The organism is uncultured Thiohalocapsa sp. (assembly GCF_913062725.1).
In the GTDB taxonomy this organism is placed as follows: domain Bacteria; phylum Pseudomonadota; class Gammaproteobacteria; order Chromatiales; family Chromatiaceae; genus Thiohalocapsa.
In genome coordinates, this window is sequence record NZ_CAJXWY010000021.1 from 1 (window position 1) to 57671 (window position 57671).

Consider the following 57671-nt stretch of genomic DNA (forward strand, 5'->3'; position numbering starts at 1 on the left):
GCCAACAACCGATCGGCGCGCTTGATGCGATGGCGCAGGTCCGTCCCGCCGCCGAAGCGTCGGCCGATCTCGGTCAGCGTCAGCCGCGGGCCGCTGACCGTCGCGGCGACGGCTTCAAGCAGCACGCTCAGGCGCCGACGGTGGATGCCGGCGAGCAACGGCGCGACACAACGCTGTAGAATCGTCAGTGCATGCATGGGGGGTCCTCCATAGGTTTGGTCGCCCGTTGTGGACCATCAAACCCCATGCATGTTCTCTTCTTCCATAGATGATACGTTCAGGCGCCTGTTCTGATTAGTTTTTTCGTGGGGATACCTCAGGCTCTGACCCCTTTTTTTAGGTGTCGCCGTTGAGGGCGACGATGCGCTCGATGCCGGCGAGCTTCTGGTCTTCGCCCAGGTTGATGAGCTTGACGCCCCAGGTGTTGCGGCTGAGGACGTTGATGCCGTCGACGGCGGTGCGTACCAGGGTGCCGGCTTCGGTGATGAGCATGATCTCGTCGCCGGGGCGCACCAGCACGGCGCCCACTTGCTCGGCGTTGCGCTCGCCGATGCGCATGGAGATGACGCCCTTGGTGCCGCGGCCCTTGGTGGGGAATTCCTCCACCGGGGTGCGCTTGCCGGAGCCGTTGGCCCCCACGGTGAGCACGGTGCCGGGCTCGGCCACCAGCAGGGAGATGACGCGCTGGCCGTCTTCGAGGGAGATGCCGCGCACGCCGTGGGCGGTGCGGCCCATGGAGCGCACTTCGGACTCGTTGAAGCGCACGGCCTTGCCGGCGCTGGAGAAGAGCATCAGGTCCTGGCGGCCGTCGGTGACGGCGACGCCGATGAGATATTCATCGGCGTGCAGATCGATGGCGATGATGCCGCGCGAGAGCGGCCGCGAGAAGTCCTTGAGCGGCGTCTTCTTGACCGTGCCCTGGCTGGTGGCCATGAAGACGAAGCTGCCCTCTTCGTACTCCGGCACCGGCAGGGTGGCGTTGATGCGCTCGTCCGCCTCCAGCGGCAGGAGGTTGACGATGGGCCGGCCGCGGGCGCCATAGCCCGCCTGCGGCAGTTCGTAGACCTTGAGCCAGTAGACCTTGCCGTGGCTGGAGAAGCAGAGCACGGTGTCGTGGCTGTTGGCGACGAAGAGCCGGTCGATGAAGTCCTCGTCTTTGGTGCTGGCGGCGCTGCGGCCCTTGCCGCCGCGGCGCTGGGCCTGGTATTCCGACAGCGGCTGGGCCTTGACGTAGCCGGCGTGGGAGAGGGTCACCACCACGTCTTCCGGCGCGATGAGATCGAGCAGGGTGAGGTCGGTTTGGTCTTGGACGATCTCGGTACGGCGCTGGTCGCCGTATTGCGCCTTGATGGCCTCGAGCTCTTCGCGGATCACCTGCATGAGGCGGTCGGGGTTGCGCAGGATCTGCAGCAGATCGGCGATCTTGTTCAGGATCTCCTCGAATTCTTTGACGATCTTGTCCTGCTCCAGCCCGGTGAGGCGCTGGAGCTGCAGATCGAGGATGGCGCGGGCCTGGCGCTCGCTGAGGCGGTAGCGGCCGGCGGCGTCGCCCTCGGCCACCAGGCCGAAGCCCTGCTCGAGGTCGTCGGGGCGGGTTTCGTCGGCGCCGGCGCGCTCGAGCATGTCGGCGACGGCGCCCGGCGGCCAGGTGCGCGCCATGAGCCCTTCGCGGGCGGCGGCGGGGCTGGGCGAGGCCTTGATGAGGGCGATGACCTCGTCGATGTTGGCCAGGGCGACGGTGTAGCCTTCGAGGATGTGGGCGCGCTCGCGGGCCTTGCGCAGCTCGTAGATGGTGCGCCGGGTGACCACGTCGCGGCGGTGGCGCAGGAAGTGCTCGAGGGTTTGCTTGAGCGTGAGCGTGCGCGGCTGGCCGTCCACCAGCGCCACCATATTGATACCGAACACGGTCTGCATCTGCGTGTGCTGGTACAGGTTGTTCAGCACCACGTCCGGGTAGTGGTCGCGCTTGACCTCGATGACCATGCGCATGCCGTCCTTGTCGGACTCGTCGCGCAGCTCGGCGATGCCCTCCAGGCGCTTTTCTTTCACCAGCTCGGCCATCTTCTCGAGCAGCCGCGCCTTGTTCACCTGGTAGGGCAGCTCGGTGACGATGATGGCCTCGCGCCCGGAGCGCTTTTCGGTCTCGGTGTGGGTGCGCGCGCGCAGCTGTACGCGGCCGCGGCCGGTGCGGTAGGCCTCGCGGATGCCGCGGATGCCGTTGATGATGGCGGCGGTGGGGAAGTCGGGCCCCGGAATCAGCTCCATGAGCCGCTCATCGCTGACCATGGGGTCTTCGATGACGGCGAGACAGCCGTCGATGACCTCGCCGAGGTTGTGCGGCGGGATGTTGGTGGCCATGCCGACGGCGATGCCGGCGCTGCCGTTGACCAGCAGGTTGGGGAAGCGCGCCGGCAGGACGGTGGGCTCGTGCTCGGACTCGTCGTAGTTGGGGACGAAGTCGACGGTCTCTTTGTCGAGGTCGTCCAGCAGGGTGTGGGCGATGCGCGCCATGCGCACCTCGGTGTAGCGCATGGCCGCCGGGGAGTCGCCGTCGACGGAGCCGAAGTTGCCCTGCCCGTCCACCAGCATGTAGCGCATGGAAAAGGACTGGGCCATGCGCACGATGGTGTCGTACACCGCCGTGTCGCCGTGGGGATGGTACTTACCAATCACGTCGCCGACGACGCGGGCGGATTTTTTGTACGGCTTGTTCCAGTCGTTGCCGAGCTCGCTCATGGCGTAGAGCACGCGGCGATGCACGGGCTTGAGGCCGTCGCGCACGTCGGGCAGGGCGCGGCCGACGATGACGCTCATGGCATAGTCGAGATACGACTGGCGCATCTCGTCTTCGAGCCGAACGGGGAGGACTTCTCGGGCGAAATCTGGCATGGCGGGGTGGCGTCAGCGGGTCCGTTGGCGGACGGGCGGGGATCGCGAGGCGACCGGGGCCGCGGGAGGCCCGACGTCTGCGCTGAGCGCGCGGCGCCAAGCCTGAAAAAAGTCCGTTAGCTTAACATGCCAAGGCGCCTTGCAGGCATGCCGCACCCTTGCGAAAAGCCGTGCCGTCAGAGCAAGGTTGAGAGATCCAGCTCGATCTGGGGCAGCGTCACGGGCCGGATCAGGCCGGGCGGCTGCAGCGGAAAGACGGTCTGATAGCTGCCCTGCTGCGGCTGCGGATCGCGGTGGATGGCGACGGCGCGACCCGCGATGTCGACGAGCCAGACCTCGGGGATGGCAAAGCGGGCGTAGAGCGGGAGCTTGCGGTCGCGGTCGTAGGCGAGGCTGCTGTCGGCGATTTCCACCAGCAGCAGGACAGCGTCAGCCTGCGGGTGCGCCGTGGCGTAGAAGTCGTCCTGCGCCCGCAGCACGGCGATGTCCGGCTGCGGGGCATTGAGGTGACCGAGGATGACCGGATTCTGGGTGGAGACGATGGCACGCTCGCCCAGCGCCCGGTGGAGTATGGTGCTGATGTGCGTGGTCCGACTCGCGTGCGCCGGTCCGATCGGGGACATATCGATCAATGCTCCCTGGATCAATTCGATCCGAGCCTCCGGCGCGAACACGCCGATCCCGCCCATGCGGAAGAACTCTTCCACGGTGATCAGATGGCGTTGCGGGGTCTGCGGGGCGGCGGCTTGCATGCGGGCAGTTCGGAGAGGGGCGTGTGATGCTTCAGCCTAGTCGGCGACCGTGAAACCCGCAAGTCACTGGGCTGAACCGGGAAATGCGCCACCCTGGCACCTAGCCCCTTCCGCTTAGCCCCCGGCGCCCAGCACCTGGGCGTAGACGAAGCCCGCGGTCATGGAGAAGAAGAACAGGATGCCGAGCCAGCTCAGGAGCCTGAGGACGGGGCCCGGACGATGGGCCGGCGGGACGTTGTCGCCGCTCATGACCAGAAAATTGATCACCGCCAGGATGGGTGAGGTGACGAAGGAGACGATGGCGGCGAAGCCGAGCAGCTGCAGCAGGTTCTGCACATAGCCGAGCACGATCACCGAGGCGCCGATCACCGCCAGCAGGATCCAGGCCTGATGCACGCGGGTGAAGGCCGGCAGCAGCCTGGGTGCGAGCAGGGTGGTGCAGGCGGCGAGCGCGCGCGGGTAGCCGTCGACACAGGTCAGCGAGGTGCTGAGCATGGTGACGAAGGCCGCGAACAGGATCAGCCCATAGGACCAGGCGCCGATGTTGCGCGAATAGAGCTCGATCAGTTGGTTGGAGAAGGCGATGCCGCTGTCGGAGAAGTGCTCGCCGCTGCCGTACATCACCAGGGCGCCGAGGCCGAGGAAGACCACGGCCAGGGCCACCGCCATGAAATAGCCCAGATGAAAGTCGATCAGGGTCTCGCCCACGGTGGCCCGGTGGCCGGTCTGGCGCTCGCGGGAGAACATCCACAGCGACGACCAGGCAGAGAGATCGAGCGGCGCCGGCATCCAGCCCATGAGCATGATCAGGAAGCCGAACGAGGCCCAGGTCCAGGGCGAGGGCGCCGCGAAGCCGGGCTGCATCACCGGCCCCTCGCCGAGCGCCAGCAGCAGCGCGGCGAGGGTGGAGACGGTGAGGACCACCACCACCAGCTTGGCCATGCCGTCGAGCAGCCGATAATGGCCCAGGAAGATGAACAGGGCGCAGCCGACCATGATCAGCACCGTGAGCAGCGGCAGCGACGGGGCCCGCAGCCCGAAGCCGGCGAGCAGGGCCGCGCTCAGCATGGAAACGCCGGCGATGTTGATGATGCCGGTGAGGATGTTGATGGCGAGAAAGATGTAGACGAACAGGTTGCCCCTGCGCTGGTAGCCGGCGAGCAGGGATTCGCCGGTGGCCGCCGTGTACTTCTGGCCGTAGAGAAAGAACGGATACTTGAACAGATTCGCCAGCAGCACCAGGCCGACCAGCTGCCAACCGAACTCGGCGCCGGCGCGCGTGGACCAGACCAGGTGCGAGCCGCCGATGGCGGCGCAGGCCACCAGCAGCCCGGGGCCGAGCGCCTTGAGGAGGGATGCGCGCGTGCTGTGAGTCATGGCATTGGAGTCATGCATGGGGCCGGGGCCGGGTGAACCGCCTGCGGCTCAGGTGCCCGCCATCAGGGCGCGGATGTGCTCGGCATCCGGCCGGCGGATGACGCCGCGCTCGGTGACGATGCAGTCCACCAGCGCCGCCGGGGTGACATCGAACACCGGGTTGTGGGCCATCACGCCGGCCGGGCCGATGCGCTTGCCGCCACAGGCGAGCACCTCGTCCGGGTCGCGCGCCTCGATGGGGATGTCGGCGCCGCTGGCGACGCCCATGTCGATGGTGGACGTGGGCGCGGCCACCATGAAGCCGACGCCGTGGTGGCGCGCCAGCACCGCCAGGGCGTAGGTGCCGATCTTGTTGCAGACATCGCCGTTGGCGGCGATGCGGTCGGAGCCGACGATGACCCAGCCGATCTCGCCGCGGGCCATCATGCTGGCGGCGGCGTTATCCGACTGCACCGTGACGGGGATGCCCGCCTGCGCCAGCTCCCAGGCGGTGAGGCGCGAGCCCTGCAGCCAGGGGCGGGTCTCGTCGGCGTAGACCATGCGCACTTTGCCGGCGGCGTGGGCGCTGCGCACCACACCCAGCGCCGTGCCGTAGCCGCCGGTGGCCAGCGCGCCGGCGTTGCAGTGGGTGATGACGTCGGTGGGGCCCTGCATCAGCGCGGCGCCGAGCTCGCCCATGGCGCGGTTGGCGGCGATGTCTTCGCGGTGTATACGCTGGGCCTCGGCGAGCAGCGCCGGCACCGGCTCCGCGGTGTCCAGGGTCTCGGCGAGCCGGCGCATGCGCTCCAGCGCCCAGAACAGGTTCACCGCCGTGGGCCGGCTCGCCGCCAGCGCCTCGATGTCGGCGGCCAGGGCCTGGCGCCAGCTCAGCGGGTCGGCGCCGGCGCGCGCACGCGCCCCGAGCACCACGCCGTAGGCGGCGGTGATGCCGATGGCGGGGGCGCCGCGCACCACCATGTCTTTGATGGCCCGGGCGGTGTCGGCGGCCGAGCCGCAGGCGATGAAGCGCGTCTCGCCGGGCAGGATGCGCTGATCGAGCAGGTAGAGCCGGTCGTCGTGCCAGACGATGGCGTTGTCCGGGTGGATGGCGAGGGCATCGGCTGGCTGTATGGACATGGTGGCGCTCGTGGGCGGCGTAGGCGCGGTCTGCGGCGAAGATGTGGCATTCTTGCCGTTCGCAGGCGCAGGCTCAAGGGGTGACGCCGCCGATGCCCTGCCCGGCCTGCAACAACCCAATACCCGGATGCGGCGGCTGCGGCGCGACGCGGGTGCCGAAGCCAGACCATCGCCCTACCCTACTCCAATCCCTGCCCAGCCCCGACGCACACAAGCCCATGCAGACAGCGCTCTTGATCCATGCCGACTGGGTCCTGCCCGTGGACGCCGGCAACAGCACCCTGGCGCAGCACAGCCTCGCCGTCGCCGACGGCCGCATTGCGGCCGTGCTGCCGCGGGCGCAGGCCGAGACCCAGATCGAGGCCGCCAAAACACTGGATCTGACGGGCCATGTGCTGATCCCGGGACTGATCAACACCCACACCCACGCGGCCATGTCGCTGTTGCGCGGGCTCGCCGACGACCTGCCGCTGATGACCTGGCTGCACGAGCACATCTGGCCCGCCGAGGGGCGCTGGGTGGATCAGGAGTTCGTCGCCGACGGCACCCGCCTGGCGCTGCTCGAGATGCTGCGGGGCGGCATGACCTGCTTCAACGACATGTACTTTCATGCCGAGGTCACGGCACGGGTCTGCGCCGAGGCGGGCGTGCGTGTGCTGGCGGGCATGATCGTGGTGGACTTCCCGACCCGCTACGCCGACAACGCCGACGAGTATCTGCGCCGCGGCCTGGAGCTGCACGCCCACTACCGCGATCACGCCCTGGTGCGCCCGGCCTTCGCGCCCCACAGCACCTATGCCGTCTCCGAGGCCCCGCTCATGCGCGTGCGCACGCTGGCGGACGAGCTGGAGGTGCAGGTGCACATGCATCTGCACGAGACCCGGGACGAGGTGCTGCAGGTGCTGCGCGCCCATGGCGAGCGGCCCATCGCCCGCCTGGACCGACTCGGGCTGCTGGGGCCGCAGCTGGTGGCGGTGCACATGACACAGTTGGAGGAGGCGGAGATTGGGCGGTTGGCGGCCACCGGGACGCAGGTGGTGCATTGTCCGGAGTCCAACCTGAAGCTGGCGAGCGGCTTCTGCCCGGTGCATGACCTGCTGAGCGCCGGCGTCAACGTGGCGCTGGGCACCGACGGCGCCGCCAGCAACAATGATCTGAATCTGTTCGGCGAAATGCGCATGGCCGCCCTGCTGGGCAAGGGTGTGGCGGGCGCGGCGAACGCGGTATCGGCGGCGCAGGCGCTGCGCATGGCCACCCTCAACGGCGCCAAAGCGTTGGGGCTGGATGACGAGATCGGGTCGTTGGAGGTGGGCAAGGCGGCGGATATCGTGGCGGTGGATCTGCGCGATGCCCACACCCAACCGGTTTATCATCCCTGCTCGCAACTGGTGTATGCCGCCAGCAGCCACCAGGTGCGCCATGTGTGGATCCGCGGCCGGCAGGTGCTGCGCGACGGCGCGCCGCTAACGCTGGACCCGACGGCCATCATCGCCGCGGCGCGCGCTTGGGGCGAGCGCATCGCCGCGGGCTAGCCGGCGTGGCGATCCCGGGCTCGGCAGGACTGGCCGCTCTGCTGTGACGTGAGCACGCCGGCCACCGCGGCGCCGCGCCGGCACCGTCTGATGGCAGATCGAGTCGAGCCTGGGTAGACGCCCCGGCGGCCTGCGGGTGGCTGGGCGGTCTTCAGCTCACCGCTGGTGTGTGGCGAATGTAGCCGTCGTCGGTGAGCTGCTTGAGGACGAAATCGGCGACGTCGGCCCGCGACACGCGCGTGGCCTTGATGGCCTTGTCGAGGCCGGCGCGGTAGGCGCCGGTGCGCGGCCCGTCGATGAGGCCGCCGGGGCGCACGATGGTCCAGTCCGTGTCGCTGGCCATGATGCGCCGCTCCTGCTCCACCTTGGCCTGCATGATGCGCTTCAGCGTCAGATTCATGATGACGCGGAAGGCGAGGTTGATCTGATCGATGCTGTCGCCGACACCCATGGAGGTGACGGCGATGAGGCGCTTGACGCCGTGCTTGGCCATGGCCGCGAGGATGCGCTCGGTGCCCGCGGCTTCCACCGGCTCGTTGCCCGGCTTGGTGCCGAGCACGCAGATGACGGCGTCGGTGCCCGCGATGCAAGCGTCTGTGGCGGCCTGGTCGAGCACATCGCCCGGGATGACGGTGAGGCCGTCGCGGGCGGCGAGCTTGGCGGGGTCGCGGACCAGGGCCCTGATGTTGTGTCCCGCCGTCAGGGCCTGCTCCAGCACCTGTTGGCCGGTGCCGCCGGTGGCGCCGAAGAGTGCGATCTGCATGGCTCAGGCCTCGCTGCCGGGGGTGCCGGAGGTGGCGTTGGGGGCGGCGGCGCGCTGGAAGACCATCATGTAGTTGATGCCCTTGTAGCCGCTGAAGGAGAAGTTGCGGTTGAAGGGGTTGACGCGCACGCCGGTCTGGTGGATCACCTGCAGTTCAGGCCCCAGGCCGGCGACGAGCTCTTCGGGCTTGACGAGCTTGCGGTAGTGATGGGTGCCCTTGGGCAGCCAGCCGAGGATGTATTCGGCGCCGATGATGGCGCTCAGCCAGGCCGCCGGGGTGCGGTTGATGGTGGCGACCACCATGACGCCGCCGGGGCGCACGAGCTTGGCGCAGCTGGCGAGGAAGTCCGGCAGGTGCTCGACGTGCTCGACGACTTCCATGTTGAGCACGGCGTCGAAGGTGGCGCCGCTGGCGGCGAGGTCGTCGGCGGTGATGAGTTGGTAGTCGATGGCGGCGCCGCTCCAGTTGGCGTGGATTTCGGCGACGCGGATGTTTTTGTCGGTGATCTCTGTGCCGGTAACTTTGGCGCCGAGGTGGTGGACGGATTCGCTGAGGATGCCGCCGCCGCAGCCGATGTCGAGGATGTCGAGGCCCTGGAGGGGGCGCTCGGTGTGGGGGTCGCGGGCGAAGGCGGCGCAGAGGCGGTCGCGGACGTAGCCGAGTCGGAAGGCGTTGAGTTTGTGCAGGGGCCAGAAGGGGCCTTGTTCGTCCCACCAGCGGTGGGCGAGTTTTTCGAAGTATTCGACTTCGCTCGGGTCGATGTCGGGGGCGGTGAGGTGGACGGCGGTCATGGTGGTTGTGGTGTGGGGCGCGGGGTGTTGAGGCGGATATCTGTCTAGGCCGTGGACATTGCAACCGATGCCAGTCGTGAGACTGGGCGCGGGGTGTCGCGGCTCGGGTATCGACGGGCGGGGGACGCCGTGGATACGTCCCTGTAGGCTTCACGACCGCATCACTGCGGTCGAGACCCCCGCCCGCCGACACCCAAGCCGCTGGCGTGTCATGGTGTCGCAGCTTGGGCATCGACGGGCGGGGGACGCTTGCGATGGGTGGCGGGCGTTGTATCCGTTGTTGGTCGGCATCACCGTCCCTTGACATCGATGTCCAGCGAGGCTGAGCGGTATTCCCCGAGATCCATGGCTTTACTCTGTCGATTGCAAGGTTTTGCGCGGCGGCTGCGGCCGGCGCTGCCGGTGCTCAGCGCGTTGGCGGCGCTGTTGTTTGTGGTGGCGGCCTATTTGGCGGTGTTCGGTGATCCGCAGCGCAGCGATGTGGTGCTGCTGCCGGCTATCGTCGGCTTTTTGTGGTGTTTTTGTGCGGTGGTGCTCATTGGCACCTTTGCGTCTGTGCCGCCGCCGGTGACGGCGCAGATGACGGGCTGGGCGCGATTCAAGCGGCGCCTGGCCCGTGGCTGGTATGGTGTGCTGGCGCTGGCCTTTTTGGGCCTGACGGTGGCGACGCTGTTGCTCAGTAACCGTTTGCTGGGTGAGGTGTTGGCCTGACGCCGGTTTTTTGTCCACTGTGCTCGACGTCGGTGCCCGGCATCGGTGTCGCCCTAAGTTGCTGCGGAGTCCTGACGCTTGAACGAAGAAGCCATTGCATCCGCCTATGAGTTGCTGCGCGGCTCGGTGATGACCTACGGCGGTGCGCCGGTGGGGACCGTCGCCGCCGTCGCCGCGGACGACGCGGAGGCCGAGAATTATCACGATTGTTTTGTGCGCGATTTCATCCCGTCGGCGCTGGTGTTTCTGGCCGACGGCGAGACGGATATCGTGCGTAATTTTTTGTTGACGGTGCTGCGGCTGCGCAGTCAGCACCAGCGCATTCATGGTCATCAGATCGAGCCTGCGGTGCTGCCGGCGAGCTTCCGTGTGGGCTTGGATGCGCAGGGTCAGGAGCGGGTTCGGGCGGACTTCGGCGATCATGCCATCGGCCGGGTGGCGCCGGTGGATGCGATGATGTGGTGGGTGATTTTGCTCAACATTTATTGTCGCGCCACCGGCGATAAGGCGCTGGCGCTGGAGCCGGAGGTGCAGCGGGCGCTGCGTGGCGTGCTGGATTTGACGCTGCGCGAGGGCTTTGAGGTGTTTCCGACGCTGCTGGTGCCGGATGGCGCGTTCATGATCGATCGGCGCATGGGGGTCTATGGCCATCCGCTGGAGATCCAGTCGCTGTTCTACGGCATGCTGGTGAGTGCGGTGGAGCTGCTGCGGGATACGCCGGAGTCGCACGCTGTGCTGATGCTGGCCGAGACGCGCGCCAAGATGTTGCGCAATTACGTCCAGCTGTTCTATTGGCTGGATGTGGAGCGGCTGAACGAGATTCATCGCTACCGCACCGAAGAGTTCGGCACCGGCAGTGTCAACATGCTGAATATCTATCCGGAGTCCATTCCGGAGTGGGTGGTGGACTGGCTGCCGGCGCGGGCGGGGTTTTTGGTGGGCAATCTGGGCCCCGGGCGCATGGATTTCCGCTTTTTTGCGCTGGGTAATCTGCTCGCTATCATTTTTGGCATCACCAGTCAGCGCGAGGCCCAGGGCATCATGCGCCTGTATCAGGATCGCTGGGAGGATTTGGTTGGCAACATGCCGGCCAAGCTGGTGTATCCGGCGGTGGTGGGCAAGGAGTGGATGTTCATGACCGGCAGCGATCCGAAGAATGTGCCCTGGTCGTACCACAATGGCGGCAACTGGCCGGTGCTCATCTGGGCCTTCGTGGCGGCGGCCATGAAGACCGGCCGCGGCGACCTTGCGCAGTTGGCGCTGGATGTGGCCGACCATGGTCTGCCCCAGGCGAACTTCCCCGAGTACTATGACGGCCGCGCCGGTAATCTCATCGGCCGCCGCGCCCACCTGCGCCAGGTCTGGTCCGCCGCCGGCTACATTCTGGGGCACAAGATCGTCGAGAACGACAGGCTGCTGGACATGTTCTGCGCCGTGGACCAGCGCGAGCAGGAGGATGCCTAGTGCGGCGTGGCCGCGCTGATGCGGCCGTTGACGCCGACTCGTCGTTGTTGAGCTGCTCCGGCGCAGGCGGGTCGGCGGGTCCCTTGGCGCCGTGCATCCTGGCGCGGATCATCTGACATCGGTCGGCTGGCACCGGTCGGCTGGCGCTGGTCGTGTGGCGCTGGTCGACTGCCCGCCGGGCGGTGCGCGCGGCGTCGCGCTCAAAAAAATGGTCGACGCCGCTGCGCCCGCGCATCGAAATCCCTGGCCACTTGTGATGATATGGCCCTTATCAGGCCCACACCGGGGCCGCGGTCGCCGTGATCGCGGCCGCGTGCGCCCCGACATCCCAAGAGGTACTGAGGATGAGCCAAAGTCCGCTCGACAACAGCCTGCAACAAATCGCGGATGCCAGCCATGGCGATCCGTTCTCGGTCCTCGGACGGCACGCGGACGGCGATGGCGTTTGTGTCAGGGTGATGCTGCCCGGCGCCGAGACGGTGACCATCGCCGATGGCAATCATGCCATGCGCCGGCGCGAGGGCACCGACATCTTCGAGTGGCGCGGTCCGGCGGCGGCCGTGCCCGAGCGCTATCGGTTGATCTGGCGCGATCACGAGCACCGTGAGCACATCGCCCACGATCCCTACTGTTTCCCGCCGCAGCTGCCGGATTTCGATATGCACCTGTTCGGCGAGGGCCGGCACTGGCACGCGTATCGGCTCCTCGGCGCCCATGTGCACGAAACCGATGGCATCGCCGGCATCCTGTTCGCGGTGTGGGCGCCACACGCGGCCCGGGTCAGCGTGGTGGGCGAGCTCAATGGCTGGGACGGACGACGCCATCCCATGCGCATCCACGGCAACGGCATTTGGGAGCTGTTCATTCCGGACCTGTCGCCCGGTGTGCTGTACAAGTTCGAGATCCGCACCGGCGACGGCGCCATCCTGCTGAAGTCCGATCCCTATGGCCGGCGCTTCGAGGTGCGCCCGAGCACCGCGTCCATCGTCGAGCCGCCGGGCCGGTTCCGGTGGCGCGACGCCGACTGGCTCGCGGCGCGCAGGAAGCGCGACTGGCTGCACAGCCCCATGTCCATCTATGAGGTGCATCTGGGCTCCTGGCAGCGCGGGCCCGAGGGCGAGATGCTCAACTACCGGGAGCTCGCCGAGCGCCTGGTGGACTATGTGCGCGATCTGGGCTTCACGCACCTCGAGCTGATGCCGGTCACCGAGCACCCGTTCGATTTGTCCTGGGGCTACCAGACCACCGGTTATTATGCCCCCACCAGTCGCTTCGGCAGCCCGGAGGACTTCCGCTGGCTGGTCGACCACTGCCACGCCAACGGTATCGGCGTGATCCTGGACTGGGTGCCGGCCCACTTTCCGAAGGACGCCCATGGACTCGCACGCTTCGACGGCACCGCCCTGTTCGAGCACGCTGATCCGCGCCTGGGCGAGCACCTGGACTGGTCGACGCTGATCTTCAACTTCGGCCGCAACGAGGTGAAGAACTTTCTGATCTCGAGCGCCCTGTACTGGCTGGAGGAGTTCCACATCGACGGCCTGCGGGTGGATGCGGTGGCGTCCATGCTCTACCTGGACTATTCGCGCACCGACTGGATTCCCAACCGCCACGGCGGCCGCGAGAACCTGGAGGCCATCGCCTTTTTGCGCGAGCTGAATGAAATCGTCCACGATCAGGTGCCCGGGGCCCTGGTGATGGCGGAGGAGTCCACCTCCTGGTCCCAGGTGAGCCGGCCGACCTCTGTGGGCGGACTGGGGTTCGATCTGAAATGGAACATGGGGTGGATGAACGACACCCTGGAGTATTTCAAGAACGATCCGATCCACCGGCGGTTTCATCAGAACGCGCTGACGTTCAGCATGATCTACGCCTTCACGGAGAATTTTCTGCTGCCGTTCTCCCACGACGAGGTCACCCATGGCAAGCGCTCGCTGCTGTATCGCATGCCGGGGGATGAGTGGCAGCGCTTCGCCAATCTGCGCCTGCTCTACAGTTATATGTATACCCACCCCGGCAAGAAGCTGCTGTTCATGGGCAGTGAATTCGGCCAGGGGGAGGAATGGAACAGCACGGCGGTGCTGGACTGGTATGTGTTGCAGTATCCCTTCCACCAGGGCATACAGCAGCTGGTACGGGCCCTGAACGAGCTACATCGACACGAGACGCCCCTGCACGCCGCAGACTTCGAGCCCAGCGGCTTCGACTGGATCGACTGTCACGACGCGCACAATTCGGTGCTGGTCTACCAGCGGCGGGCGCCCGGCACGGCGGACGATGGCGCCGGCGACGCTCACGTCATCGTGGCGCTCAATTTCACGCCGGTGCCGCGGGAGGGTTATCGCATCGGCACGCCGGCGGCCGGCCCGTACCGCGAGATCTTCAACTCGGATGCGGCCGCATTCGGCGGCAGCGGCATGGGTAACGGCGGCGAGCCCATCGCCACCGAGCCGGTGAACTGGATGAATCTGTCCCATTCGCTGGTGGTCACTCTGCCGCCCCTCGCCGGGATCATCTTGAAACCGCAGGCAGCGGCGGCGGATTCGGGGCCGCCTCCAACGGCAGGCCGCACCGCCTGAATGGCTCGCTTGGCGCAACCACGATAGAGATTTCTGAACCTGCAGGCGGTTTGATATGGCAAAGAAGCCGACTTCCAAGGACAACGCGGTCGACGAGCCGACCGCAGCCAAGAGCACCAAAACCACGAAGAAGCGCGCGCGCGTTGCGAAGAAGACAGTCGCCGCGGCCGGGGCCAAGCCCGCCGCCCGGCCTCGCACCCCCGCCGGCACGCCAGCCGACGCGACAGGTGGCGCGACAGGTGGCGCCACAGCCGGCCCTGCTGCGGCGACACCCAAGCGGGCGGCCGCGCCACGGGCCCAGGGTCGGCCGCATCTGCACGACATCGCCGCGGGCGCGGAAACCGCCGCGTTGCGCCCGATGCCGCGGGTGCATGCCTTCACGCAGGCGGGATCGGCGCCCGCTGGCACCGCTGCGGCGCAGCGCACGACCGCGCCACGCCCAGCGCCGACGCCGACGCCGACGGAGCCGCCGGCGCTGCCCGGGCCGCCCGAGGGCACCACCGTCGCCAGAGCGGCGCCCACCACCGCTACGCCCGCCGACTCCGGCTACGCGCCCGAGCCGGAGCCGCATCCGCAGCCCCGGCATGAGCCGTCCCCGCCGCCCCAGCACCAGCAGCGCCCGAGCCTGTTCATCGTGCACATCACGCCCGAGATGGCGCCGGTGGCCAAGGTCGGCGGTCTGGCCGATGTGGTCTTCGGCCTGAGCCGGGAGCTGGCCATCCGCGGGAACCATGTGGAGATCATCCTGCCGAAGTACGACAGCCTGCGCTACGACCACATCTTCGAGCTGCATCAGGTTTATCAGGATCTTTGGGTGCCCTGGTACGAGGGGGCCATCCACTGCACGGTCTACTTCGGCTTCGTGCATGGGCGCAAATGCTTCTTCATCGAGCCGCATTCCCACGACAACTTCTTCAACCGCGGCAGTATCTATGGCTTCGCCGACGACGTCTTGCGCTACGCGTTCTTCTCACGCGCGGCGTTGGAGTTTTTGTGGAAGGCCGGCAAGCATGCGGACATCATCCACTGTCACGACTGGCAGACCGCCTTGGTACCGGTGTTTCTGTACGAGCTCTATCAGCAGCTCGGCATGACGCATCCGCGCGCCTGCCTGACCATCCACAACTTCAAGCATCAGGGTGTCACCGGCGCCGAGCTGTTGCGCGCCACCGGACTACACCGGCCGGAGCACTTTTTCGATCTGCACCGCATGGGCGACAACCAGCACAAGGGGGCATTGAATCTACTCAAGGCCGGCGTTGTCTATTCCAACTTCGTGACCACCGTATCGCCCCGTTATGCGTTCGAGACCAAGGACGGCGGCCAGGGCTTTGGCCTGGAGCCGACCTTGCACACGCATCACATGAAGTACGGCGGCGTCGTCAATGGCATCGACTATGATGTGTGGAATCCGGAGGTGGACCACTGCCTGCCGGTCCGCTATGGGGTGGAGCACATCGACGCCAAGTACGATAACAAGCGCGCCCTGCGCCGGCGCTTGATGCTGGCGGACAACGACAAGCCCATCGTCGCCTTCGTGGGCAGGCTCGACCCGCAAAAGGGGCTGGAGCTGGTGCGGCATGCGATCTTTTATGCCCTGGAGCGCGGCGCCCAATTCGTCCTGCTGGGCTCGAGCCCCTATCAGGGCATCAACAACGATTTCTGGGGCTTGAAGCAGATGCTGAACGACAGCCCCGACTGCCACCTGGAGATCGGCTTCGACGAGGACCTGGCGCACCTGATCTATGCCGGCGCGGACATCATGCTGGTGCCGAGCCAGTTCGAGCCCTGCGGCCTTACCCAGCTCATCGCCCTGCGCTACGGCACCATTCCCGTGGTGCGCACCGTCGGTGGTTTGGCCGATACGGTGTTCGACAAGGACCACTCCGACCGCCCACTGCACGAGCGGAACGGGTATCGCTTCGACGACTACGACGGCCCCGGGCTGGAGTCGGCCCTCGGGCGCGCCATCGACTGCTACTACCAGTTTCCGGAGCACTTCCGCGAGCTGATGAAGAACGCCATGCGTGCGGACTATTCGTGGAATCAGCCCGGACAGGACTACCTGAACATCTACGACTTCATACGCAATCGCTGACGGCGGCGGCTGCCTCGGCGTCGCCGGCTTCAACGCCGCCCATCTCGGCTAGCCTGTGCGCCGGGGGCAGCGCCCAATGAGCCACATCCGCCGCGGGCGCTGCAAGCCCGTGGGGAGCATCAGAGAGATACAGCATGCGCAGTCAGAACGCGATGAGTCGCAACCAGCCCACCCCGACCCATGGCGCGTCGTCGTCGGGGCCGGTGCCCACGCGCACCCCGGCGCTCGGGCCGCAGCAGCCGCCGCACGACCCCGTCGCAGGCGCGAGGGCTGCCCGCAGCCGCGGGCGCAGCGGGCGCCGGCGCCGCCAGCGGCACTGGATCGGCGCCGGTGTGCTGAGCGCCGCGCTGCTGCTGACCGGCTGTGGCGATGAATCGCCGGCGGTGACCGCCCGCTTCGACGCCTTCGGCGATGTGGTGGACCTCAGTGTGGTGCAGGTGAGGCCGGATGAGGCGGAGCAGGCGCTCGAGACGATTCGAACACAGTTCCAGGACCTGGAGCTCGCGCTCATGCCATGGAATGACGGCCAGATGGCGCGGATCAATCGTCTGCTGCCGACCGGAGAGACTTTTTCCGCGCCCGTGCTGGTGTTGCCGCTGGTGCATCTGAGCCAGCGCTACGCCGATCTCAGTGAGAATCTGTTCAACCCCGCCATCGGCAAGCTGACGGCGCTCTGGGGATTCAACACGGATGTGCCCGAGGGGATGCGCCCACCCCCGGAGCACGCCATCCAGCGCCTGCTCGATGCCAATCCGCAGATGTCGGACATCGAGGTGGATATCCTCAAGCTGACCGGGCGCAATACGTCCCTGCGGCTCGATTTTTCTTCGATGGTGCAGGCGTATGCGATCGATCTTGCGATTGCTGATCTGCGCGCGCGCGATATCCGCAATGCCCAAATCAAGACCGGTGCCAATCTGCGCGCCATCGGCGAGCGCAGCGGACAGCCCTGGCGGGCGACGATTCCACGCGCGAGCGGCTCCGGCGTCTTCGCAACCCTCAGTCTCGAGGCCGACGAGAGCGTCGTCACGCGCTCGGTCCATGATCGTAACTGGCTGCATCAGGGCACCCTTTATCATGGCATCCTCGATCCGCGCACCGGCCGTCCGGTGACCCACACCCAGTCGGTGACCGTGCTGCATCCGGAGGCGACGGTGGCTGCGGCGGCCGCCGTCGCCTTGTTCGTGGCGGGTCCGGATCAGTGGCAGGACGTCGCCCGCACGCTGGGGATCGAGTATGTGATGCTGGCCGATCGCGACGGCACCGTGCGGATGAGCCCCGAGCTGCATGAGCGGCTGACGATGATCGATCGGCATGCACCGATCGAGCTGAGTCCGCCGCTGAGCGAGCCCGAGACCCAGGCCATGAACCCGTCCAACAAGCCATGAACCGCATCCGCCAACACAGCGCCGACGCAGAGGCCCGCCGGGCGCGTGTCAGTGGGGCAGCAGCGCCCGCAGCAGGCGGTGGTCGGTGATGTGCTGCAGGGCATAGCCGGCGCAGGCGTCCAGCAGGGCCTCGGTCTGCTGGGGTAGGACGGCGGCCATGGCCGCCTCGAAGCGCGTCGAGCGCCGGTCGCCGCGGGCGTGGGCCAGCGCCAGAGCCTCGCCGCAGGCGGCGGCGTAGGCGCCCAGGCGTTTGCCGGGGTGTTGCTTTGCCAGGCCGATGTCCTCGGGGTCGATGCCGACCCGCGCATGATGGCGCGAGCGCACCAGCCAGTGCTTGTCTTCCCACACCGCCTCGTCCAGCACCATGTCCGGGCTGCGCTGCATGCGGCGCTGGCAATCGACGGTGAGATGGGCCGGGTCCAGTCGATTTTCGGGGCGCAGGTCCGGGAAGTGGTACAGGGGGCTGGCCGGGCGCTGTTGCTTGATTTCCACCAGGTGGCAGAGCGGCAGGTCGGCGTCGCCGGCGAACTCTTGCGGCCCCACCAGCAGATAGAAGCGCTCCAGATCCACCGAGCCGGTGCCAGCCCCCAGGCGGAGCACCAGGTCGAGCACGGTGTCGTCGACGTAGGGGCGAAAGGCCCGGCGCACCTGTCGGGCACGCCCGGCCTCGAGGGCCGCGAAGCGATCGGGTCGGTCACGGAAGCGCAGGCGGCCGTCGCGGCGCTCGATCGCTTTTGCGAGCGCGCTCTTGGTGGCGAAATCCCGGCCGCCGGCGCGTCGGCGCCGGGCCTTTTTGAAGGGCTTGCGCAGCACATGGCCCGCGGGGAAGTGGGTCAGCGCGCCGTCGCGCCGGGCCGGGTCCGCCACGGCCTCGCGGCAGGTTTGGGTGTAGGCGGCGAGGAAGGCGCGGCCGGCGGCGCGTGCGTCGTCGTCCGTGGCCGCCGTCAGCGCCGCCGGGTCGTCGAGGTCGGCGGCGTAGCGCCCATCCAGCACGCCGCGGCAATAGTCCGCCGCCAGCGTCAGGCTGACCAGATAGCGGGCTAGGTCCCAGACGGCATGGCCCATGCAGGCGTCGTCGTAGTCGTTGGGGCAGAAGACCACGGTGTCGCCATGGGAGCCCTCTTCGGTGAGAAAGCCGAAGTTGGAAATATGGCAGTCGCCCATGACGGTGGTGGCGGGGACTTGCGTGAGCAGTGGCGGCGGTAATTGCAGCGCACCGCCGGCGAGGTCGGCGTAGTAGAGCTGTGCCGAGCCGCGCAGGAAGCGCAGGGGGCTCGCGGCCATTTTTCGGTGCTTCGGCGTGGGCACGCCGGCGCCGGGGTCGACGCCGTCGACACGCAGGAGCTCGGCGCGGATCAGGTCCCGGCGTTGGGGGCTGTCTGTCGTATACATATCGCGAATCCTTGTGGTCAGGCGGCGCCGGCGTTACCGCAACGGATGACGGCCCGCTCGGGGCGGTGCAGGAAAGTCCACCTCGCCGCCGTCGGCGGTCAGCAGCCGGATGTCCACCGGTGTGCCGCTCGCATCCAGGCGCACCCGCCCGAGCGCGCTGACGTTGTACAGGCGCCGACGCCGGTTGCCATTGGGACGCCGGGCGCGCAGGCGCAGGCGCCGGCGGCGGGTGAGCCAGTTGAGCGGCGAGCGGGTGCCGTAGAGCCAGAGGTTGAGGCGGTCGAACCAGCCAAGCAGCGTGTGGGGGAATTCGTTTTTGAGGCCGCTGGCGGTGATCTGCCAGATGCGCGGCGAGTGGGAGCGAAAGCGCAGCACCGCATCGTAGACGAAGCTGTAGTGGACATCGCCGGAGAGGATCACGAAATGCCGCGGCGTGCGCCGATGGCGGAAGATGTTCAGCATGACGTTGGCCGCGCCCGGGTGTGCCATCCAGTTCTCGGCATCCACCAGCAGCGCCAGTCCGAACCAGGTGAACACGCGCTGGACGTTCTCGATCAGTTTCACACCCAGCACCGGCGCCGCGGAGACCATGACCACGGCGTCTGCGTGCATGAGGGTTTGCTGCAGCTCCGAGAGCTCTTCCCAGTCCATCAGCCCGGAGGGCTTGGTGAGGCTCGACTCGGACCACCAGCGGTGGGTACGGGTGTCGAGCACCACCAGCTTCGGCGAGGTCGGCAGGCTGTAGTGCCAGTGGTCGAAGTCCAGCAGGCGGTCGATGAGCCGGTCCTGTGGCTGCGGGTGCCCGCCGGGTGCTGTGGCCAGTGGTGGCACCGAGGTGGGTGCGGGTGTTGCCCCCTGTGCGGGCTCGACGGTGGCGGGCGGCGCGTCGGTGACGGCGTCGTGCGCGGGCAGGCATCGTCGGGCGGCGTCCAGCAGCTCGCCGTGGCGCTGCGGGTCGTTCCCCCAGCCCTGGAAGAGCCAGTAGCCGATCAGGGCGTTGCCGATGATGCGCCGGGAGAAGGGATGGCCATAAGCGGCCTGTTCCCAGCCGCGGGAGAGGTTCCAATCGTCGGTGATATCGTGATCGTCGAAGATCATGTAGACGGGCAGGTGTGCCAGCGCCCGGCGCACCCGTGCGAGCCCGTCGCGAAAGCCCTCGATCACCGGGCACTCGGCGGCGTAGCAGGCGGCCAGCTTGGCCGGCAGCGACCGGGGTGGACGCTGCGGGTGCAGGTGGATCTGGGGCCACAGCGCCGGCGACCACACCAGCAGGTACATGGCCACCACTTCGGCCAGGGTGATGAGGTGGTTGTGGGCCGAGGCGGTGGTGAAGATGGGCTTGCTGGCGCCGCCGAAGAAGATGTCTTGCAGGGCGCGGTTGGCCTGGGTATGGGGCAGCAGGTCCTGGCGGCGGTAGTAGCAGGCGTCGCTCGCCATCAGCGCATCGCTGTCGACGACGGTGGCGCCGGTGAGGCGCTCCGGATAGAGCCCGAGCCGGTGGATGACCTGGTGGATGGCGGCGAGCATGGGGCCGGCGACGTCGTCGCAGTAGATCTGATCGCCGCTCATCATCAGTAGTGCCGGCCGGGCCAGGGCATCGGCGGGCGCCGCGGCGATGAGGTCGTCGAGGCGCAGCAGGGCGTCCGGTCCGTCGAAGTGGGGCTTGCGGCAGGAGCCGTGGACCAGGTCCGTCAGCCGCGAGCGGATGACCAGCGTCGGGCGCGCGTGACCGGGGTAGCACAGGTCGGGCAGCAGGTCCGCCAGCCCCTGCTCGCCGTGCGCGGTGGTCACACGCAGGTCGTATTCCAGCAACTCGTCGACGGGCAGCGGCGCCGGCGGCTGCAGGTCGATCAGCCGCACGAAGGCGTGCGTGCCCACGCGCACCTGCGTCGCCGTCGCCGCCGGGCTGTCTGCGGCGAGCAGCGGCGCGCCGTCGCCGGCGCGATAGATGCAAAGGCGCAGGTCCAGCGGCGCGCTCAGTGCCAGCCAGAGCACGATCCGGTCGGGCCCGATGCGGCGCGGGATGGGCCCCGCGATGATGGGGGGTAATGGCGGTGCGGCGGCTTGCAAGGATACGGGCGGATTCAGGCGGCGACGACGATCATCGAATGGCGTTCATTCTATACACTTCGTCCACCCATGTTCCCTGCGCGCGACGATGGGCTGTCATTGGCTGGCATCACTCGCGCAGGGCGCGCACCCGATCGAGCAGGTCGGGATCATCCCACTCCCGCTCGCCCTGGGCGCGGTAGACGATGCGGCCCTGGGGATCGAGGACGAAGGTGGTGGGCAGCCCTTTCATGGGCCATTGCTGGGAGACGCTCATGTCCGTGTCGATGGGCAGCGGGAAGTCGAGGCCGAGCTGCTGCGCAAAGGCCCCGACCTCGTCCTTGCTCTCGCCGACGTTGACGGCGACGACCCCGATGCCTTCTTGCTGCACGACTTCCCAGCCACGCTGCATGGCCGGCATTTCGGCGCGGCAGGGCGGACACCAGGTGGCCCAGAAGTTGATGATGACGGGCTGACCGCGCATGTCCGCCAGACTGTGTGTGCGCCCGTGCGGTCCCTGCAGCTCGAAGCCCGGCGCCGGGGGCTTGTCGGGCATGGGCTCGAGCAGGTCGGTGTCGGCGTCCGCCGCGGCGGACACTGCGGGTAAGAGCAGACAGGCCGCCGTGAGCAGGGCGGGGATGTTCGGGTGGTTCACTGGGTGCGGGCCTCCTGGGTGGATAGGGTGCGCTCGCCGGCCGCACGCGGGCTCGTGCGGCCCGGCGCGCCGGCGGAGTTGTAGCTGGCGTCGATCGACTGTCGGCGCAAGTTGCCGCGGGTCTGGCTTCGGAGGTTATGGCTTCAGGGGGACCGGCTGCAGCAATTTTGGCCGGCGGCGGGCAGAGGTCTTCGCAGCAGACATGCTATGGTGCCGTTGACCGGGAGCTATCCACGGCGTCCCCCGCCACCCGGCCCGCAAACAACCAACACCCAGCTGCGACGGGTAGACCATGAGCGCTGTTCGACATTTGTCCGCCCAGGATGCCGCGAGCGCCTGGCAGCACTTGCTGTGGGGCGACGCCGCCGCCCTCCCCGCCTGGCAGCGGCGGCTGCGCCTGCCGCTGCGCATGGCATACGCCATCGGCCGCGATCTGGCCCAGGGCCGGCTCACGCTGGCCGCCATGAGCTTGGTCTACGCCACACTGCTCAGCCTGGTGCCGCTGCTGGCGGTAAGCTTTTCGGTGTTGCAGGGCTTCGGCGTGCACAACCAGCTGGAGCCCATGCTGCTGCAGGCGCTGCACCCCCTCGGCGCCGGCGCGCAGGAGGTGGCGGGACGCATCATCGATTATGTCGATAACACCAATGTGCGCGTGCTCGGCGCCGTCGGCCTGGCGGTGCTGCTGTGGTCGGTGCTGTCGCTGATCTCAAAGATCGAGCAGGTGTTCAACATGACCTGGCGCGTACAGCACCAGCGGCCGCTGGCCGAGCGCTTCAGCCGCTACCTGAGCGTGCTGCTGGTGGGGCCGGTGCTGCTGTTCTCGGCGCTGGCCGCCTCGGCATCGCTCCGGCGCAATGTCGTGGTCCAGACCCTCACGGACATCCAGCCCCTCGGCTGGCTGCTGCAGGTCGCCGAAGGCGTGGTGCCCTTCGTGCTGATCACGCTCGCCTTCACCTTCGCCTACAACTTCGTCCCGAACACCCGGGTGCGCCTGAAGCCGTCGCTGCTGGGGGCGGTGGTGGCGGGGGTGCTGTGGCTGCTGGCGGGCAGCCTGTTTGCCCAATTCATGGCCGGCTCGACGCGCTACGCGGCCATCTATTCCGGCCTGGCGATTCTGATCCTTTTCATGATCTGGCTCTACATCGCCTGGCTCATCGTGCTGGTGGGTGCCAACATCGCCTTCTATTTACAGTATCCGGAGTACCTGGTGAGCCGGGAGCGGGATTTGCGGCTCAGCAACCGCCTGCGCGAGCGGCTCGCATTGCTGCTGATGCAGGCGGTGGTGCGCCGGCATTACGCCGGCGCCGATGCGGCGGACGCCGAGGCGCTGGCCCACGAGCTCGGCATGCCGCTGACGCATGTGCACACGCTGCTTGGCATGCTGCGTGCCGGTGGCTATCTGGTGCCCACCGCCAGCGAGCCGCCCCGTTATGTGCCGGCGCAGGCACCGGAGTTGCTGCAAGTGCAGCAATTGCTGCGCCATGTCCGCCGCTACGGCGAAGACCCGCAGGCGACGCCGGCGCCGCCGGCGGGAACCCCGGTCGCCGCCGTGGAGGCACGCCTGCAGCAGGCCATGGATGAGGCGCTGGCGGACATGAGCCTCAGGGCCTTGGCCGTGGACAGCGCCGCGAGCACGGACGCCGCCGCCCCATCGCAACCGGCGACCTGAGCCCACCTGCACACCCTTGGGGGTGCTGGTATTGGGCATCGGCCAGGGTGTCGGTCAGGGTGTCCCTCAGAGCGTCAGGGGGTCCGGCTCGCCCGGACCCGGCGCCGGTGCGAGCAGCGCCCGCACCGGCGCGAAGGAGCGGCGGTGGATGACGCAGGGACCGTGGCGCCGCAGCGCCGCCAGATGCTCGGCGGTGGGATAGCCCTTGTGGCGGGCGAAGCCGTAGTGCGGATACTGCGCATCCAGGCGTTGCATTTCCCGGTCCCGGGCCACCTTGGCGAGGATGGATGCGGCGCTGATGGCGGGCTCCAGGGCATCGCCGCCGACCACGGCGCGGGCGCGACAGGGGAGATCTTCGGGGCAGCGGTTGCCATCCACCAATGCGAGCGTCGGCGTGAGCCGCAGCGCCAGCAGGGCCCGGCGCATGGCCAGCATGGATGCCTGCAGCACATTGAGCCGATCGATCTCCAGGTGGCTGGCCCAGGCCACCGCCCAGGCCTCGGCGGTGGCCTCGATGGTGGTTGCCAGGCCGGCGCGGCGCCGTGGCGTGAGCCGCTTGCTGTCGTCGAGTTCCGCGGGGATACGCGCCGGATGCAGGATCACCGCCGCCGCGCATACCGGCCCCGCCAGCGGGCCGCGTCCGGCCTCGTCCACGCCCGCCACCAGGGCGGATGCTTGTGCGGTGCCGCGCGTGCTCATGTTGCGCGCCCGCGGGCGGCGAGCAGGTCTAGGATGTGCCGGGCGCCGGTGCGCGCGGCGTCGCGGCGCAGCAGGCCGTGGAGCTCGGCGTAGCGGCGCCGGATGGCGGCCCGCCGCGGCGCGTCGTCCAGCATGGCGAGCAGGGCCGGCCCCATCAGCGACGCTCGGCAGCGGCCCTGGATGAATTCCGGCGCCAGCGCCTCGCCGGCGAGCAGGTTGGCCATGGCCGCATAGGGGACCTTGATGAGCCGCAGTGCCCTGACCAGGCCGAAGGTGAGCGGGTGCAGCCGATAGGCCACCAGCATGGGGCGGTGCAGCAGCAGGGTCTCGAGGGTGGCGGTGCCCGAGGCGGTGAGCACCACGTCTGCGGCGGCGATGGCGCTGCGGCTGTCGCCGGCGAGCAACTGCACGTCGAGCTCCGGCGCCACGCGGGCGCGCTCGGCCTCGAACAGCGCCCGCAACCCGGTCGAGACCATGGGCGCCACGAAGCGCAGCCCGGGCCTATGCGCGCGGCACCAGCGGGCGGTCTGCAGCATGGGCGCCGCCAGCCGCGAGACCTCGCTGCGACGGCTGCCGGGCAGCAGCGCAACCACCAGATCCGCCGCCGCCAGGCCCAGCGCCGCCCGGGCCGCGGGGCCTTGGTCCTCGGGCGGGATCGCATCGGCCAGGGGGTGTCCGATGTAGTGGGCCTGGACGCCGTGCGCGCGCAGGAAGGTCTCTTCGAACGGGAAGATACAGAGCATGAGATCGGCGGCACGGCGGATGCTGCGCACCCGGCCCCGCCGCCAGGCCCACACCGTCGGGCTCACCAGGTGGACCGTTGGAATGCCGCGCCGGCGCAAGCGCCGCTCGAGCCCGAGATTGAAGTCCGGGGCATCGACACCGATGAACGCCGCCGGCGGCGTGGCGGCAAAGTGCCTCACCAGCTCGGCGCGGGCGCGCAGCAGGTCCGGCAGCACCGCGAGCACCTCCACCAGTCCCATCACCGACAGCCGCTCCTGGGGCATCAGGCTTTGGCAGCCGCGGGCGAGCATGTGCGGGCCGGCGACGCCGACGAATTCGGCCTCCGGCAGCCGTTCCTGGAGCGCCTGCACCAGGGCTGCCCCCAACAGATCGCCGGAGGGCTCGTTGGCGACGATGGCCAGTCGCGTGCTCACCGCACGATGCTGCGGGTGCTGTCGGCGACGAAATCCGCCAACGGCATCAGCTCGGGGTGCGCGTCGGCGAGGACGCGGATCTGCTCGACGGCGTCGACGAGCTTGAGGTTGCCGAGATAGAGCAGCCGATAGGCGCGGCGCAGCGCCGCGATGGCCGCCGCCGAAAACGCCCGGCGGCGCAGTCCCTCGGCGTTGATGCCTCGCGGCTGCGCCGGATGTCCGCCGATGGTGAGGTAGGGCGGCACGTCTTTGGTCACCACCGAGCCCATGGCGCTGAAGCTGTGGGCGCCGATGCGGCAGAACTGGTGGACGATGCAAAAGCCGCCGAGGATGGCCCAATCCTGCACTTGCACATGGCCGCCGAGGGAGGCCGCATTGGCCATGATGACATGGTTACCGATGACACAGTCATGGGCGACATGGGTGTAGGCCATAAACAAGTTGTCATCGCCGATGCGGGTCTCGCGGTTGTCCTGGACGGTGCCGCGGTGGATGGTGGCGCACTCGCGGATGACGTTACGGGCGCCGATGACCAGGGATGTCGCCTCGCCGGCGTACTTCTTGTCCTGGGGCTCTTCGCCGACGGACGCGAATTGGTACACGCGCGTGCCGGCGCCGATGCGGGTGGGCCCGCGCAGGACGGCGTGGGGCCCGATGATGCAGCCGCGGGCAAGCTCCACCGCTGCGTCGACGATGGCATAGGGACCGATCTGGACGTCTTCGGCGACGGCCGCGGCGGGGTCGACGACGGCGGTGGGATGTATCCGAGGCTGGCTCAAGACTCACAGGTCCCGGGCGGTGCACATGATCTGGGCGGTGGCCACCGGCTTGTCGCCCACCCGCGCCTCGCCGGCGAATTTCCAGATGCCGCGCTTGACGTGGAGCACGGTGACATCCAAAAGCAGCTGATCGCCCGGCTCCACCGGCTGCTTGAAGCGGGCCTTGTCGATGCCGACGAAGTAATACAGGGATTTTTCACCCACCTCGTCGGGTCTCGATTCCATGGCGAGCAGGCCGGTGGCCTGGGCCATGGCCTCGACGATGAGCACGCCGGGCATGACCGGACGGATCGGGAAGTGGCCGGTGAAGAAAGGCTCGTTGATGCTGACGTTCTTGAGTCCCAGCAAGCGCTGGCTCGGCTCGAACTCGAGGACTTTGTCGATGAGCAGGAACGGATAGCGGTGCGGCAGGAGACGCAACACCTTGTGAATGTCCATCGTTGTCAATGTTGCCTCCAGGGCCCTGACGAGACGCTGCCACAAGGCGGAGCGCCGCAACAGCCGGGCCGCCGCCGCAGCACGACGGCTGCGGCGGCGGGGGGATGGCTGAGCGGTGCGGGACTTGCAGCAGGGTCCATTGGTCGAGTTTGTTATTGAATCACTGGCGATGGCGCGCGCATCGGCGGCCCGGCGACGTCGCCCGCCGGCGGCTAACCAAGCCACCCGGCCCGCGGCGGCCGTGGAACGGCACCGGGCTCGCATCGGCGTGCCCCGGACGCCGGGCGGGTGGCGCGCGCCCCATCGAGGTTACGAGATTATGACCTGCGCCGCGGCGTCGGTGCGCTCGGCTGCGGCGGGCCCTGGTCAGGCGCCTGACCCTGTTGTTGCGGCGCCTGCGCTGGGGCCTGCGCTGGGGCCTGCTCCAACTGCTGCACACGCGCCTGCAGCACAGGCAACCGGCGCAAGCGGGCGATGAGTCGGCGCCACTCGGCATTGGGCATGGCCGGGATGCCGCTGCTATAGACGCCGGCGCTGTCCTGGGAGCGGGTCACCATGGCCATGCCGGTGAAATGGACGTCGTCGCCGATGTGCAAATGCCCGGCCATGCCCACGGCACCGGCGATGGTGCAACGGGCACCGATGTGCGTGGAGCCGGAGATGCCGGAGCAGGCGGCCATGGCCGTATGCTCGCCGATGACGACGTTATGGCCGATCTGCACGAGGTTATCGATCTTGACACCGTCGGCGATGACCGTGTCCTCGATGGCGCCGCGGTCGACGATGCTGTTGGCGCCGATCTCCACATCATCGCCGAGACGGACACTGCCGACCTGGGGGATGCGGACCCAACGCTCGCCGTCTTTGGCGAAGCCGAAGCCGTCGCGGCCGATGACGGCGCCCGGATGCAGCAGATTCCTGGCGCCAATGTGAGCGCCGGCGCAGACACTCACGCGCGCGACCAGCTGGCTGCCGGCACCGATATGGCTGCCGGCGCCGATGCTGCAATGCGGGCCGAGCTCGACCTCGGCGCCGATGCGGACGTCGGCGGCGATGACGCACAGGGGGCCGATGGCGGCGGTGGGGTGGATGTGGGCGCTCGCATCCACCACGGCGCTTGGGTGCACGCCAGCCGGGGGACGCGGGCGCGGATGCAGCCGCGCTGCGGCCTGCGCAAAGGCCAGTGCCGGATTGTCTGCGATCAGCGCCGTACAGGGCGCGGCATCGGCGTCGGCGCGGCCGACGATGACCGCCCCGGCCTGGGTCGTCGCCAGCCGGTCACGGTAGCGCGGATCGGCGAAGTAGCTCAGGCTGTCGGCCGTCGCCGCGTGCAGCGGCGCGACGCCCGCGAGGGTCACGTCGTCGCCGCGCAACGTCAGCCCGAGATCGAGCGCCAGTTCGCTGGCCGCTAGCGCCACCGCTCAGACCATCCTGCACACACCGCCACCGGTCATCAGCGGCGGCGGAATTCTTCGGTGAGGCGCTCGACCACGTCCGCGGAGATGTCGATGCGCTCGCTGAAATAGACCACGCCCTCGCTCACGATCAAGTCGATGTTCTGTTCCTTGGCGATTTGCTGGACCACCTCTTCGACCTGCTTGACCAGCTTGGTGCGCAGCTCGCTTTGGCGCAGGGCGAAATCTTCCTGCAGCTCGGCCTTGGCGTAGCGCAGGCGGCGCTTGCGGGTGCGGATGTCGTTCTGTAGCCGTTTGGCCTCCTCTTCGCGCATGAGCGCGCCGTCGCGCTCGAGCTTGCTCTCCAGGCGATCGATGGACTCCTGCTGATCGAGCAGATCGGCTTCGCGCTCGGCGACTTCGGTGCTGAGGGTTTGGCGCGCTTCCTCGTATTGCGGCGACTCCTCGACGATGCGGTTGGGGTCGATGACCGCGATCTTGAGCTGTTGCGCGCTGGCGGGCGCCGCCGCCAGCAGCGCCATCGCCAGCGACAGGTAGCACAACGAGGGAGAGGGGCGAAGCAACATCAGAACGTCTGGCCAAAGCTGAATTGAAAGACTTGCTCTTCGTCTTGGTCTTTTTTGTTGAGCGGGTAGGCGAGACTCACGGTGAGGGCGCCGACCGGCGAGAGCCAGGCGAAGGACAGGCCGGTGGAGTAGCGCAGGTCGCCGAGCTCGAAGCCCGTGGGCGTGACCAGGTCGGTGTCATCGGTCCACCAGACATTGCCGAAGTCCAGGAAGGCGCCGACCCGCACCGTATTCGCCAGGTTATCCCCCAGCGGCGGCGGCGCATAGACTTCGAGGCCCCCCGTGAGCTCGAGATTGCCACCCACCGGGTCTTGGTCCAGCGTCGTCTCCCGCGGGCCCAGCGTGTTGGCCTTGAAGCCGCGCACGCTGCGCGGGCCGCCGCCGTAGAAGTTCTCGAAGAAGGGCAGTGCCTGGGTGCTGCCATAGCCATCGCCGTAGCCGAGATCGCCCTTGAGTGCCAGCGTGACCCGCCGTGCGAGGGGCAGGTACTGGCGCCCGCGCGCGGTGATGCGGTAGTACTGCAGATCGCTGCCGGGGATGGCGATCTCGCCGAACAGGCTCTGCAGGCTGCCCTCGCTCGGGAAGACCGCGGAGTCGCGGGAGTCGTTCACATAGCTCGCGGTGAGGAAGAAGTCGTTGAACACATCGCCGTTTTCGGCAACGAAGTCCCGGGCGAGCAACGACTGACCGGCGAAGAACTTGGTGTACTGATAGTAGGCGCCGACGCCCGCCCGGGCGGTGTCGGAGATGGGCAAGCCGAAGTCGATGGCCGCGCGGCCGACATCAGTGGAGTAATCGGCGCCGATGAGCTGATCGAAATTGGTGGAGCGATAGCTGACGTCGAAGCCGCGGCTGATGCCGTCGATGGTGTAGTACGGATTGGTGTAGGCCAGGCGGTAGAGCTGGGCGGTACGGCTGGTGTTGAAGGCGAAGGCCACCCGCTTGCCGGTGCCGAGGAAGTTCGATTGTGACACGCTGGTGTTGAAGATGAGCCCCTCACTTTGGGAAAAGCCGATGCCGGCCATCAGGTTACCGGAGGGACGTTCTTTCACCGTGACATTGACGTCGACCTGGTCGGCGGTGCCGGGCACCGCCGGGGTCTCGATATTGACTTCCTCGAAGTAACCGAGGCGCTGCAGGCGCTCGCGGGAGCGCTTGACCAGATCGGTGGAGAACCACGCGGTCTCGAGCTGGCGCATTTCCCGGCGCAGCACCTCATCGCGGGTGCGGGTATTGCCCTGCATATTGATGCGGCGCACATACACGCGGTTGCCCGGATCGACGAAGAAGGTTACGGCGACGGTCTTGGCGTCCGCATCCACTTCGGGCACGGCGTTGACGTTGGCGAAGGCATAGCCCTCGTCGCCCAACAGCTTGGAGACGCGGTCCGCACTCTCGGTGGCGGTCTTGCGGGAGTAGACTTCGCCGCGGCGCATGTGGATGAGCGGGAACAGGCGCTCGGCGGGAACCGATGGCTCGCCGGCGAGCTGGATGTCGCTCACGCGGTACATATCGCCCTCGTCCACGGCGATGGTGAGGTAGATATCCTTTTTGTCCGGGCTGATGGACACCTGCGTGGAGGTGATCTCGAACTCGATGTAGCCGCGGTCGAGGTAGAACGAGCGCAGTGATTCGAGGTCGCCCGCCAGTTGCGGGCGCGAGTAGCGATCGTTCTTGGTGTAGAACGACAGCCAGTTGGTGGTGCCGAGCTTGAACTCCTTCAGCAGTTCCTTGTCGGTGAAGGCCTCGTTGCCGACGATGTTGATCTGCTTCAGGCGTGCGGTGAGGCCCTCGTCGATCTCGATGCGCACGGCGACGCGGTTACGCTCCAGGGGCGAGACCGTGGACTCGATGCCTACGCCGTACTTGCCGGAGGCGAAGTATTGACGCTGGAGCTCTTGCTCGATGCGATCGAGCACGGAGGGATCGAACACGCGCCCTTCGGCGAGACCCACTTCCACCAGCCCCTCTTTGAGAACATCGGTGTTGAGCGACTTGTTGCCGGTGATCTCGATCTCGGCGACGGCGGGACGCTCGCGCACGGCGATGACCAGCACGTCGCCGTCGCGCTCCACCGCGACATCTTCGAAGAAGCCCGTGCCGTAGAGGGTGCGGATGATCTGCGCGGTGACACCGTCACCAACCGTATCGCCGATCTGTACTGGCAGGTAATTGAAGACCGTGCCGGCGGCGATACGCTGCAGGCCCTCGATGCGGATGTCGGCGATTTGGAAGACATCTGCGGCCGCCGCACCCGCCATGAGCAGCAGGGCGAGGACCATGGACAAGGCGGACCGGCGTCGGCCGGCGGCTTGGGCTGTGGGTTGTGACACGCGTCCCCCGAAGGCGTTGGCCAGCTGCAGAACGACCTGCGGCCACCGCCGTCGTACCCAGGGCGAGAGGACGTATACGCTTTGGCTCCGCAGTGCGCGGCTTGCGCGTGTGCAGGCGGCTGCGATGATCGGCTGCGACGGACGATGGAAACCGCGTCTTCGCTGTCCTTAGACGTCTCGCCAGGGATAGCGAACGGTCGCCCGGTCCCCAGACCGCATCAGTATAGGACAAGCGGCCCGTCTAGCCAAAGATTCGAGCAATATCCACGTAGAAGGCCAAAGTCATCAAGCAGACTATCAATAGGATGCCAAGGCGTTGGCCGTAGGCCTGGACTTCCTCGGAGAGCGGTCGCCCGCGCACGGCTTCGAAGGCGAAATACAAGAGCTGGCCGCCGTCGAGCACCGGAATCGGCAGCAGGTTCAACAGGCCAAGGCTGACGCTCAGCAGCGCCAGGAACTGCAGATACGGCTCGATCCCGAAGCTGGCGGTCTTGCCGGCGGCGTCGGCGATGCCGATGGGCCCACTCAGATTCTCGACCGAAGCCGTGCCCACGAGCATGCGCCCGACCAGACGCAGGGTCATCACGGAGAGATCGCCGACCCGGCGCAGCGCCTCGACGAAGGCATCCACGGGTCCGTAGCGCACCGTCACCGCGAGGTCTGCGAACAGATCCCCGGGCACCTCAGGGCCGGCGCCGATGCGCCCCACCTGGCTGCCGTCGTCGCGGGCGACGGCGCGCGGCGTCAGCTGCAGCAGGCGCTCGGAGCCGTTGCGCAGCACCCGCAGGGCCAGGGCATTACCCGGATTGGCCTGCACGGCCTCGACGAAGTCCATCCAGCCCGTGACGGCGACACCGTCCATGGCGACGATGCGGTCGCCCGGTTGCAGGCCGGCGGTGTCCGCCGGCTGGCCGGATACCACCTCGGCGATGACCGGTGGAATGGGCGGGGTGTAGCGTTCCACACCGAGCTGGGACAACAAGTTCTGCCCCGCGCCCAACCGTGACAGCTCGTCGGCGGGCAGGCTGCGCAGGGCGCGGTCGCCATCGGCGGTGACGACGACCACATCGACATCGTCGCCGCCGAGGGACGCCGACAACAGCACCCGCCAGAACTGTCCCCAGGTGGCCACGGGCTGCCCATCGACGCTCTGGATGACGTCGCCCGGCGCCAGCGCGGCCTCGGCGGCGACGGACGCCGGTGTAACCGCGCCCACCTGCGGGCGCAGGCCGCTCTCCCCGGCCATGAGCAGGCCCCAGTAGAGCAGGATGGCGAGCAGAAAGTTCGCCGCCGGGCCGGCGACGGCGATGAGGCTGCGCTTCCAGACCGGCTGGGTATTGAAGGCGTAGGGGAGATCCGCCGGGTCGACGTCGTCCTCGCGCTCGTCGACCATTTTCACATAGCCGCCCAGGGGCAGCGCGGCGATGACGTATTCCGTGTCGTCGCCGCGGCGGCGCCAGGTGTAGAGCGCCCTGCCGAAGCCGACGGAGAAGCGCAGCACCTTGACGCCGAGCCGCCGCGCAACCCAGAAGTGGCCGAACTCGTGGATGGTCACGAGCAGGAGGATGGCCACCAGGAAGGCGACGATATTGATGAGCAGGACGAGCATGGGCTATGCGACCAGCGCGGCGACGCATTGTTCCGCTGCGCGCCGGGCGGCGGCGTCGACGCTCAGCACGTGCTCGAGCCCGCTCAGGTCCACGGGCTCCGGCGGCAGCCCATCCATGGTCTGCTCCACCACGCGGGCGATGTCGGTGAAGCCGATGCGCCGATCGAGGAAAGCGGCGACGGCGACCTCGTTGGCGGCATTCAGCACGACGGGCGCGGTACCACCCTCGCGCGCGGCCCGGTAGGCGAGGCGCAGGCAGGGAAAGCGCTCCGGCGCCGGCGGCTCGAAGTCGAGCCGTGCGATGGCGAACAGATCCAGGGGCTCGACGCCGGCGCCGATGCGCTCGGGCCAGCCCAGGGCATGGGCGATGGGTGTGCGCATGTCCGGGTTGCCCAACTGCGCCAGCACCGAGCCGTCGGTGTACTGCACCATGGAGTGAATAACGCTCTGGCGGTGCACCACCACCTGGATGCGCTCGGGACGGGTGGCGAAGAGCCAGCAGGCCTCGATGATCTCCAGGCCCTTGTTCATCATGGTGGCGGAGTCCACCGAGATCTTGCGGCCCATGCTCCAGTTGGGGTGGGCCACCGCCTGCTCGGGGGTCACCGCCACCAGGGTCTGCGGATCGGCATCGCGGAAGGGGCCGCCGGAGGCGGTGAGCAGGATGCGCTGCACGCCCGCCTCGGGCAGCCCGCGCTCATGGGCCGGCGGCAGGCATTGGAAGATGGCGTTGTGCTCGCTGTCGATGGGCAGCAGCGTGGCGTTGTTCTCCCGGGCGGCGTCCATCAGCAGCGCACCCGCCACCACCAGGGCCTCTTTGTTGGCCAGCATCAGGCGCTTGCCGGCGCGCGCCGCCGCCAGGCTGGACATGAGCCCGGCGGCGCCGACGATGGCGGCCATCACATACTCCACATCGTCCAGTGCGGCCACCTCGATGAGGGCCTCGGCCCCGCGCAGCACCCGCGGCGGCCGCGGCATATCGGCCAGCAGTGCGGTAAGCGCATCAGCGCCGGCGGGGTCCACCATCACGGCGTAGTCCGGATTGAACCGCCGGCATTGCTCGGCGAGGCGTTCGGCGTTGCGATGCGCGGTCAGTGCGACGACGCGAAAGCGCTCCGGATGACGGGCGACCACGTCCAGCGTGCTGACGCCGATGGAGCCCGTGGAGCCGAGGATCGTGATGCCTTTCATTGCGCCAACCCCAACCAGATGAAACCCAATGCGAACACCGGCGCAGCGGCGGTTATGCTGTCGATGCGATCCAGCACACCGCCGTGGCCGGGCAGCAGCGTACCCGAGTCCTTCACCCCGCGCCGGCGCTTGAGCCAGCTCTCGAACAGGTCGCCCACCACCGACAGCGCCACGGTGATGACGCCGAGGAGCACCAGCAGCGCCTGGCCCGCGACAGCCAGCCCCAGCCCCCAGCCCGCGAGCACCAGTGCGAGTGCCACGGCGACGAGTGCGCCGGCGAGCCCCTCCCAGGTCTTGCCGGGGCTGAGACGGGGCATGAGCTTGTGCCGGCCGAAGCGCCGGCCGATGAAATAGGCCGCCGAGTCGGCCAGCACGATCATCGCCACCAGGCCCAGCACCAGCATCGGACCGTCGTCGCTGCCGCCATGCAACCGCACCAGCGCCAGCCATGGGGCCGCGAGCACGAGCAGCCCGAGCGCCAGCAGCCCCCAATCGATGCCCGCCGCCGGCTGCACCCGCAGACGTGGCAGTGCCGCGGCGCAACCGAGCCACCACAACAATGCCGGCAGCAGCGCCAGCGCGGGGGCGCCGATGCCCCAGAGCAGCAGGAGCGTCAGGGCCACCACGGCGATCATCGCCAGGCGCGCCGGCGTCGTGTCGACGCCCACCAGCGCCGCCCATTCCCAGGCGGCCAGCATGACGATGGCGGCGATGAAGCCGGCGAACAGCGATGTTGGCAACAACAGCACGCCAGCTACGAATCCCGGCACCAGCCAGGCGGAGGTGCGCAGTCGTGCCCGTAACGCATCGCCCGCCACAGGTCCGTCAGCCGCCGACGACATCCACACTGGCCGCGATCTGCTCGCCGGTGCGACCGAAGCGGCGCTGGCGGCGCGCAAAATCATGCAGCGCCGCCCCATAGGCATCGGCGTCGAATTCCGGCCACATCAATTCGGAGAAATACAGCTCTGCGTAGGCCGACTGCCACAACAGAAAGTTGCTGATGCGCTTCTCGCCCCCGGTGCGGATGAACAGATCAGGGTCGGGCAGATCGGGAAAGGACAGGCGCGCGGCGACACAGGCCTCATCGATGGCCTCGGGTGCCAGCCGACCGGCGGCGACGTCGCGGGCGATGGCGCGCACGGCCTGGGTCACATCCCAGCGCCCGCCGTAGTTGGCGGCCACTTGCAGGATGAGCCGTCGGTTGTTGCGGGTGGCGACCTGGGCCTCGTGGAACTGCGCCTGCAGCCGCTCGGAGAAGGCAGAGAGATCACCGATGACGCGCAGCTGGATGTCGTGCTCCACCAGTCGCTGCACCTCCATCTGCAGCGTGCTCATGAAGATCTCCATCAGGACCATGACTTCGGCGCGCGGGCGGCGCCAGTTCTCGCTGCTGAAGGCGAACAGCGTCAGGGCGCCCACGCCGTGGCGGATGCTTTCCTCGACGACGACCCGCACGCTTTTCGCACCGGCGCGGTGACCGGCGCTGCGCGGGAGACCGCGTTGCTTGGCCCAGCGGCCGTTGCCATCCATGATGATGGCGACGTGCGACGGTACACCCCTGGACCTGCCCTTGGCGTCGATGGCCGTGATCTCGCTACTCACTTGTGGTGCGCTTCGTGGGTGCGAGCGCCCGCTAGATGGACATCAGATCGGCTTCCTTCTCCTCCAGGATCCGGTCCACCTCTTTCACGAACTGATCGGTGAGCTTCTGAACGATCTCCTCGCCGCGATGCTCGTCGTCTTCGGAGATCAGTTTTTCCTTCACCAGCTCTTTGAGCTGGTGATTGGCGTCGCGGCGGATGTTGCGCACGGCGACCCGCGCCTGCTCGGCTTCCGCCCGGGCGATCTTCTGCAGGTCGCGCCGGCGCTCTTCGGTGAGCGGCGGCATGGGCACACGGATGACGGTGCCGGCGGTGTTCGGATTGATGCCGAGATCGGATTGGATGATGGCCTTCTCGACCACGGACACCATGTTGCGGTCCCAGGGTGTGACGGTGAGGGTGCGGGCGTCTTCGACGGCGACGCTCGCGGCCTGGCTGATGGGCACCTCGCTGCCGTAGTAGGACACGCGAACGTGGTCCAGCAGCGATGGGTGCGCCCGACCGGTGCGGATCTTGGCGAGCTCATGGCTGAGCGCCTCGGCGCTCTTGGCCATGCGCTCGGCGGCGTCTTTCTTGATGTCGTCGATCATGCTTCGTGTCCAGGCTCGACCAGCGAGCCAATCTCTTCCCCGGCGGCGACGCGCTGCAGCGCTCCGGGCTCGAAAATGCTCATGACCCGCAACGGGATGCCATTGTCCCTGCACAGCACCACGGCGGTGAGGTCCATGACACCGAGGCGCTCGCGCAGCGCCTGGTCGTAGGTGATGCGGGGGTAGAAGCGGGCCTGTGGGTCTTGCTTCGGGTCCGCGGAGTAAATACCGTCGACCATGGTCGCCTTGACCATGAGATCGGCATCGATTTCCACGGCGCGCAGGCTGGCGGCGGAATCGGTGGTAAAGAACGGATTACCGGTACCGGCGGCAAACAGTACCACGCGTCCCTTCTCCAGGTGGCGTATGGCGCGGCGGCGGATGTAGTCCTCGCAGACCTGGTTGATCTTGAGCGCGGACATCACCCGGGTGGGCACCCCGATGCGCTCCAGCGCATCCTGCATGGCGAGGGCATTCATCACCGTGGCCAGCATGCCCATGTGGTCGCCGGTGACGCGGTCCATGCCGCGGGCGGCCAGGCCGGCACCGCGGAAGATGTTACCGCCGCCCAGCACCAGGGCCATCTGGGTGCCAGCACGGGCGCATTCCGCCACATCCCGTGCCAGCCGTGCGAGCACGTCGGGGTCGATGCCGCAGGCGCCGTCACCGAGCAGCGCCTCGCCGCTTAGCTTGACGAGGACCCGGCGCAGAGGAGGCGATGCTTCGGTCATGGGCGGAGCGGACAGTCGACGACGCTGGCTGTTGGCGCGGCGGCGGGCTCGAGAGGTGAGCCCTGCGGTGCGGGCGCATGATACACGAGCAGGGCCGTTGTGGTGCGGCCGATCGCGGCCGCCGGCGACCACCGGTTGCGCCATGCGCGCCGGCGGCTATGACGGCGGCCCCTCCCCGGTCGCCGCACCCACCGTCGCAGACGCGGGTCACTCGGCCTGCTTGGCCTGCGCCTGTACCTCTTCGGCGAAGTTCTCGGTCTTCTTCTCGATGCCCTCACCCACTTCCAGCCTGGCGAAGGCCGCCACCCGGGCGCCGGCCTGCTTCAGCAACTGCTCGACGCTGGTGTCGGGATCTTTGACGAAGGCCTGGCCCAGCAGCGTCACCTCCTCGGTGAACTTGCGCATGCGCCCGCCGATGATCTTGTCGACGATCTCCGGCGGCTTGCCGCTCTCGAGCGCCTGCGCCCGAAAGATCTCGCGCTCGCGCTCCAGCGCCTCGGCGGGCACGTCGTCGGCGCTGACGCACATGGGGTTGGTGGCGGCAATGTGCATGGCGATGTCGCGCCCGAGGGCTTCGTCGCCCCCGACCAGGTCGACGATGACGCCGATGCGCACGCCGTGGCGGTAGCTGTGCAGCCGCCCTTGGGGGGCGTCGAAGCGCACCAGCCGACGCAGCTGGACGTTCTCACCAACCTTGGCGACGAGCGCCTCGCGGGCGGTGTCGAGGGTGGTCGCGCCATCGCCGGCGAGCGGTTGCCCGCCCAGTGTCTCGACATCCGCCGCAGCGCTGACCAGCGCCGTTTCGCCGACGGTTTGCGCGAAGCGAGCGAAGTTTTCGTCTTTGGCAACGAAGTCGGTCTCGCTGTTGATTTCCACCATGACGCCGCGGGTGCCGCCGTCGGCGAGTTGGAGTTCCACGACGCCATCGGCGGCGATCCGCCCGGCCTTCTTGGCGGCCTTCGCCTGGCCGGATTTGCGCATGGCCTCGATGGCCGCCTCGATGTCGCCATCGGTCTCTTGCAGCGCGCGCTTACATTCCATCATGCCGGCGCCCGTGCGCTCGCGAAGCTCCTTCACCAAACTGGCAGAGATTGCCATGACCTACTCCAAGTGCTGCAGAACGAAAAGATGAAGCGTTTAACAGGGCTGTCGGGGGGCTGCTGCGCCGCGTCTCAGGACGCCGCCGCAGCCTCGCCTTCGGCACCGGCTGCGACCTCGGCCGGCGCCTCTGCGGGCGGCGCCGGCTGGGGCTCGGCGGCCGGCGCCTCGCCCCGACGCCCGGCCATGGCGGCGGCGGTTTGACGGCCGTCGAGCACGGCGTCCGCAGCACCCTCGATGTAGAGCCGCACCGCACGGATGGCGTCGTCGTTGCCCGGGATCACGTAGTCGATGCGGCTGGGGTCGTTGTTGGTGTCCACCACGCCCACCACCGGAATGCCGAGCTTATTGGCCTCGGACACGGCGATCTTCTCGTGGCCGACGTCGATGACGAACATGGCATCTGGGAGGCCGTCCATGTTCTTGATGCCGCCCAGGCTCAGCTCCAGCTTGTCGCGCTCACGGCTCAGCGTCAGCGCTTCTTTCTTGGCAAAGCGCTCGATGCTGCCGTCTTCGAACATGGCCTCGAGGTCCTTGAGCCGCTGAATCGACTGGCGCACCGTCTTGAAGTTGGTGAGCATGCCACCGAGCCAGCGGTGATTGACGTAAGGCATGCCGCAGCGGGCCGCATGCTCGCGGATCGCGTCCTGCGCGGCGCGCTTGGTGCCCACGAACAGGATGCGCCCGCCGTTGGCCGCGAGCTTGCCCATGTAGCCCATCGCCTCCTGGTACAGGGGCAGGGTTTTTTCCAGGTTGACGATATGGATCTTGTTGCGTTGGCCGAAGATGTACGCCGCCATCTTCGGGTTCCAGTAGCGGGTTTGGTGACCGAAGTGGACACCGGCCTGCAGCATCTGCCGCATGGAAACGTCGCTCATTATTGTGCCTCTGGTTTGGGTTGAACCTCCACGTGCCCCATGACGCAACCCGGCTGACGGGCACCCGGCGTCATGTGTCGGTACGTGTGTGGCATTACGCAGTCGCGCCGCATCCGGCACGGTTGCGAGTCATGGACTTCATCGTCTTAGGAGGTCGCCGCCGGGGGCAACGCCGCTGAAGGCGGTGATGGTGGCCGAGCGCACGCGGGCGCGGCGGATATCGCCAGCCGGGCTGGCCCCACCGTCACGCACAGCGTGCGGGGTAGCCGCCTATCTGGCCGCCGCTTATCGTCGGTTTGCTCGCCACCGCTCGCTTTTATACCATGTAGGATGTTTTTGGGGCAATTCAGGGATCGGCCCGATGCTTGGCCCCAGAGCTGAACTCGGCGCTGGGCTCGGCACTGGACCCGGCATTGGGCCTGGCACCGGACCCGGTCCTCGGCTTGGTTGAGTCCTGGGGCGATCCCATGTCCGCCATTGCAGCCGGGGTGTGCCAGACGCCAGTCGCCGCCAGCTCGGTCCGGCCAGCTCGGTCCGCAGGGGCCGGATGGGATGACCCGACGGGGATGATTGGCGACGACGGGGGCTTGTCGTCATACCCATGGAGCCAGCGGGATTCGACGCCCCCGTCCCGCCCGCTGCCTCCGCGCCGACGGCGCCAGAAAGCCCGGATGTGACGGGTCGACGTAACCATGGCGGCACGCCCGCCGCAGCCAGGAATGATCTGTGGATGCCTCGCGAAACGATATGGCGGTAAGCATTAAATCCGACGCCGAGATCGCCAAGATGCGCGTCGCCGGGCGGCTGGCGGCCGAAGTGCTGGAGATGATCGGCGAGCACGTGGCGCCGGGCATCACCACCGGCGAGCTGGACCGTATCTGCCACGAGCACATCGTCAACGTTCAGGGCGCCGTGCCAGCGCCACTCAACTATCGCGGCTTCCCGCGCTCCATCTGCACGTCGGTGAACAACCAGGTCTGCCACGGCATTCCCGGCAACAAGCGCCTGAAGAAGGGCGACATCGTCAATATCGATGTCACGGTCATCAAAGATGGCTACCACGGCGATACCAGCAAAATGTTCTGTGTCGGTGAGTCCTCGGTGCTGGCGAAACGGCTGGTTGGCATCGCCCAACGGGCCCTGTACACCGGCATCGAAATGGTGCGCCCGGGCGCGACCCTCGGCGATATCGGGCATGCCATCCAGACCCTGGTCGAAAGCCATCGCTACTCCGTGGTGCGCGAATACTGCGGGCACGGCATCGGCCGGGAGTTCCACGAGGAGCCCCAGGTGCTGCACTACGGCAGGCCGGCGGAGGGCCTGACGCTGCAGCCCGGCATGTGCTTCACCATCGAGCCCATGGTCAACGCCGGCAAGCGCCAGGTGAAGCTGCTGCAGGACGGCTGGACGGTGGTCACCAAAGACCGCAGCCTCTCGGCGCAGTGGGAGCACACCATCGTGGTGACGCCGGAGGGCTGCGAGATCCTGACCCTGCGCGACGAGGAGCGCGCCGCGGCAGCCGCCTGACATCGCCGCCTGACATCGCCACCTGACATCGCCACCATCACCTGAGCGCGGGCACCTGCTGCCGCATCGCCGCCGGGCTGCCGACGACGGACATTCCCCCGGAGCCCATCCCCGGGGGCCCATCCCCCGGGGATAGGGTGACCATCGGCGCCACCCGCCGACAGCCGCCGCAGGCCACGGACTGGCGTCAACCGCAATGAGTCCAGCCGGAGCCGACGCCATGATCCAGGTGTACACGAGCCCTCCCACCGCCGACGGGCAAGCCGCTGCCACGGCCCCGGCCGGCGCCGCCGGCGAGGCCGATGCCATCGCCGCCTTCAAGGCGGAGCTCGCCGCCGCGCGCGCCGCCTTGTTCGCGCGCTACGACCACGGCGAGCCCGTCACCGAGCTGGTGGGCCGCTGGAGCCGGGACATCGATCGTTTGGTGATGGCCGCCTGGCAGCGCTGCGTGCCCGCGGCCGAGGCCGCGGCCGTGGTGGCCGTCGGCGGCTACGGCCGTGGCGAGCTGCACCCGAGCTCCGACATCGATCTGCTGATTCTGGTGGGCGATGATGCCGCCGATCGCCTCGCCGAGGTCATCGGCGGGCTGGTGATCTTTCTGTGGGATATCGGGCTGGAGATCGGCCACTCGGTGCGCACCGTGGACGATTGCCGGCGTGAAGCCGCCGACGACATCACCGTCGTCACCAACCTGTTGGAAGCGCGGCTGATCGACGGCGATGCCGAGCTGTTCGAGCGCATGCGCACCGCCGTGGGTCCCGCGAGCATCTGGCCGAGCGAGGCCTTCTTCGCGGCCAAGCGCGACGAGCAGCGCAAGCGCCGGCTCAAGTACGGCGATACCGCCTACAACCTGGAGCCGAACATCAAAGAGAACCCGGGTGGCCTGCGGGACATCCAGATGATCGAGTGGGTGGCCAAGCGCCACTTCGGCGCCGACAACCTGCACCAACTGGTGGACGAGCGCTTCCTGACGGAGACCGAGTACCTGGCGCTGCGCGACGGTCAGGCCCTGCTCTGGCGCATTCGCTTCGCGCTGCACCGCCTCACCGGGCGCCGCGAAGACCGCTTGCTGTTCGACTACCAGCGCACCCTGGCGGACGAGCTCGGTTTCACGGACCAGGGCGACAATCTGGCCGTCGAGCAGTTCATGCAGCAGTACTATCGCGCCGTGATGGAGCTGAACCGGCTCAACGAAATGCTCATGCAGCTGTTCCAGGAGGCCATCCTGCTGCATGATCAGATCGGCCCGCCGGAGCCCGTCAATAAGCGCTTTCAGTCACGCAGCGGCTATCTGGAGGTCACCCACTCGCAGGTCTTCGCCCGCTCGCCCTTCGCGCTGCTGGAAATCTTTCTGGTGCTGCAGCAGCATCCCAGCCTGCAGGGGGTGCGCGCCAGCACCATCCGGCTCATTCGCGAGCACCGCCATCGCATCGATGATGATTTCCGCGAAGACGTGCGCGCCCGCAGTCTGTTCATGGAGATCCTGCGCCAGCCCCGGGGTGTCACCGCCGCGCTGCGGCGCATGAACAGCTACGGTGTGCTGGCGGCCTACATCCCGGCCTTCGCGAACATCGTCGGGCGCATGCAGTACGACCTCTTCCATGTCTACACCGTGGACGAGCATACGCTGCGACTGCTGCGCAACCTGCGCCGGTTCACCATCCCTGAGCACAACGGCGAATTTCCGCTGTGCTCCGCCATCGCCCAGCGCATCCCCAAAGTGGAGCTGCTCTATCTCGCCGGGCTGTTCCACGACATCGCCAAGGGCCGCGGCGGCGACCACTCCATCCTCGGCGCGCGCGAGGCCTGGGACTTCTGCCAGCTGCATTATCTCAGCGAATACGACAGCCGCCTGGTGGCGTGGCTGGTGGAGCATCACCTGCTCATGTCCATGACCGCGCAGCGCAAGGACATCTCGGACCCGCTGGTGATCCAGGCCTTTGCGGAGCAGGTCACCGACGCCAACCGCCTGGATTATCTCTACCTGCTCACCGTCGCCGACGCCCGTGCCACCAACCCCAAGCGCTGGAGCTCCTGGAAGAACGCACTGCTGCGCGACCTCTACCAGGCCGCCCGACGCACCCTGGTGCGGGGACTCGACAATCCACAGGCCCAGAACGACCTCATCGAGCAGAAGCAGCGCGAGGCCATGCGCCTGCTGGCTTATGAAGGCATCGACGCGGCCGCCTGCCGCGATCTCTGGAGTCGCTTCGGCATGGACTTCTTCACGCCGAGCTCACCGGAAGAGATCGCCTGGCAGACCCAGCGCATCCTCACCACGGCGCCCGCCGACCTGCCACTGGCGGTGATTCGCCCCATGGCCTCGCGCGGCTGCACCGAAGTGTTCCTGTTCTCCCGCGACGAGAAGAACCTCTTCGTGCGCATTACCGCGCTGCTCGATCAGCGCGCGCTCAACATCATGGATGCGCGCATCACCACCACCGACGACGGCTATGCGGTGAACGCCTTCCAGGTGCTGGGCCCCGACCACCGCCCCATCGACCAGGGCGGCGACACGGATGAGCTGCGCGACCTGCTGCTCGCCGCACTCCGGCGCCCCGGCGGCAAGCGCCCGGTGGTGAGCCGCCGCCTACCGCGTCAGCATCGACATTTCTGGGTGGAGACCCGCGTCAGCTTCGCCGAGGACCCGCGCAACCGCCGCACCATGATGCGCCTCACCACCTTGGACCGGCCGGGGCTGCTCGCCGAGATCGGCGTCGTGTTCGAGGTCTGCGATATTCGCCTGCAGAGCGCCAAGATCGCCACCGTCGGCGCCGAGGCGGACGACGTCTTCTTCATCTCCACCCAAGACGGCGCCCCCATCGTCTGCGAGCAGACCCTCACCTGCCTGCGCCAACACATCCACGAGCGACTGGAAGGCGCCACCGACGAGCGATCCTGAGCGGCCGCGGTGCCCATCCCCCGCCCCGGCGGCGACCGCCCCCTTGGCCCCACGGGTCGAAAGAGCCATGACCGGGAACATTGACGACGATTGCTGTCTGTCCTAAAACCGACAATCAGCAGTCTCTGATATGGAGCGGCACGGGCGCCATGGTCTGCAACGGGCGGAAGATCTCCTCAGCCACCGTCGGTGCGGGCCTGCGCGTGTCCCCCATGGCCACGCGCGCCTCAGCGCCTTGGCATCCGCCCGTGAGCCTGCACGCCCTTGCCCTGGCCGCGCTGCTGCTCGCCGCCGCCGTCGCCAGCGCCGGGCCGGCGGGCGGCACGGCCGCAGCGCCGCCGCCGCGGGATGCATCCCCGGGCACGAGCGGTGCCGAGCGATCCAATCCGGACCCCGCCGATACGGCCCCGGCCGGCCCCGCTATGGGGGCCGACGAGCACCCGTCGACGCCGCAGGACGATCTCGCCCCCGACGACATGGTGCCGCGGTGGCTGGAGGCGGTGCGCGCCCAGCGTCGCGCGCTGCAGGAGCGTCGCCGGGCGCAGCATCAGGCGCGCCGCCGGGCGTTGGATCCCGTGGGCAGCGCCCGCCAGCAGGCCATGGAAGAGGAATTCCGGCGCCGGCGCCGGGAGATGCGCGACATGATCGCCCGGGATCGCTGGCTGTTTCTGAATTTCGGGCCCTGGCTCTCGCCGCTGCCGACAGCCCCGGGCCCGTCGGCGCCCGCCGGCGTTGCGCCGTCGCAAGCCGCGCCGGACGACGACGCCGAGCAGACGGCACCGGCCGGCGAGCTGCCGGAATGGGACAACGGCTGGTACTTCCGCGGTTGGTAACCAGGGGCCGTCGGCGGGCGGCTCACCCGCGCTGCGGTGTCGCCAAGCTGGATCCCAAGCTGGGCCCCAAGCTGGGCCCCAAGCTGGGCCAGGCGTGGCCGCGCCCCATAAGACGCCGGCGGCGCGCGCGTCTGGGCCCTATGGCGGCGTTTCGTCGCGCCCGCGGTGCTTGGCGGATTCGGGTGCCGGATCGGCGGTGAGCACCGGCAGATCCTGCTGGGCGTACACCAGGCGCTCCGCCTGCTTCTGCTCGCGGGCGCGGATCATTTTCTCTTGCCGGGAGCGCACGCCATAGCCCAGTGCCGCGCCGCCGGCGGCGGAGATGGTCAGCAGGCCCAGGGTCATCAGTTGTGCGAACATCAACGCCACCCCAACGCCGACGGTACCGCCGACGGCTAGGCCCGTCTTGAGTGTGGCGCCGCCGGAGCTGCGCTTGCGTTGCCTGGCGAGCTTGGCCTTCTCCTTCTCGGCCTGGACACGCAGCTTCTCGCGCTCACGGGCATGGCGCTTGTGCTGGCGTGCGACGGCCTGCTCCTTGACGCTGCCGATCACCGAGTCGAACCAGAGCGCCACCAGCACGCCCAGGGTCAACGCCAGCGCCGCGAACAGCCAGACGGTCTGTTGTAAGTCCGTCATCAGCGCCGTGTAGGTGATCAGCGCCGTGGCCACCTGCAGCAGCAGGATGCCGATCAGGAATTTGAAGACACCGCCGATGCGCGGTCCCAGCATGCCGTTCTCCTGCCGCTCAGCGGCCCTGTTGGACGGCGCCCGTCGGCGGCGATGGGCCTGCGCCGGCGCGAGCGAGCATGAAGACCCAGTCGCCAGCCGCCGGCGGCGCGGCCGCCGCGTCGATGGCCGGATCGGGGAACATGCCGACGAGCCGGCTGCGCACCGCCCGCAGGCTGTCCGCCCGCCCGGCGTCGGCCGCGGGGATGGCGCGATCGTAAGCATCCACCACGCTGTACATATACTCGCGGCCGACGCCACTCAGGTCCACGAGCATGCGCACATGATCGCCGCCTCGCGGCACCAGCCGCGGTTCCAGGCTGGAGACGAGGAAAGGTCCCGGCGCCGTCGCCAGACGCGCCGCCAACGCCGGCTCGCCGGCGCGGCGCAGGTATTGGGCAAGGGTGCGGCGCAGCAGCGCCGACAGCTCGGGACTGGTGCGCTCCCCCAGGGGTGATGCCGCGCGCCCCGTCCGCACGGGCACCAGAAAGGTATGGGCGCTCGGGGCCGGTGGCGCGCCGCCGGAACCCGCCGCCAGCACATAGGTCTCGAGCACCCGCAACAACTCGTCGTAAGCGCCCGCATGGGCCCCGGCGCCCAAATCGGCCGGATCGCCGGGGAGGATGTAAGTGTAGATGCCATAGCCCGGCTCGGCGTTACCGAGCAGGCGATCCAGGCCAGCCGTGGGGCGCTCGGTACCGCCGGCCGACGGCAAATACAGCAGCGCGTCGTCGCCGGCGCCCAGGGCCGGCGATGCGCCGGCCCGTGCCGGGCGCCTGGCGTCGGCACGCAACAGGCCCTCGGCGGCGGCACGCTCGATCACCAGCGCCGCAGCGTCGCCGCTGCGGGCGACGGCGCGCTCGATGACGGGCACGGCGGCCTCGGGCCCGTAGCGAGCCACCACCTCCGAGACGACATCCGCAAGGTTGCCGCAGCGCCCGCTGATGAGCGCATCCACCGCCGATGCCGGCGGTACGCCGGCGGTTTGCAGGTCAGCGGCCAGGATGGTCAGTAATGAGGTCTCAGTGACATTCGCCGGCCGGCTGGCGCAGCGGGCGGTCACCGTGCGGCGTAGCCGCAGGTCTTGTGCCGACGGCGCGCCATCGGCCCCGACCGCCGGGCCGCCCGCCGCCGCCGGGCGTCCGCTCGTGCGTTCCTGCGCTCGGCGCCAGCGCGGTGGTGCGCCCGGGTCCGCCGGCACGCCGGGCGTTATGGCCGCGGCGGGCGCTGATCCCCGGGAGTCGGCCTGCGTGTGCGCCGACTGGGGTCGATGCCCCGGGCCGCCCGGCGGCTGTGCACAGGCAGCTAGCAGCAACGCGGCCGCAGGCGACAGAGCGGTGACAGATCGGGGCATGGCGAGTGGACGCTTGACGAATGTGGCCGGCACTCAGCGGATATGGTGGCGGATTGACGGCGTGCTGGATGATAGCGGAATCCGATGCGACTCAGCATCGCCGCCACCGCGGCCGGGGCCAGAACTGGCACTGGGTCTTGAAAAGCCGCAGTCGCGCAAAAACCTGCCCCCATGCCACGACACCCGGCCAGGGACCGCACCGGGCGGCATACGACACCTGACAGAGGCCCGTCGCCTCCGGACGATCGGCGGTTGCAGACTGGCTGGCGGAGGCTGCCCTCGCAGACGTCCGCATCGGCTTCACGATAGCATCGCGACCGTCGAGCCCGCCGCCGGGCGCCACCCGGACCGCCATCGCAATCACCGGCCGCCGGCCCGCGCCGGGCATGCCCGTTGAGTCACCGTTCGAAGCCATGGACAAGCCCTACTCCCCTGCGTGCGACGAGAATAAGGCGCCTATCCTCGCCGTGCTGACAACGCTGTTCGCGGACCGGCGCCACGTGCTGGAAATCGGCGCGGGCACCGGTCAGCACGCGGCGCACTTCGCCCCGGTGCTGAGCCATCTCACCTGGCAGGCCAGCGATATCGGCGCACACCTGCCCGGCATCGACCGCTGGCTCGCGGAGGCCGATGTGCCCAATCTGCCCGCGGCCATCGAGCTGGATGTGGACGGGGCGTGGCCCGACGGCGGAGCAGGACCCGATGCGGCGCCGGGCGAGCGCCCGAGTGGGCCCGTGGATGCCGCCTACAGCGCCAACACGGCACACATCATGTCTTTGGCGCAGGTGGCGCACATGTTCGCAGGGGTCGGCGCCCTGCTGCCGGCGGGGGCGCCCTTCGCGCTCTATGGCCCCTTCAGCCACGGCGGGCGCCACACCAGCCAAAGCAATGCGGAGTTCGACCGCATGCTGCGCATCCGCGACCCCCTCTCGGGCGTGCGCGACCTCGACGAGCTGACACCGCTCGCGGCTGCGGCGGGCCTGGCCCTGGAAGACGATATCGCCATGCCCGTCAACAACCGCATCCTGGTCTGGCGCCGGCATTGACGATCCTGGTCCTGCCCGTATGAGCCCGCGCGCCCCCCGGCATGACCCCGGGCATGACCCTTGGCTGCAGCCCTGACCGCCCCATCGACGGCCTCTCCGGAGCATACCTTCTGAGCGCACCCCCTGACTCCGCCTTCTGGCCCCATCTCCTGACCCAAGCCCAACAGCCGAGCCGCACCGGAGCACATCCATGACCAGCGACCGCAACAGCCTCCATCGCGCCCGCGCCGCGTGGCGCTGGCGCGGGCAGCAGCGCCCCGACTTCGCCGTCGCCCCCGGCGCCGGACAGGAATCCGTCTGGGACTATCCGCGTCCGCCGGCCTATGTGCCGGACAGCCGCCCTATCGAGATCTACGCCGGGGACCGGTTACTGGCGCGCACCGAGCGCAGCATGCGGGTACTGGAGACCGGCAGCCCGCCCACCTTCTATCTGCCGCCCGAGGCGGTGGACATGGCGCAGTTGCAGCCCTCCGACCGCCGTACCTTCTGCGAGTGGAAGGGCCGGGCCGAATACTTTCATGTCACCGACAGTGCCGGGCGCCGCCTGGACAACGCCCTCTGGCGCTATCCGGACGCCTTCGACGACGCGGCGGCCATCGCCGGCTGGTTCGCCTGCTACCCCTCCCAACTGCGCTGCTTCGTGGACGGGGAAGCCGTGCGCGCCCAGGCCGGCGGCTACTACGGCGGCTGGATCACCGCCGAGCTGGTGGGCCCGTTCAAGGGCGAGCCCGGCACCGGGCACTGGTGACCAGACACCGCCGAGCCCGGCCCGCATGAGCAAGCGCGAGCCGACGACCCAGGCGGTGCGGGCCCTGCGGGCGGCGGGCGTCGCCTTCGGCGGCCACCCCTATACTTACCAGCGCGGCGGCACGGCGGAATTCGCGGCCCAACTCGGCGTCGACGAGCATGTCGTCATCAAGACCCTGGTGATGGAAGACGACAACGCCGCGCCGCTGATGGTGCTCATGCACGGCGACCGCGAGGTGGCGACGGGACGCCTTGCCAGAGCCATCGCAGCAAAGCGGGTGCGGCCGTGCGCGCCGGCGGTGGCCCAAAAGCATTCCGGCTACCAGGTGGGCGGCACCTCGCCCTTCGGCAGCCGGCGCGCCTTGCCGGTCTACTGTGAGCGATCCATCGCCGACCTGCCGCGGGTGTACATCAACGGCGGTCAGCGCGGGTACATCATCTCACTGGCCACCGCAGACCTGCTGCGGCTGCTGGCGCCGATCCTGGTGGATGTCGCCACAGCACCGCGCGCACAGGGGCATTGAAGACCGGCGCGCACCGGTGTCAACGCACCGCCGCGCGCTGCACGAGGCTCGGCCGACGGCGGCCGAGCCGCCAGCGGCGATACCAGCCGAGATCCTTGCCGCAGACCACACGGCGGGTGCCATCGCAAGCGTCGATGCCGATTGCCGCGACGCTGCCCCGGCGCAGCATCGCCGGCAGGGGCGCAAGCCAGCGCTCCAGGCGATTGGCGGCACCGGCCCAGGCAGCCGGGTCGCGGTCCGCCAGGGCATCGTCCAGCGCCTCCCACAGCACCAGCACCCGGTCGCCGGCTGCATCGAGATCCGCGTCTACGCGCTCCCCGCACTGGGGCTGGTGCATCACCGCCGCCGCCGCGGCGAGCCCCGCCAACAAGGGCCCCGAGCCCACGACCCGACTCGGCGCCGCCGCCGGCGGCTGCCAGATGCCGCCGCCCCAGCACCACAGGCCGTTCACCGCCGGACGGCCGGCGGCCTCGCGCGCCTGGCTCACGGGATGCCGGAACAGCAGCATCTGCGCCTCGCTCATGAGGGCGGCCCAGCGCGAGGCATCGGCGCCCGTGGGCAGATAGGGGTCGATGTGCTGGCCCGTGACCTGCGCCAGGGGCGTGGTATGGAGGGCGGGCGGTGTGTCGCAGCGCAGATACCAGCGATCCGCCACCGGCGCATGCACCTGCATGCCATCCTGGGCGAAGTGTGCGTTCAGCGCCGCCACCAGCGCATCCGCCTCGGCGCGGCTGATGCCCAGATGGCGGGCATCGAAGAGCCGCAGCAGATCCCGGTCGGGGCGCAGATGCACCGGATCGGCGTGCAGCCACCAGCCCGCCCGGTCCCAGACCGGATCATCCGCGGCCAGCGCGTAAGGCGCGCTGGCCGCGGCGCCGAAGCGTGCCAGCAGCGTCGAGGGCAAGTCGCCGCAGGCGGCATCGGTGACGCTGGCGGCATGCGCAAGCAGCAAATCCAAGGTGGGCGTCTGCGGCGGCGCGTCCGGCGCCGGCACCGGCCCGAGCAGGCCGGGCACGACGAGGTCGAGGGTGGCGGCGGTCGGCTGGCTTCGCGGGCTCATGGATGCTGGCGGCATTGGGGGCATTGAACGCGAATCTCGCGCGATTCACCTGCTGGGGGTTGCTGCGTCAAGCGCGTCAGGGGCGACGCCGGGCGGTCCGCTGTATCTGCCTGGCCCCTCACAGCTCCCGCGTCGCGGAGAAGCGAATCTGCGGCCAGCGCTCTTCGGTGAGCTGCAGATTCACCCGCGTCGGCGCCAGGTAGACCAGCTGGTCGTCGCCGTCGAGGGCCAGGTTGTCGTGGGCCTTGGTCTTGAACTGCTCCAGCAGCTTGGGGTCGTCGCAGTTGACCCAGCGGGCGGTCTGCACGGACACGGGCTCGACGACGGCCTCGACGCCATACTCGTCCTTGAGCCGGTAGGCGGCCACATCGAACTGCAGCACGCCGACGGCGCCCAGGATCATGTCGTTGTTCCTGAGCGGACGAAACACCTGGGTGGCGCCCTCCTCGCAGAGCTGCAGCACGCCCTTGTGCAGTGCCTTGGTCTTGAGGGGGTCTTTCAGCACCACGCGGCGGAACAGCTCCGGGGCGAAATACGGAATGCCGCCGTACTTGAGGTGCTCACCTTCGGTAAAGGTGTCGCCGATCTGGATGGTGCCGTGGTTGTGCAGGCCGATGATGTCGCCCGGCCAGGCCTCGTCCACGCGCTTGCGCTCGTCCGCCTGAAAGGTGATGGCGTTGGCCACCTGCACCGTCTTGGCGGTGCGCGCATGGCGCATCTTCATGCCCTGCTTGTAGCTGCCGGAGCACACCCGCAGGAAGGCCACGCGATCGCGGTGGGCCGGGTCCATGTTCGCCTGGATCTTGAAGACGAAGCCCGAGAACTTGCCCTCTTCCGGGTCCACACTGCGGCCGCCCGCCTCCCGCGGGCGCGGCGGCGGGGCGTACTCCACGAAGGCGTCCAGCAGCTCCTTGACGCCGAAGTTGTTGATGGCGGAGCCGAAGAACACCGGCGTCTGCCTGCCCGCGCGGTAGGCATCGAGATCCAGCGGGTGGCTCGCGCCCTGCACCAGCTCCAGCTCGTCACGCAGCTCGGCGGCCTGATCGCCCAGCAGCTCGTCCATGCGCGGATTGTGGAGTCCCTCGATGACCTCGCCGGCCTGGATCTTGCCGCCGTGGGTGGCGCTGAACAGATGCGTGCAGTCGTGGCGCAGGTCGTAGACGCCCTTGAAGCGCTTGCCCATGCCGATGGGCCAGGTCACCGGGGCGCACTGGATCTGCAGCACGTCTTCGATTTCGTCCAGGATCTCGATGGCCTCGCGCCCCTCGCGGTCGAGCTTGTTGACGAAGGTGAGGATGGGCGTGGTGCGCAGCCGGCAGACCTCCATCAGCTTGATGGTGCGCGCCTCCACGCCCTTGGCGGCGTCGATGACCATGAGCGCGGAGTCCACCGCCGTGAGGGTGCGGTAGGTGTCCTCGGAGAAGTCCGCGTGGCCGGGGGTATCGAGCAGGTTGACGATGGACTCGCCGTAGGGGAACTGCATGACCGACGAGGTCACGGAGATGCCGCGCTGCTTCTCCAGCTCCATCCAGTCCGAGGTCGCGTGCCGCGCCGCCTTGCGGCCCTTGACGGTGCCGGCCATCTGGATGGCGCCGCCGAACAGGAGCAGCTTCTCGGTGAGCGTGGTCTTACCCGCGTCCGGGTGGGAGATGATCGCGAAGGTGCGCCGTCGCGCGACCTGGTCGTGGAGTCGGGACATTGGGGTAGGCGTCGGCTAAGGCCTTGAGGAAACGTACCATTATAGACCCGGCATGGGTCGATTTGCGGCTCGGGCTGCGGCGGGGCGGCTGTTCGGGTCAACCTGATAGCGCTTTGCGACATTTGCAACACGCTTGCGCAAAGGCGCCGAAAGCCGCAGCATTGGGGTTGTTGGGAATGCTGACTATTGACAGCCCCAAACCTCGGCGCCGACGGGCCCACCGTGCCGGAGTGAGGCGTCGCCGTGGCGATCGGCGCGCCCATCGCCGCCGGCCGGGCCCCAGGGCGCGCCAGCAGCGGATCGATGCGACCGCAGCACCCGCCCCCATCACCAGGACCAGCGAGCGGTACCCAGCATGACCCCGGCAGAGCTCACCCCCGTGCGCGAGCACATCGCATCGCGCATCATCGGCCAGCGCAAATTCATCGACAGCATGCTGGTGTGCCTGCTGAGCGACGGCCATCTGCTGGTGGAGGGCATGCCCGGGCTGGCCAAGACGACGGCGGTCAAGGCCCTGGCCGAGGCCATCGAAGGCGACTTCCATCGCATCCAGTTCACCCCGGACCTACTGCCGTCTGACCTGATCGGCACGGATATTTATCGCCACGAGCAGGGTGAGTTCGAGTTCCGCCCGGGGCCGCTGTTCCACAATGTGCTGCTGGCGGACGAGGTGAACCGGGCGCCGGCCAAGGTGCAGTCGGCGCTGCTGGAGGCCATGGCCGAGCACCAGATCACCGTCGGCCAGCGCACCTATCCGCTGCCCAAGCTATTCATGGTGCTGGCCACCCAGAACCCGGTGGAGCAGGAGGGCACCTACCACCTGCCGGAGGCGCAGCTGGACCGCTTCTTGATGCAGGCGGTGGTGACCTATCCCACCCGCGAAGAAGAGCTGGAGATCCTGGCGCTGGACAGCCGCCAGCAGACCGGGCCCGAGCCCGAGCCCGCCGCGCCCCTGAGTCAGGAGCAGCTCTTTCGGATGCGCCGCGCCGTGGCCGAGCTCTACCTCGACCCCAAGCTGCACAGCTACATCGTCGACCTGGTGCAGGCCACACGCCACCCGAAGCTCTATGACGCCGACCTCGCGCGCTGGTGCCGCTTCGGCGCCTCGCCGCGGGCGAGTATCGCGCTGGCCCGCTGCGCCCGCGCCCGGGCCTGGCTGGACGGCGATGACTTCGTCGCCCCCCATCACATCCAGCTCGTCGCCCCCGAGATCCTGCGCCACCGCCTGCTGCTCACCTTTGAGGCCGAAGCCGAGGGCATCACGACGGATGAGTTCGTGAACCGGTTGCTGAATCTGGTGGCGATTCCCTGAGATGGGGGTCAGCGCTCAGCACCAACGACCCGAGCCCGGGCGCGGCTGTCAGTCCGGCGGGCAACGTGCACCGGCGCGCGCAAGCCGCTGCGCCCGTCGCATGCACCCCGCGGAGCCGAACCGCCTGCACCGCGGCCATCGCCGGCGCGGCGCGCGCGCCGCCACCCGTGCCGCCCCATGAGCCTGTACCCCCGCCTCGACGACCTGCTGGAGCTGCGCCACCAGGCCCACACCCTGGGGGTGCCGTCGCACCACCTGGTGAACTCGACGTTCGCCGGGCTCTACGCCTCGGTGTTCCGCGGCGCCGGCATCAATTTCGAGGAGGTGCGCGAGTACCGCCAGGGTGACGATATCCGCCACATGGACTGGAAGGTCACCGCCCGCTTCAACGAGCCGCACCTCAAGGTGTTCCGCGAAGAGCGCGAGCGCAGCGTCGTGCTCTGTGTGGACCGCGGCCCACACATGGGCTTCGGCACCCGCGGCACTTTCAAGTCGGTGCAGGCGGCGCGTGCGGCGGCGCTCATCGGCTGGGCCGCAAGCCGGCTCAACGACCGCGTCGGCGGCATGGCCTTCGGCGACCCGCTGGCCGGCCTCCAGCACTTTCGCCCGGCGCGCGGGCGGCGCGCACTCTGGCAGCTGCTGCGCACCCTCACCCAGCCGGCGGCGGAGCAGACCGCCTCCATCGACTGTCTGGCCGGCGCCCTGCGCCGGGCCACGCGGGGGCTGCCCACGGGCTCGCTGGTGTTCGTCATCGCCGATCTGAACCGCGAAGTGCGCGAGCTGGAAGGCGTGCTCGGCAACCTGGTGCAGCGCAGCTCGGTGGTGGTGCTGCCCGTGGACGACCCGGCGGACTGGAACATGCCGGCGATGGGGAGCGTCACCTTCACCGCCACCGACGGCACCCTGGTGGAGATCGACACCGACGACGCCGCCGCCGCCCGCGCCTATCGCGACGCCTGGCAGCAGCGCCGCGACACCCTCAAAGCCATCACCAACCGCCTCAACGTGATTCTGATGCCCATCCGCACCGACCGCGAGATCCACCTGAGCCTGATCCACAGCCTGGAGCAGCGGGCGCGGGCCAGAAGCATCTAGGTTGCCGGGCGCCAGGCTCCGGGACACGTGCCCGGGAACGCGCGCCAACCCCGACTCTCCCAACCCTCGCCCCGCAACAGCATGGATCCCACCCAGCTCCGCGACATCCACGTGACCATGGGCCATCCCTGGTGGCCGCCGGCGCCCGGCTGGTGGCTCCTCGCCGGCGCCCTGGTGGCGCTGGGGCTGCTGCTCTGGCGCTATGATCCGCGCTGGCGGCTGTATGTGCCGCTGCCGGTGATCACGCTCGGCACCTGGCGCTGGGAGGCGGCGCAGGCATTGCGGGCGCTGCGCAGACGCCTGACCCACGAGCCGGTGAAGCCCGTCGCCACCGAGCTCTCCGAGCTGTTGCGACGCATCGCCATGGCCCGCCATGGCCGGGCCGCCTGCGCGGGGCTCCATGGCGAGGCGTGGCTTGCCTGGCTCAGCGACCATGATCCCCGTGGCTTCGACTGGCGCCGTGATGGCCAACCCCTGCTCACGGCGCCCTATGCCCGGCCGGCGGCGGCCGACACCCAGCGCGAAAGCGTCCGCCAGCTGCTGGATGCCGGCATGGAATGGGTGGCGGCCCCGGACCCCAAGCCCGAACGGCGCCGGCGTCGCCTGCCGGGCTGGCTGCAACGGCCCGTCGCCAGCGTCGCGCAGCAGCTGCGGCGACGCCGGCCTGCACCTGAGCCGGCGCCGGTGCAGACCCGGGCACAGGATACCGTTTGACCCAAGGCGGCGGTCTGTGATGATGCTGTTCGACTTCCAATGGCCCTGGTTTGCGCTGCTGCTGCCGCTACCGCTGCTGTTGCCGCTGATCTGGCGTGAGCGCCCGCCGCAGCCCGGGGAGACACCACGCGAGGAACAGCCGGAAGGCGAGCGCATCACCCTGTTGCACCCGCATATCGAACAGCTGCGCGCCGCCTACCAGACCCGGCGGCCGCGCCGGCCGCTGGCGGGCTGGCTGCACCGGATACTGCTGTACCTGGTTTGGGTGGGACTGGTGCTGGCGTTGATGCGCCCGCAATGGCTGGCGCCGCACACCGAGGTCTCGGCGCCTGGCTACGACCTGATGCTCGCCGTGGACGCCTCACACTCCATGGACGCGCTGGACTTCACCGTCGAGGGCCGGCAAGTGAGCCGCATGCAGGTGGTCAAGGGCGTCATGGGCCGTTTCATCGATGAGCGCGCCGGCGACCGCATCGGGCTGATCATCTTCGGCAGCGGCGCCTACGTACTCTCGCCGCTCACCATCGATCGCGCCGCCGTGCACATGCTGCTGGAGCGGGTGGTGCCGAGTATCGCCGGCGGCAGCACGGCCTTGGGTGACGCCGTCGCCCTGGGCGTGAAGAAGCTCCGGGACCGCCCGCCGGGGTCGCGGGTGATGATCCTCATCGCCGACGGCGACAACACCGCGGGCAACTTTCAGCCCCTGGAGTCGGCGCAGCTCGCACGCATGGCCGGCGTGCGCATCTATGTCATCGGCGTCGGCAGCAACCAGGCGCGCATTCCAATCCTGCACGAGGGGCAGATCGAATACTGGGATGATCTCACCATGGATGAGGACACCCTGCAGCGCCTCGCCGAAATCACCGGCGGCGCCTATTTCCGTGCCACAGACACCCGCGCGCTGGAGGAAATCAGTCGGCGGATCGCGGAACTGGAAAAGACCGAAACCGAGACCCGCACGGCCTATCTGCCACAACCGCTGTATCGGTGGCCGCTGGGGCTGTCGCTGGCCGCGCTGCTGGCGCTGGGGTTGTTTCCCGAGGGCCGGCGACGCTTCGTCGTGCGGCAGGCCAGCCGCTAATCGGGCCGCGCACAACCGGGCGCAGCACCCGCTGACACGAGCAGTATGAACGCAACCGGCTTCCATTTCGCCGAGCCCGCCTGGTTCTGGGGTCTGCTGGCACTGCCCGCCGTCGCCTGGTGGCTGTGGCGCAGCGCCGCCCGCGCCGCCAAGACACCGGTGCATCGCTACGCAGACCCACAGCTGCTGCCGCACCTGGCGGGCACCCGCGCCCTGGCGGGCCCGGAGCGGTGGAGTCGCTTCTTCGCCTGGGCGAGCCTCTGGCTGCTGTTGCTCACGGCCATGGCCGGCCCGCGCTGGGACTACACCGACGTGCGGCTCTTCCAACCCGGCGACAACCTGTTGATCCTGCTCGATGTGTCCCGCTCCATGGAGACGGCTGACGTCGCCCCCAGCCGCCTCGCCCGGGCCCGTCAGGAGATTCAGGATCTGATCATGCAGAACCGGCGCCTGCGGCTCGGCCTCATCGCCTTCGCGTCCTCGCCGCACGTGGTGGCGCCGGTCACCGAAGACAGCCGCACCATCCTGCTGGCGCTGCCGGCGCTGGCCACGGACCTGGCCCGACTCCAGGGCAGCCGCCTGCATGCGGCGCTGGACCGCGCCGAGATCCTGCTGCAGGCGCTGCCGGCGGACAGCGCCCGTTCGCTGCTGCTCATCAGCGACGGCGACTTCGACGAGTCAGACCTCACCGAGCGTGTCGCCGCCCTCGCCGACGGCGGTGTCGCCGTGCATGTGCTCGGTATCGGCACCGAGGGCGGCGGCGAGGTCCCCGGCCCCCGCGGCTCCCCCCTGGTGGATCCGGACGGCGAGCCGGTGCGCTCCGCACTGGACGCCGACCGACTGCAAGCCTTGGCGGACGCCGGTGGCGGTCTCTACCGCGAGGCCGACTACCGCGACACCGACACCCGGGACATCCTGGCCGCCGCCGCCCGCAGCAAACTGCCGCCCCAGGCGAGCGACGAGCGCAGCCGTGTCTGGCACGAGCGCTTCTACCTGCCCGTGGCTTTGCTGTTGCTCCTGCTGCTGCCCCGCTTCAAGGGCCGCGCGGGCGTCCAAGGATCGCGGGCGGCGACGGCGCGCGGACAGCCGCAACAGACGGCGGCGTCACGTCCGGAGGCGACGGTATGAGTGCGCGCATCGGCCTGCTGCTGCTGGCGCCGGCGCTGCTCGGCGTCGGTCTGAGTCAGGCGGGCATGTTCCGTAACAGCGAGCAGGAAGCCCTGGAGCGCTTCCGCGGGGGCGACTATGGCGCCGCCGCCGAGGGCTTCGACGACGCCTACCGCCGCGGCGTTGCCCTGTACCGCGCCGGGCAATACCGCGCCGCCGAGGTCGCCTTCGCCGACGCCGATCGCGAGGCGGTGCGCACCAGCGCGCGCTACAACCTGGGCAATGCCCGCTTCCAACAGGGCGACTACGCCGGCGCCATCGACGCCTACGAAGATGTCCTCGCCGAGGACCCGGCGCACGCCGATGCCCACTTCAACCTGACCCTCGCGCGCTCCCTGCTCGCGAAGCTGGAGCAACAAGCCTTCCAGGAGGAGGCCGAGCAAGCGCAGGAGGAGCCGGAGCCGGAGGATGCCCGCGAGCAACAGCCGCAGCAGGACCAGCAGCAAAGCCAATCCGAGCAGCAAGCGTCGGAGCAGCAACAGGGCGAGCAACAGCAACAGCAGGAACAGCAAGACGGCGAGCAGCAGCAGGAACAGCAGGGCGGCGAGCAACCAGACCCACAGCAGCAGGGCCAGCAGCAGGCCGACGGCGACGCCGGCGACGGTGAGCAGCAGGATGAGGCCGGCGGCGCCGGCGAAGACGCCGACGAGCGCCGCGGCGCCGAGGGCGACGAAGCGGCAGGTCAGACCGGCGGCGAGCAGGAGAACGGCCGCGAGGATGGCGAGCGCGAGGACACCCCCGCGGCAGGCGGTGACGAGACCGCGGACCAGGACGCCGAAGGCGGCGATGACCAACGGCGCGATGATGCCGACGGCGCCATGGATCAGGACCGCACAGAGGGCGAAGCGGAGCGCGGCGGTACCGAAGGTGGCGAGGAAGCGGGCCGCGGCGCCGGCGAGTACGAGGATAGCCTCATGCCCGCCGCGGGCGGCGACGAACCGCCTGAGCCCGGCGACGACACCGGCGGCGGCGACGAACCGCCCGAGCCCGAGCAGGCCGAGCGTCCCGGCGACGAGATCCGCCCCGACAGCGAAGCGCCCGGCACCGGCACCGACGAACGCGGGCGGGAGCGCCCGCGCGGCGGCGGCGGCACGGACGACCAAGCCCCGCCGGACATGGACGACCTCGCCGGCGAGCGCGAGGCCGTGGAGCGTTTCGACCAGTTGGGCGACCAGCCCTGGGCGGGTGTGGGGCCGGACGCGGACATGAGCGCGTATCCGGCGCTGGGCGGCGAGCCGGTGCTGGGCCCCGGCATGACCATCATGGAGCAGCGGCTGCAGCAGATCGAGGGCGACCCCTCCATGCTGCTGCGCAATCAATTCATGCTCGAGGACATGCGACTGATGCGCGAAACCGGCGGTCGGGTGCAGGAGGGTCGGCCATGGTAGGCGTGCTGCGCTTTGCTGCGGCGGTCGGCGGAGCCCGGGCCGAGACGAGACCCCGCGGCGCGGGACTGTTGCTCGGCGCCGCCGTACTGTTGGTCTGCGCGACCACCGCCGTGGCCCAGGCACCCTATCAAAGCTGGCAATTCCGGCCGGTGGAGCCGAGCAATGCCCGCGGCGTGCCGCCC

General features: G+C 68.8%; 48 protein-coding genes and 1 pseudogene (1 of these 49 running past the window's edge). 20 read left to right on the forward strand and 29 right to left on the reverse strand.

The genetic code is table 11. The annotated features are described in order from the left end of the window. The 5 genes and pseudogenes from QZ588_RS07665 to mtnA form a co-directional block, all read right to left on the reverse strand. Positions 1 to 197 (reverse strand): annotated as a pseudogene (locus tag QZ588_RS07665) (IS4 family transposase); the annotation flags it as partial. A 139-nt stretch (positions 198 to 336) separates the two neighbouring features. Then, positions 337 to 2889: a DNA gyrase subunit A gene (gene gyrA, locus QZ588_RS07670; protein WP_295541443.1), complete on the reverse strand. Its 2553-nt coding sequence runs from the start codon at positions 2887 to 2889 to the stop codon at positions 337 to 339. A gap of 176 nt (positions 2890 to 3065) precedes the next feature. After that, complete coding sequence (locus QZ588_RS07675; RefSeq protein WP_295541444.1) at positions 3066 to 3641, reverse strand: Uma2 family endonuclease; 576 nt, start codon at positions 3639 to 3641, stop codon at positions 3066 to 3068. A 114-nt stretch (positions 3642 to 3755) separates the two neighbouring features. Further along, positions 3756 to 5018: a divalent metal cation transporter gene (locus tag QZ588_RS07680; protein WP_295541446.1), complete on the reverse strand. Its 1263-nt coding sequence runs from the start codon at positions 5016 to 5018 to the stop codon at positions 3756 to 3758. Positions 5019 to 5066: 48 nt separating this feature from the next. Next, complete coding sequence (mtnA, locus tag QZ588_RS07685; protein ID WP_295541448.1) at positions 5067 to 6134, reverse strand: S-methyl-5-thioribose-1-phosphate isomerase; 1068 nt, start codon at positions 6132 to 6134, stop codon at positions 5067 to 5069. A gap of 218 nt (positions 6135 to 6352) precedes the next feature. Between mtnA and QZ588_RS07690 the strand changes: the two genes are divergently transcribed. Next, positions 6353 to 7666, forward strand: a complete 1314-nt coding sequence (locus QZ588_RS07690) for a TRZ/ATZ family hydrolase (RefSeq protein WP_295541450.1) — start codon at positions 6353 to 6355, stop codon at positions 7664 to 7666. A gap of 151 nt (positions 7667 to 7817) precedes the next feature. Here the strand turns inward: QZ588_RS07690 and QZ588_RS07695 are convergent, their stop codons facing one another. Both QZ588_RS07695 and ubiG read right to left on the reverse strand, forming a co-directional pair. Next, positions 7818 to 8429 (reverse strand): NAD(P)-dependent oxidoreductase, encoded by a 612-nt coding sequence (locus QZ588_RS07695; protein ID WP_295541452.1) that lies wholly within the window; start codon positions 8427 to 8429, stop codon positions 7818 to 7820. Between the two features lie 3 nt (positions 8430 to 8432). Beyond that, positions 8433 to 9221, reverse strand: a complete 789-nt coding sequence (ubiG, locus tag QZ588_RS07700; protein ID WP_295541453.1) for a bifunctional 2-polyprenyl-6-hydroxyphenol methylase/3-demethylubiquinol 3-O-methyltransferase UbiG — start codon at positions 9219 to 9221, stop codon at positions 8433 to 8435. 345 nt (positions 9222 to 9566) lie between these two features. Here ubiG and QZ588_RS07705 point away from each other — a divergent pair, with 345 nt between their 5' ends. From QZ588_RS07705 to QZ588_RS07725, 5 genes are all read left to right on the forward strand, one after another. Then, entirely contained in the window at positions 9567 to 9932 is a 366-nt protein-coding gene (locus tag QZ588_RS07705; RefSeq protein WP_295541454.1) for a hypothetical protein, read from the forward strand. A 78-nt stretch (positions 9933 to 10010) separates the two neighbouring features. After that, positions 10011 to 11396, forward strand: a complete 1386-nt coding sequence (locus QZ588_RS07710) for a glycoside hydrolase 100 family protein (protein WP_295541457.1) — start codon at positions 10011 to 10013, stop codon at positions 11394 to 11396. A 344-nt stretch (positions 11397 to 11740) separates the two neighbouring features. Then, on the forward strand, positions 11741 to 13975 hold the full coding sequence (gene glgB / locus QZ588_RS07715; RefSeq protein WP_295541458.1) for a 1,4-alpha-glucan branching protein GlgB: 2235 nt from the start codon (positions 11741 to 11743) through the stop codon (positions 13973 to 13975). Positions 13976 to 14333: 358 nt separating this feature from the next. Next, positions 14334 to 16073 carry a glycogen synthase gene (glgA, locus tag QZ588_RS07720; protein ID WP_295541525.1) on the forward strand — a complete coding sequence of 580 codons (1740 nt, stop codon included), beginning with the start codon at positions 14334 to 14336 and terminating at the stop codon, positions 16071 to 16073. Positions 16074 to 16207: 134 nt separating this feature from the next. Continuing rightward, positions 16208 to 17461: an FAD:protein FMN transferase gene (locus tag QZ588_RS07725; protein ID WP_295541459.1), complete on the forward strand. Its 1254-nt coding sequence runs from the start codon at positions 16208 to 16210 to the stop codon at positions 17459 to 17461. 48 nt (positions 17462 to 17509) lie between these two features. Here QZ588_RS07725 and QZ588_RS07730 read toward each other — a convergent pair whose 3' ends face one another. From QZ588_RS07730 to QZ588_RS07740, 3 genes are all read right to left on the reverse strand, one after another. Further along, positions 17510 to 18853 (reverse strand): DUF2252 family protein, encoded by a 1344-nt coding sequence (locus QZ588_RS07730; protein WP_295541461.1) that lies wholly within the window; start codon positions 18851 to 18853, stop codon positions 17510 to 17512. A 33-nt stretch (positions 18854 to 18886) separates the two neighbouring features. After that, positions 18887 to 20923, reverse strand: coding sequence for an alkaline phosphatase D family protein (locus tag QZ588_RS07735; RefSeq protein ID WP_295541462.1), 2037 nt, complete (start codon positions 20921 to 20923; stop codon positions 18887 to 18889). A 109-nt stretch (positions 20924 to 21032) separates the two neighbouring features. Continuing rightward, entirely contained in the window at positions 21033 to 21557 is a 525-nt protein-coding gene (locus QZ588_RS07740) for a peroxiredoxin (protein WP_295541463.1), read from the reverse strand. Between the two features lie 292 nt (positions 21558 to 21849). On the opposite strand from QZ588_RS07740, the gene QZ588_RS07745 reads away from it, so the two are divergent. Continuing rightward, on the forward strand, positions 21850 to 23226 hold the full coding sequence (locus tag QZ588_RS07745; RefSeq protein ID WP_295541465.1) for a YihY/virulence factor BrkB family protein: 1377 nt from the start codon (positions 21850 to 21852) through the stop codon (positions 23224 to 23226). Positions 23227 to 23292: 66 nt separating this feature from the next. Here QZ588_RS07745 and rnhB read toward each other — a convergent pair whose 3' ends face one another. The 15 genes from rnhB to rpsB all read right to left on the reverse strand — a co-directional run bounded on the left by rnhB (position 23293) and on the right by rpsB (position 38299). After that, positions 23293 to 23925, reverse strand: coding sequence for a ribonuclease HII (gene rnhB / locus QZ588_RS07750; RefSeq protein WP_295541467.1), 633 nt, complete (start codon positions 23923 to 23925; stop codon positions 23293 to 23295). Beyond that, positions 23922 to 25082 carry a lipid-A-disaccharide synthase gene (gene lpxB, locus QZ588_RS07755; RefSeq protein WP_295541469.1) on the reverse strand — a complete coding sequence of 387 codons (1161 nt, stop codon included), beginning with the start codon at positions 25080 to 25082 and terminating at the stop codon, positions 23922 to 23924. The genes rnhB and lpxB overlap by 4 nt, the downstream gene beginning before the upstream one ends. Then, positions 25079 to 25861, reverse strand: a complete 783-nt coding sequence (gene lpxA / locus QZ588_RS07760; protein ID WP_295541470.1) for an acyl-ACP--UDP-N-acetylglucosamine O-acyltransferase — start codon at positions 25859 to 25861, stop codon at positions 25079 to 25081. The genes lpxB and lpxA overlap by 4 nt, the downstream gene beginning before the upstream one ends. Before the next feature lie 3 nt (positions 25862 to 25864). Then, a complete protein-coding gene (fabZ, locus tag QZ588_RS07765; RefSeq protein WP_295541472.1) occupies positions 25865 to 26299 on the reverse strand; it encodes a 3-hydroxyacyl-ACP dehydratase FabZ in 435 nt (144 codons plus the stop codon). A gap of 317 nt (positions 26300 to 26616) precedes the next feature. Then, entirely contained in the window at positions 26617 to 27717 is a 1101-nt protein-coding gene (gene lpxD, locus QZ588_RS07770; RefSeq protein ID WP_295541473.1) for a UDP-3-O-(3-hydroxymyristoyl)glucosamine N-acyltransferase, read from the reverse strand. Between the two features lie 35 nt (positions 27718 to 27752). After that, positions 27753 to 28235, reverse strand: coding sequence for an OmpH family outer membrane protein (locus QZ588_RS07775; protein ID WP_295541526.1), 483 nt, complete (start codon positions 28233 to 28235; stop codon positions 27753 to 27755). Between the two features lie 44 nt (positions 28236 to 28279). Then, positions 28280 to 30562, reverse strand: a complete 2283-nt coding sequence (gene bamA, locus QZ588_RS07780) for an outer membrane protein assembly factor BamA (protein WP_295541528.1) — start codon at positions 30560 to 30562, stop codon at positions 28280 to 28282. Between the two features lie 292 nt (positions 30563 to 30854). After that, on the reverse strand, positions 30855 to 32222 hold the full coding sequence (rseP, locus tag QZ588_RS07785; protein WP_295541474.1) for an RIP metalloprotease RseP: 1368 nt from the start codon (positions 32220 to 32222) through the stop codon (positions 30855 to 30857). 3 nt (positions 32223 to 32225) lie between these two features. Next, positions 32226 to 33413, reverse strand: a complete 1188-nt coding sequence (gene ispC, locus QZ588_RS07790) for a 1-deoxy-D-xylulose-5-phosphate reductoisomerase (protein ID WP_295541476.1) — start codon at positions 33411 to 33413, stop codon at positions 32226 to 32228. Further along, positions 33410 to 34231 (reverse strand): phosphatidate cytidylyltransferase, encoded by an 822-nt coding sequence (locus QZ588_RS07795; protein WP_295541478.1) that lies wholly within the window; start codon positions 34229 to 34231, stop codon positions 33410 to 33412. The genes ispC and QZ588_RS07795 overlap by 4 nt, the downstream gene beginning before the upstream one ends. A 7-nt stretch (positions 34232 to 34238) precedes the next feature. Next, a complete protein-coding gene (uppS, locus tag QZ588_RS07800) occupies positions 34239 to 35006 on the reverse strand; it encodes a polyprenyl diphosphate synthase (RefSeq protein WP_366929543.1) in 768 nt (255 codons plus the stop codon). A gap of 43 nt (positions 35007 to 35049) precedes the next feature. Next, positions 35050 to 35607 carry a ribosome recycling factor gene (frr, locus tag QZ588_RS07805; RefSeq protein WP_295541482.1) on the reverse strand — a complete coding sequence of 186 codons (558 nt, stop codon included), beginning with the start codon at positions 35605 to 35607 and terminating at the stop codon, positions 35050 to 35052. Next, positions 35604 to 36338 carry a UMP kinase gene (gene pyrH / locus QZ588_RS07810; RefSeq protein ID WP_295541484.1) on the reverse strand — a complete coding sequence of 245 codons (735 nt, stop codon included), beginning with the start codon at positions 36336 to 36338 and terminating at the stop codon, positions 35604 to 35606. Before pyrH ends, frr begins: the two co-directional genes overlap by 4 nt. A 207-nt stretch (positions 36339 to 36545) precedes the next feature. Beyond that, positions 36546 to 37436: a translation elongation factor Ts gene (tsf, locus tag QZ588_RS07815; RefSeq protein ID WP_295541486.1), complete on the reverse strand. Its 891-nt coding sequence runs from the start codon at positions 37434 to 37436 to the stop codon at positions 36546 to 36548. Between the two features lie 74 nt (positions 37437 to 37510). Next, complete coding sequence (gene rpsB / locus QZ588_RS07820) at positions 37511 to 38299, reverse strand: 30S ribosomal protein S2 (RefSeq protein ID WP_295541530.1); 789 nt, start codon at positions 38297 to 38299, stop codon at positions 37511 to 37513. A gap of 762 nt (positions 38300 to 39061) precedes the next feature. On the opposite strand from rpsB, the gene map reads away from it, so the two are divergent. From map to QZ588_RS07835, 3 genes are all read left to right on the forward strand, one after another. Then, positions 39062 to 39841: a type I methionyl aminopeptidase gene (gene map, locus QZ588_RS07825; protein WP_295541488.1), complete on the forward strand. Its 780-nt coding sequence runs from the start codon at positions 39062 to 39064 to the stop codon at positions 39839 to 39841. 220 nt (positions 39842 to 40061) lie between these two features. Beyond that, positions 40062 to 42743 (forward strand): [protein-PII] uridylyltransferase, encoded by a 2682-nt coding sequence (gene glnD, locus QZ588_RS07830; protein WP_295541490.1) that lies wholly within the window; start codon positions 40062 to 40064, stop codon positions 42741 to 42743. A gap of 248 nt (positions 42744 to 42991) precedes the next feature. After that, positions 42992 to 43576: a hypothetical protein gene (locus QZ588_RS07835; RefSeq protein ID WP_295541492.1), complete on the forward strand. Its 585-nt coding sequence runs from the start codon at positions 42992 to 42994 to the stop codon at positions 43574 to 43576. A 138-nt stretch (positions 43577 to 43714) separates the two neighbouring features. Here QZ588_RS07835 and QZ588_RS07840 read toward each other — a convergent pair whose 3' ends face one another. Together QZ588_RS07840 and QZ588_RS07845 are read right to left on the reverse strand one after the other, a co-directional pair. Next, the gene (locus QZ588_RS07840; RefSeq protein WP_295541493.1) at positions 43715 to 44305 is read right to left on the reverse strand and encodes a hypothetical protein; all 591 of its coding nucleotides are present in this window, start codon (positions 44303 to 44305) and stop codon (positions 43715 to 43717) included. A gap of 16 nt (positions 44306 to 44321) precedes the next feature. Continuing rightward, positions 44322 to 45365 (reverse strand): hypothetical protein, encoded by a 1044-nt coding sequence (locus QZ588_RS07845; protein ID WP_295541496.1) that lies wholly within the window; start codon positions 45363 to 45365, stop codon positions 44322 to 44324. Between the two features lie 677 nt (positions 45366 to 46042). On the opposite strand from QZ588_RS07845, the gene QZ588_RS07850 reads away from it, so the two are divergent. From QZ588_RS07850 to QZ588_RS07860, 3 genes are all read left to right on the forward strand, one after another. Further along, positions 46043 to 46702: a DUF938 domain-containing protein gene (locus tag QZ588_RS07850; protein WP_295541498.1), complete on the forward strand. Its 660-nt coding sequence runs from the start codon at positions 46043 to 46045 to the stop codon at positions 46700 to 46702. Between the two features lie 190 nt (positions 46703 to 46892). Next, positions 46893 to 47450 (forward strand): DUF427 domain-containing protein, encoded by a 558-nt coding sequence (locus QZ588_RS07855; RefSeq protein ID WP_295541499.1) that lies wholly within the window; start codon positions 46893 to 46895, stop codon positions 47448 to 47450. A 25-nt stretch (positions 47451 to 47475) separates the two neighbouring features. Next, positions 47476 to 47973: an aminoacyl-tRNA deacylase gene (locus tag QZ588_RS07860; RefSeq protein ID WP_295541501.1), complete on the forward strand. Its 498-nt coding sequence runs from the start codon at positions 47476 to 47478 to the stop codon at positions 47971 to 47973. A 19-nt stretch (positions 47974 to 47992) separates the two neighbouring features. Here QZ588_RS07860 and QZ588_RS07865 read toward each other — a convergent pair whose 3' ends face one another. Together QZ588_RS07865 and QZ588_RS07870 are read right to left on the reverse strand one after the other, a co-directional pair. Further along, a complete protein-coding gene (locus QZ588_RS07865) occupies positions 47993 to 49033 on the reverse strand; it encodes a phosphoglycerate mutase (protein WP_295541503.1) in 1041 nt (346 codons plus the stop codon). A 118-nt stretch (positions 49034 to 49151) separates the two neighbouring features. After that, positions 49152 to 50732, reverse strand: coding sequence for a peptide chain release factor 3 (locus tag QZ588_RS07870; RefSeq protein WP_295541505.1), 1581 nt, complete (start codon positions 50730 to 50732; stop codon positions 49152 to 49154). 355 nt (positions 50733 to 51087) lie between these two features. On the opposite strand from QZ588_RS07870, the gene QZ588_RS07875 reads away from it, so the two are divergent. The 7 genes from QZ588_RS07875 to QZ588_RS07905 form a co-directional block, all read left to right on the forward strand. Beyond that, a complete protein-coding gene (locus tag QZ588_RS07875) occupies positions 51088 to 52044 on the forward strand; it encodes a MoxR family ATPase (protein ID WP_295541507.1) in 957 nt (318 codons plus the stop codon). Between the two features lie 177 nt (positions 52045 to 52221). Beyond that, positions 52222 to 53139: a DUF58 domain-containing protein gene (locus tag QZ588_RS07880; RefSeq protein ID WP_295541509.1), complete on the forward strand. Its 918-nt coding sequence runs from the start codon at positions 52222 to 52224 to the stop codon at positions 53137 to 53139. A gap of 81 nt (positions 53140 to 53220) precedes the next feature. Beyond that, positions 53221 to 53853: a DUF4381 domain-containing protein gene (locus QZ588_RS07885; RefSeq protein WP_295541511.1), complete on the forward strand. Its 633-nt coding sequence runs from the start codon at positions 53221 to 53223 to the stop codon at positions 53851 to 53853. Between the two features lie 25 nt (positions 53854 to 53878). Then, the gene (locus tag QZ588_RS07890; RefSeq protein WP_295541532.1) at positions 53879 to 54934 is read left to right on the forward strand and encodes a VWA domain-containing protein; all 1056 of its coding nucleotides are present in this window, start codon (positions 53879 to 53881) and stop codon (positions 54932 to 54934) included. A 45-nt stretch (positions 54935 to 54979) separates the two neighbouring features. Beyond that, complete coding sequence (locus QZ588_RS07895; protein WP_295541513.1) at positions 54980 to 56062, forward strand: vWA domain-containing protein; 1083 nt, start codon at positions 54980 to 54982, stop codon at positions 56060 to 56062. Then, complete coding sequence (locus tag QZ588_RS07900; protein WP_295541515.1) at positions 56059 to 57489, forward strand: tetratricopeptide repeat protein; 1431 nt, start codon at positions 56059 to 56061, stop codon at positions 57487 to 57489. Before QZ588_RS07895 ends, QZ588_RS07900 begins: the two co-directional genes overlap by 4 nt. Beyond that, positions 57483 to 57671 carry the 5' end (the start) of a hypothetical protein gene (locus tag QZ588_RS07905; protein ID WP_295541517.1) on the forward strand. It continues 1707 nt past the right edge of the window, so 189 of the gene's 1896 nt are visible here — the first part of the coding sequence; it begins with the start codon at positions 57483 to 57485; its stop codon lies beyond the right edge, outside the window. Before QZ588_RS07900 ends, QZ588_RS07905 begins: the two co-directional genes overlap by 7 nt.

What these genes read in the sequence shown, in the direction of transcription:
- gyrA (WP_295541443.1), bottom strand. Translation starts at nt 2,889, where the DNA reads ATGCCAGATTTCGCCCGAGAAGTCCTCCCCGTTCGGCTCGAAGACGAG.
- QZ588_RS07675 (WP_295541444.1), bottom strand. Translation starts at nt 3,641, where the DNA reads ATGCAAGCCGCCGCCCCGCAGACCCCGCAACGCCATCTGATCACCGTG.
- QZ588_RS07680 (WP_295541446.1), bottom strand. Translation starts at nt 5,018, where the DNA reads ATGACTCACAGCACGCGCGCATCCCTCCTCAAGGCGCTCGGCCCCGGG.
- mtnA (WP_295541448.1), bottom strand. Translation starts at nt 6,134, where the DNA reads ATGTCCATACAGCCAGCCGATGCCCTCGCCATCCACCCGGACAACGCC.
- QZ588_RS07690 (WP_295541450.1), top strand. Translation starts at nt 6,353, where the DNA reads ATGCAGACAGCGCTCTTGATCCATGCCGACTGGGTCCTGCCCGTGGAC.
- QZ588_RS07695 (WP_295541452.1), bottom strand. Translation starts at nt 8,429, where the DNA reads ATGCAGATCGCACTCTTCGGCGCCACCGGCGGCACCGGCCAACAGGTG.
- ubiG (WP_295541453.1), bottom strand. Translation starts at nt 9,221, where the DNA reads ATGACCGCCGTCCACCTCACCGCCCCCGACATCGACCCGAGCGAAGTC.
- QZ588_RS07705 (WP_295541454.1), top strand. Translation starts at nt 9,567, where the DNA reads ATGGCTTTACTCTGTCGATTGCAAGGTTTTGCGCGGCGGCTGCGGCCG.
- glgB (WP_295541458.1), top strand. Translation starts at nt 11,741, where the DNA reads ATGAGCCAAAGTCCGCTCGACAACAGCCTGCAACAAATCGCGGATGCC.
- glgA (WP_295541525.1), top strand. Translation starts at nt 14,334, where the DNA reads ATGCCGCGGGTGCATGCCTTCACGCAGGCGGGATCGGCGCCCGCTGGC.
- QZ588_RS07725 (WP_295541459.1), top strand. Translation starts at nt 16,208, where the DNA reads ATGCGCAGTCAGAACGCGATGAGTCGCAACCAGCCCACCCCGACCCAT.
- QZ588_RS07730 (WP_295541461.1), bottom strand. Translation starts at nt 18,853, where the DNA reads ATGTATACGACAGACAGCCCCCAACGCCGGGACCTGATCCGCGCCGAG.
- QZ588_RS07745 (WP_295541465.1), top strand. Translation starts at nt 21,850, where the DNA reads ATGAGCGCTGTTCGACATTTGTCCGCCCAGGATGCCGCGAGCGCCTGG.
- rnhB (WP_295541467.1), bottom strand. Translation starts at nt 23,925, where the DNA reads ATGAGCACGCGCGGCACCGCACAAGCATCCGCCCTGGTGGCGGGCGTG.
- fabZ (WP_295541472.1), bottom strand. Translation starts at nt 26,299, where the DNA reads ATGGACATTCACAAGGTGTTGCGTCTCCTGCCGCACCGCTATCCGTTC.
- QZ588_RS07775 (WP_295541526.1), bottom strand. Translation starts at nt 28,235, where the DNA reads ATGGCGCTGCTGGCGGCGGCGCCCGCCAGCGCGCAACAGCTCAAGATC.
- bamA (WP_295541528.1), bottom strand. Translation starts at nt 30,562, where the DNA reads ATGGTCCTCGCCCTGCTGCTCATGGCGGGTGCGGCGGCCGCAGATGTC.
- rseP (WP_295541474.1), bottom strand. Translation starts at nt 32,222, where the DNA reads ATGCTCGTCCTGCTCATCAATATCGTCGCCTTCCTGGTGGCCATCCTC.
- ispC (WP_295541476.1), bottom strand. Translation starts at nt 33,413, where the DNA reads ATGAAAGGCATCACGATCCTCGGCTCCACGGGCTCCATCGGCGTCAGC.
- frr (WP_295541482.1), bottom strand. Translation starts at nt 35,607, where the DNA reads ATGATCGACGACATCAAGAAAGACGCCGCCGAGCGCATGGCCAAGAGC.
- pyrH (WP_295541484.1), bottom strand. Translation starts at nt 36,338, where the DNA reads ATGACCGAAGCATCGCCTCCTCTGCGCCGGGTCCTCGTCAAGCTAAGC.
- tsf (WP_295541486.1), bottom strand. Translation starts at nt 37,436, where the DNA reads ATGGCAATCTCTGCCAGTTTGGTGAAGGAGCTTCGCGAGCGCACGGGC.
- rpsB (WP_295541530.1), bottom strand. Translation starts at nt 38,299, where the DNA reads ATGCGGCAGATGCTGCAGGCCGGTGTCCACTTCGGTCACCAAACCCGC.
- map (WP_295541488.1), top strand. Translation starts at nt 39,062, where the DNA reads ATGGCGGTAAGCATTAAATCCGACGCCGAGATCGCCAAGATGCGCGTC.
- glnD (WP_295541490.1), top strand. Translation starts at nt 40,062, where the DNA reads ATGATCCAGGTGTACACGAGCCCTCCCACCGCCGACGGGCAAGCCGCT.
- QZ588_RS07840 (WP_295541493.1), bottom strand. Translation starts at nt 44,305, where the DNA reads ATGCTGGGACCGCGCATCGGCGGTGTCTTCAAATTCCTGATCGGCATC.
- QZ588_RS07850 (WP_295541498.1), top strand. Translation starts at nt 46,043, where the DNA reads ATGCCCGTTGAGTCACCGTTCGAAGCCATGGACAAGCCCTACTCCCCT.
- QZ588_RS07855 (WP_295541499.1), top strand. Translation starts at nt 46,893, where the DNA reads ATGACCAGCGACCGCAACAGCCTCCATCGCGCCCGCGCCGCGTGGCGC.
- QZ588_RS07860 (WP_295541501.1), top strand. Translation starts at nt 47,476, where the DNA reads ATGAGCAAGCGCGAGCCGACGACCCAGGCGGTGCGGGCCCTGCGGGCG.
- QZ588_RS07865 (WP_295541503.1), bottom strand. Translation starts at nt 49,033, where the DNA reads ATGAGCCCGCGAAGCCAGCCGACCGCCGCCACCCTCGACCTCGTCGTG.
- QZ588_RS07870 (WP_295541505.1), bottom strand. Translation starts at nt 50,732, where the DNA reads ATGTCCCGACTCCACGACCAGGTCGCGCGACGGCGCACCTTCGCGATC.
- QZ588_RS07875 (WP_295541507.1), top strand. Translation starts at nt 51,088, where the DNA reads ATGACCCCGGCAGAGCTCACCCCCGTGCGCGAGCACATCGCATCGCGC.
- QZ588_RS07880 (WP_295541509.1), top strand. Translation starts at nt 52,222, where the DNA reads ATGAGCCTGTACCCCCGCCTCGACGACCTGCTGGAGCTGCGCCACCAG.
- QZ588_RS07885 (WP_295541511.1), top strand. Translation starts at nt 53,221, where the DNA reads ATGGATCCCACCCAGCTCCGCGACATCCACGTGACCATGGGCCATCCC.
- QZ588_RS07895 (WP_295541513.1), top strand. Translation starts at nt 54,980, where the DNA reads ATGAACGCAACCGGCTTCCATTTCGCCGAGCCCGCCTGGTTCTGGGGT.
- QZ588_RS07900 (WP_295541515.1), top strand. Translation starts at nt 56,059, where the DNA reads ATGAGTGCGCGCATCGGCCTGCTGCTGCTGGCGCCGGCGCTGCTCGGC.